Source organism: Mesorhizobium sp. M0317 (assembly GCF_040321555.1).
Taxonomy (GTDB): Bacteria; Pseudomonadota; Alphaproteobacteria; order Rhizobiales; family Rhizobiaceae; genus Mesorhizobium.
In genome coordinates this window covers 1-45,852 of record NZ_JAMYRV010000056.1, presented here as the reverse complement: position 1 = coordinate 45,852, position 45,852 = coordinate 1, and the positions used below count along the sequence as shown (strand labels likewise).

General features: G+C 63.8%; 37 protein-coding genes, 1 tRNA gene and 3 pseudogenes. 22 read left to right on the top strand and 19 right to left on the bottom strand.

Annotated features, from left to right (window positions below; all coding sequences use genetic code 11):
• Nucleotides 1-90: 90 nt before the first annotated feature.
• Nucleotides 91-660, bottom strand: a pseudogene (locus NKI88_RS28365) (YqaA family protein); the annotation flags it as partial.
• 205 nt (nt 661-865) lie between these two features.
• Between NKI88_RS28365 and NKI88_RS28360 the strand changes: the two are divergent.
• Nucleotides 866-950: transfer RNA gene (locus tag NKI88_RS28360), tRNA-Leu, on the top strand.
• Nucleotides 951-1,137: 187 nt separating this feature from the next.
• On the opposite strand, the gene NKI88_RS28355 is transcribed toward NKI88_RS28360, so the two are convergent.
• From NKI88_RS28355 to NKI88_RS28320, 8 genes and pseudogenes are all read right to left on the bottom strand, one after another.
• Entirely contained in the window at nt 1,138-1,713 is a 576-nt protein-coding gene (locus tag NKI88_RS28355; protein ID WP_352658735.1) for a cation efflux transmembrane domain-containing protein, read from the bottom strand.
• Between the two features lie 139 nt (nt 1,714-1,852).
• Nucleotides 1,853-3,004 carry a YncE family protein gene (locus NKI88_RS28350; RefSeq protein ID WP_023686687.1) on the bottom strand — a complete coding sequence of 384 codons (1,152 nt, stop codon included), beginning with the start codon at nt 3,002-3,004 and terminating at the stop codon, nt 1,853-1,855.
• A 75-nt stretch (nt 3,005-3,079) separates the two neighbouring features.
• A complete protein-coding gene (locus tag NKI88_RS28345; RefSeq protein ID WP_352658733.1) occupies nt 3,080-4,360 on the bottom strand; it encodes a GNAT family N-acetyltransferase in 1,281 nt (426 codons plus the stop codon).
• Nucleotides 4,360-5,763 carry a lipopolysaccharide biosynthesis protein gene (locus NKI88_RS28340; protein ID WP_352658731.1) on the bottom strand — a complete coding sequence of 468 codons (1,404 nt, stop codon included), beginning with the start codon at nt 5,761-5,763 and terminating at the stop codon, nt 4,360-4,362. The genes NKI88_RS28345 and NKI88_RS28340 overlap by 1 nt, the downstream gene beginning before the upstream one ends.
• Nucleotides 5,764-7,077: 1,314 nt before the next feature.
• Nucleotides 7,078-7,134, bottom strand: a pseudogene (locus tag NKI88_RS28335) (hypothetical protein); the annotation flags it as partial.
• Nucleotides 7,135-7,659: 525 nt separating this feature from the next.
• Entirely contained in the window at nt 7,660-8,163 is a 504-nt protein-coding gene (locus tag NKI88_RS28330) for a hypothetical protein (RefSeq protein ID WP_352658729.1), read from the bottom strand.
• Nucleotides 8,164-8,321: 158 nt separating this feature from the next.
• Nucleotides 8,322-8,627, bottom strand: coding sequence for a hypothetical protein (locus tag NKI88_RS28325; protein ID WP_352658727.1), 306 nt, complete (start codon nt 8,625-8,627; stop codon nt 8,322-8,324).
• Nucleotides 8,605-8,877 (bottom strand): DUF4242 domain-containing protein, encoded by a 273-nt coding sequence (locus tag NKI88_RS28320; protein WP_023685308.1) that lies wholly within the window; start codon nt 8,875-8,877, stop codon nt 8,605-8,607. The genes NKI88_RS28325 and NKI88_RS28320 overlap by 23 nt, the downstream gene beginning before the upstream one ends.
• 244 nt (nt 8,878-9,121) lie before the next feature.
• Between NKI88_RS28320 and NKI88_RS28315 the strand changes: the two genes are divergently transcribed.
• Nucleotides 9,122-11,710: an ATP-binding protein gene (locus tag NKI88_RS28315; RefSeq protein ID WP_352658725.1), complete on the top strand. Its 2,589-nt coding sequence runs from the start codon at nt 9,122-9,124 to the stop codon at nt 11,708-11,710.
• A 222-nt stretch (nt 11,711-11,932) separates the two neighbouring features.
• Here the strand turns inward: NKI88_RS28315 and secA are convergent, their stop codons facing one another.
• Complete coding sequence (gene secA / locus NKI88_RS28310; RefSeq protein ID WP_023672992.1) at nt 11,933-14,665, bottom strand: preprotein translocase subunit SecA; 2,733 nt, start codon at nt 14,663-14,665, stop codon at nt 11,933-11,935.
• 244 nt (nt 14,666-14,909) lie between these two features.
• Here secA and NKI88_RS28305 point away from each other — a divergent pair, with 244 nt between their 5' ends.
• Complete coding sequence (locus NKI88_RS28305) at nt 14,910-15,830, top strand: peptidylprolyl isomerase (RefSeq protein WP_352658723.1); 921 nt, start codon at nt 14,910-14,912, stop codon at nt 15,828-15,830.
• Nucleotides 15,831-15,874: 44 nt separating this feature from the next.
• Here NKI88_RS28305 and NKI88_RS28300 read toward each other — a convergent pair whose 3' ends face one another.
• Nucleotides 15,875-16,462 carry a TetR/AcrR family transcriptional regulator gene (locus NKI88_RS28300; protein WP_023672990.1) on the bottom strand — a complete coding sequence of 196 codons (588 nt, stop codon included), beginning with the start codon at nt 16,460-16,462 and terminating at the stop codon, nt 15,875-15,877.
• Between the two features lie 112 nt (nt 16,463-16,574).
• Nucleotides 16,575-17,801, bottom strand: coding sequence for a caspase family protein (locus NKI88_RS28295; protein WP_352658721.1), 1,227 nt, complete (start codon nt 17,799-17,801; stop codon nt 16,575-16,577).
• A 169-nt stretch (nt 17,802-17,970) separates the two neighbouring features.
• Between NKI88_RS28295 and argJ the strand changes: the two genes are divergently transcribed.
• From argJ to NKI88_RS28270, 5 genes are all read left to right on the top strand, one after another.
• Complete coding sequence (argJ, locus tag NKI88_RS28290) at nt 17,971-19,212, top strand: bifunctional glutamate N-acetyltransferase/amino-acid acetyltransferase ArgJ (RefSeq protein WP_352658719.1); 1,242 nt, start codon at nt 17,971-17,973, stop codon at nt 19,210-19,212.
• Nucleotides 19,213-19,241: 29 nt separating this feature from the next.
• The gene (locus NKI88_RS28285; RefSeq protein WP_023713717.1) at nt 19,242-19,991 is read left to right on the top strand and encodes a GNAT family N-acetyltransferase; all 750 of its coding nucleotides are present in this window, start codon (nt 19,242-19,244) and stop codon (nt 19,989-19,991) included.
• The gene (gene mutT / locus NKI88_RS28280; protein ID WP_023685791.1) at nt 19,988-20,404 is read left to right on the top strand and encodes an 8-oxo-dGTP diphosphatase MutT; all 417 of its coding nucleotides are present in this window, start codon (nt 19,988-19,990) and stop codon (nt 20,402-20,404) included. The genes NKI88_RS28285 and mutT overlap by 4 nt, the downstream gene beginning before the upstream one ends.
• Before the next feature lie 97 nt (nt 20,405-20,501).
• A complete protein-coding gene (locus tag NKI88_RS28275; RefSeq protein ID WP_023818501.1) occupies nt 20,502-20,810 on the top strand; it encodes a hypothetical protein in 309 nt (102 codons plus the stop codon).
• Between the two features lie 127 nt (nt 20,811-20,937).
• Nucleotides 20,938-21,120: a Flp family type IVb pilin gene (locus NKI88_RS28270; protein ID WP_023672984.1), complete on the top strand. Its 183-nt coding sequence runs from the start codon at nt 20,938-20,940 to the stop codon at nt 21,118-21,120.
• A gap of 12 nt (nt 21,121-21,132) precedes the next feature.
• Here NKI88_RS28270 and NKI88_RS28265 read toward each other — a convergent pair whose 3' ends face one another.
• Complete coding sequence (locus tag NKI88_RS28265; RefSeq protein WP_352658717.1) at nt 21,133-22,005, bottom strand: methyltransferase domain-containing protein; 873 nt, start codon at nt 22,003-22,005, stop codon at nt 21,133-21,135.
• A gap of 71 nt (nt 22,006-22,076) precedes the next feature.
• On the opposite strand from NKI88_RS28265, the gene NKI88_RS28260 reads away from it, so the two are divergent.
• The 4 genes from NKI88_RS28260 to NKI88_RS28245 all read left to right on the top strand — a co-directional run bounded on the left by NKI88_RS28260 (nt 22,077) and on the right by NKI88_RS28245 (nt 24,541).
• Nucleotides 22,077-22,862, top strand: a complete 786-nt coding sequence (locus NKI88_RS28260; protein ID WP_502909503.1) for a ComF family protein — start codon at nt 22,077-22,079, stop codon at nt 22,860-22,862.
• Nucleotides 22,863-22,884: 22 nt separating this feature from the next.
• Nucleotides 22,885-23,166 carry a glutaredoxin 3 gene (grxC, locus tag NKI88_RS28255; protein ID WP_023672982.1) on the top strand — a complete coding sequence of 94 codons (282 nt, stop codon included), beginning with the start codon at nt 22,885-22,887 and terminating at the stop codon, nt 23,164-23,166.
• 86 nt (nt 23,167-23,252) lie between these two features.
• Nucleotides 23,253-24,119, top strand: a complete 867-nt coding sequence (locus NKI88_RS28250) for a carbon-nitrogen hydrolase family protein (RefSeq protein ID WP_352658715.1) — start codon at nt 23,253-23,255, stop codon at nt 24,117-24,119.
• Nucleotides 24,116-24,541, top strand: a complete 426-nt coding sequence (locus NKI88_RS28245; RefSeq protein WP_352658713.1) for a DUF1178 family protein — start codon at nt 24,116-24,118, stop codon at nt 24,539-24,541. Before NKI88_RS28250 ends, NKI88_RS28245 begins: the two co-directional genes overlap by 4 nt.
• 4 nt (nt 24,542-24,545) lie before the next feature.
• Here the strand turns inward: NKI88_RS28245 and NKI88_RS28240 are convergent, their stop codons facing one another.
• A complete protein-coding gene (locus NKI88_RS28240; protein ID WP_352658711.1) occupies nt 24,546-25,031 on the bottom strand; it encodes a MarR family winged helix-turn-helix transcriptional regulator in 486 nt (161 codons plus the stop codon).
• A 101-nt stretch (nt 25,032-25,132) separates the two neighbouring features.
• Between NKI88_RS28240 and NKI88_RS28235 the strand changes: the two genes are divergently transcribed.
• Nucleotides 25,133-26,023, top strand: a complete 891-nt coding sequence (locus NKI88_RS28235; protein WP_023731041.1) for a DMT family transporter — start codon at nt 25,133-25,135, stop codon at nt 26,021-26,023.
• A gap of 85 nt (nt 26,024-26,108) precedes the next feature.
• Here NKI88_RS28235 and NKI88_RS28230 read toward each other — a convergent pair whose 3' ends face one another.
• From NKI88_RS28230 to NKI88_RS28215, 4 genes are all read right to left on the bottom strand, one after another.
• Complete coding sequence (locus NKI88_RS28230; RefSeq protein WP_023685781.1) at nt 26,109-26,441, bottom strand: MmcQ/YjbR family DNA-binding protein; 333 nt, start codon at nt 26,439-26,441, stop codon at nt 26,109-26,111.
• A gap of 25 nt (nt 26,442-26,466) precedes the next feature.
• Complete coding sequence (gene ubiG, locus NKI88_RS28225; RefSeq protein ID WP_023672976.1) at nt 26,467-27,216, bottom strand: bifunctional 2-polyprenyl-6-hydroxyphenol methylase/3-demethylubiquinol 3-O-methyltransferase UbiG; 750 nt, start codon at nt 27,214-27,216, stop codon at nt 26,467-26,469.
• 84 nt (nt 27,217-27,300) lie between these two features.
• Complete coding sequence (locus tag NKI88_RS28220) at nt 27,301-27,600, bottom strand: antibiotic biosynthesis monooxygenase family protein (RefSeq protein WP_352443928.1); 300 nt, start codon at nt 27,598-27,600, stop codon at nt 27,301-27,303.
• Nucleotides 27,597-29,438 (bottom strand): CHASE3 domain-containing protein, encoded by a 1,842-nt coding sequence (locus NKI88_RS28215; RefSeq protein WP_023707555.1) that lies wholly within the window; start codon nt 29,436-29,438, stop codon nt 27,597-27,599. Before NKI88_RS28215 ends, NKI88_RS28220 begins: the two co-directional genes overlap by 4 nt.
• A gap of 245 nt (nt 29,439-29,683) precedes the next feature.
• Between NKI88_RS28215 and NKI88_RS28210 the strand changes: the two genes are divergently transcribed.
• The 9 genes and pseudogenes from NKI88_RS28210 to NKI88_RS28170 all read left to right on the top strand — a co-directional run bounded on the left by NKI88_RS28210 (nt 29,684) and on the right by NKI88_RS28170 (nt 43,248).
• Complete coding sequence (locus NKI88_RS28210; RefSeq protein WP_023707556.1) at nt 29,684-30,937, top strand: aspartate kinase; 1,254 nt, start codon at nt 29,684-29,686, stop codon at nt 30,935-30,937.
• 83 nt (nt 30,938-31,020) lie between these two features.
• Nucleotides 31,021-33,291 (top strand): phosphoenolpyruvate--protein phosphotransferase, encoded by a 2,271-nt coding sequence (gene ptsP, locus NKI88_RS28205; protein WP_023672972.1) that lies wholly within the window; start codon nt 31,021-31,023, stop codon nt 33,289-33,291.
• 8 nt (nt 33,292-33,299) lie between these two features.
• The gene (gene prfA, locus NKI88_RS28200) at nt 33,300-34,379 is read left to right on the top strand and encodes a peptide chain release factor 1 (RefSeq protein ID WP_023672971.1); all 1,080 of its coding nucleotides are present in this window, start codon (nt 33,300-33,302) and stop codon (nt 34,377-34,379) included.
• Nucleotides 34,372-35,250: a peptide chain release factor N(5)-glutamine methyltransferase gene (gene prmC, locus NKI88_RS28195; protein ID WP_352658708.1), complete on the top strand. Its 879-nt coding sequence runs from the start codon at nt 34,372-34,374 to the stop codon at nt 35,248-35,250. The genes prfA and prmC overlap by 8 nt, the downstream gene beginning before the upstream one ends.
• A 331-nt stretch (nt 35,251-35,581) precedes the next feature.
• Nucleotides 35,582-36,532: a DUF4167 domain-containing protein gene (locus tag NKI88_RS28190; protein WP_352658706.1), complete on the top strand. Its 951-nt coding sequence runs from the start codon at nt 35,582-35,584 to the stop codon at nt 36,530-36,532.
• A gap of 208 nt (nt 36,533-36,740) precedes the next feature.
• Nucleotides 36,741-39,347 carry an ATP-dependent chaperone ClpB gene (gene clpB / locus NKI88_RS28185; RefSeq protein WP_023672968.1) on the top strand — a complete coding sequence of 869 codons (2,607 nt, stop codon included), beginning with the start codon at nt 36,741-36,743 and terminating at the stop codon, nt 39,345-39,347.
• A gap of 71 nt (nt 39,348-39,418) precedes the next feature.
• A complete protein-coding gene (locus NKI88_RS28180) occupies nt 39,419-39,775 on the top strand; it encodes an MmcQ/YjbR family DNA-binding protein (protein WP_023685771.1) in 357 nt (118 codons plus the stop codon).
• A 292-nt stretch (nt 39,776-40,067) separates the two neighbouring features.
• Nucleotides 40,068-41,585, top strand: coding sequence for a L,D-transpeptidase family protein (locus NKI88_RS28175; protein ID WP_352658704.1), 1,518 nt, complete (start codon nt 40,068-40,070; stop codon nt 41,583-41,585).
• Between the two features lie 102 nt (nt 41,586-41,687).
• Nucleotides 41,688-43,248 (top strand): annotated as a pseudogene (locus tag NKI88_RS28170) (DHA2 family efflux MFS transporter permease subunit).
• A 173-nt stretch (nt 43,249-43,421) separates the two neighbouring features.
• Here NKI88_RS28170 and NKI88_RS28165 read toward each other — a convergent pair.
• Nucleotides 43,422-45,392: a M23 family metallopeptidase gene (locus tag NKI88_RS28165; protein WP_352658703.1), complete on the bottom strand. Its 1,971-nt coding sequence runs from the start codon at nt 45,390-45,392 to the stop codon at nt 43,422-43,424.
• Nucleotides 45,393-45,852: the final 460 nt, after the last annotated feature.

Below are 45,852 nucleotides of genomic sequence, written 5' to 3'. Positions count from 1 at the left end.
CCCCCCCCCCCCCCCACTTTTTTTTTTCCCCGCACACGCCGGAATCGGATATCTTGTCGGGTGGGGTGGGTGGGTTTTGTTTAAAAAGATCAACACTATATACTCAAAAACCCGGGCGGGGGCGCGGGCGCCGACGATCAATCCCAAACGCTTCTCGATGAATTCCTTGATCTCTTCGCCATAGCGGCGCAGCAGCCAGGCAAGAAGCAGGAAACGAGCGCCACGCGCCAGGATGGCGGAGACGATGAAGACGAAAAGATTGACGTGGAGGGCGCCTGCCAGAATGGTGACCACCTTGATCGGCGGCAGGTGGGCGGCACCCGATGTGACGAGCAGCACCAGCATCAGCCCGGTGCCGGCCGACTGCCACCTCTCGAACGCGTCAAGGCCGCCAAAGTGCTCCAGCATCGGCCGTGCTATCGTGTCGTAGGCATAGTAACCGATCAGCCAGCCGGCAATGCCGCCCAGCACGGACGCAACGGTGGCGGTCAGCGCGTACCGATAGGCGCGTTCGGGCCGCGCCAACGCCATGGGCAGGTACAAGACGTCGGCAGGTATGAAAAACACCGAGCTTTCGACGAAAGCGATGAAGGCCAGCCACCATTCGGCGGATTTGCGGGCCGCCAGCGACAAGGTCCAGTCGTAAAGTCCGCGAAGCATCGGCTCTCCTGGATGCAGGTTGCCACACGCAACGCGCTTTGATGCGCGTCTGTCTAGAAAGATTTCCCGCGCCGCACAATGGCAGGAGCTTCATGAAACAGAAAGGCGGGCTTTTGCCGCAAGCAGGGCACGGCGGCGCATTTGGCCAGTTGACGAACAGGCCTCCAACCGTATAGTCCGCGCCCATCCAGGCCTTTGGGCCTGAGCCCCTATGGCGGAATTGGTAGACGCGCTCGACTCAAAATCGAGTTCCGCAAGGAGTGCTGGTTCGATTCCGGCTAGGGGCACCATTTTGTATCTCACGCCAGTTCGCTTCGCTCACGGGCTCCGATGGGGCGGCCTGACCGGCCGACGGGCGGTCGCCCTTGCGAACCCTCCGGGTTCGAACAGTGCCTCGACAAAGACCCAGCGGCGGCTGCTGCGAATGACAGCGATAGCGCCAATCAGCGGCGGCCGGTAGCCCCGCTCTACGTGCTCTCAGGCCGCCGCACGGTGTTCTTCACGGGCAGCTTCCCACACTTCGCGGGCCCCGTCGGCGTTCATGACCGCGATCCCCAATCCCACCGCCAAATCGGGCCACGCGGAATGCCAGAGCAAGGCCGTGACGAACCCTGCGGCAATAATGGCGATGTTGGCCAAGGCGTCGTTGCGGGCCGACAGGAAGGCCGCCTTTGTGAGGCTGCCGCCACGATGCCGGTGCGCGGCCAGCATGTAGGCACAGGACAGGTTGACGGCGAGGGCGCCAAGTCCCGCCAAGGTCAAGGCGATGGGCTGCGGCGGCACCGGCACGTTGAACTTCTCCCAAGCCGTCCAGAGCGTTGCCAGACCCGGCATGAGAAGGATGAGCGCCAATGCCATCCCCACCCGCGCACGGGAGCGCACAGACCACCCAAGTGCGAGCAGGATAAGGAGGTTCACGGAAGCATCTTCAAGAAAGTCGATGCTGTCGGCGAACAGGGACACTGATCCAATGGCGAGCGCCACAGCGAACTCGATCCCGAAATAGGCAAGATTGAGAAGCGCGACGATGAGGACGATGCGGCGAAGGTTCATCTTCTGGCAGTATCCGAAACCAGTGTGTGGAGCTACAGCTTCGCGGTTTCCAAGGAAAGCCCCTGCTCGTTCCGGGTCCCGGCCGATGGGCGGTTGCCCTTGCGACCTTTTGCGTTCGAGCCGCGCCTCGAACACGGACTTAGCGCATATTCCCCGTATGGCCTTGGGAATACCGTCCCGGTTGCGGCCACACCGTCAGGCCGTGCGGCTCTGAGCCAACCCGAAACTTGGTCACCGCGCCCGATGTCGTGTCGATCATGTAGGCGGCACTGTCGAAGCGGCCGGACAGCCATAGTTGTTTGCCGTCGGCGCTGACATTGCCCATGTCGGGGCTGCCGCCGCCGGGGATCGGCCATTGCGTGACGACCGCGCGGGTGGCGAAGTCGATCACCGTCACGCTGCCCGGTCCCTTTGCCTGGCCCTGCTCCATCTTGTGCGAGCCCCGGTTCGAGACATAGAGCCGCTTGCCGTCGCGGCTGACGACGAAGCCATGGGCGCCGATGCCGGTCGGGATGAAGCCGATCTCCTTGAAACTGTCGCCATCGACGAGGAACACGCCGTCATTCATCATGTCGGCGACGTAAAAAACCTTGCCGTCGGGCGAGAGGCGGATGTCCTGCGGCATGCCCATTTTCGAGAAGTCGAGATGGCCAAGCACCTTCTGGTTCTTCAGGTCGATCTTTGCCAATCCGCCATTGCCGTATTCGCAGGTGAAGATCGCGTAGGCCCCGTCGACCGAGAATTCGGCGTGGTTGATGCCGGGGCAAGTGGGCGTCGGCAGGCTCGACATTAGCGCCATGGTGTGAGGATCGCGGAAATCGAGCCGCTCCAGGGCTTCGTCGACGACGATGGCCGCGCCCGGCATGAAATACAAATTGTAGGGATCGTCCACGGCGATCTGCGGGCCGGGCTTGCCGGTCATCGGGTCGATCGGCGTCAGGCTGCCGTTCTTGCCGGTGCCATTGTTGGCGACCCAGAGCGTCTTCAGGTCCCAGGACGGCACGACGTGCTGCGGTTTGCTGCCGACCGGGAACCTGTCGACTTCCTTGAGTGTCATGGTGTCGATCACCGTGACGCTGTTGGAGGAGCGGTTCGGCACATAGACGCGCGGCAGTGCACCCAGCGTGGCCGGGCCGAGATGGCTGGCGGCGGTGTGGCTGTAGATGTTGATGGACGGCGCGGGCTCGCTGCAATCCTCGGGACAGCTATCGGCCCAGGCGCGGACAGGCAGCAGCGCAAGCAGCAAAAAGGCCGCACGGGGACCGGCGTGACGCAAAAAGGTTCTGATCATCAGGATGGCTTGTCGTGAAGGCCGGCCGAAATTGCCGCGCGAGCCATAGCTGGTGTCTTGCCGTTGATCCAGTGGCTATCGCCGTCCCAGCAAACTCTTCACGCGGTTGCGCAGCAGGCGGGCCATGTTGCGGGTCTCGCGGTAGAGATGCAGCTGCGAGGCGGCCTGGCGGGCGAGGCGGTCGGCATCCGGGGTCAGCCCGATCACCAGCGAGCCCATCGGCTTGCGCTCGCTCCAGAGCCGGCTCATCACCGGATGGTCGGGCACGGCGCAGGAATCGGTCATCATGATGTTGGGGTCGTCGAGATGCTGCTTGGTCACCTCGATCATCAGCAGCGTGCCCGGCGAATAGGTCGCCAGCGTCTCGTCATAGGCGGTCTTCCAGGTGTAGGCGACGCCGGCTTCGACGAAGACGACCAGGCAGGCGATGGTGCGGCCGTCCAGCGTCAGCGAATGGATCCGGCACAGATCCTGCTCGGCCAACCGGTGCACGGCCTCGCGAGCGAAGGCGGCGCGGTAGCGGTCGATGGCCATGGCGGTGCGCTCGCGGCCCTTCCAGCCGGCGGCTTCCAGCGTCAGGAAGCTTTCGATGGCGTGGCGGATTTCGTCGGGGCCACGCGCCACGAGGTGTTCCAGTTTGCCGAGATCGCCCAGGCGCCGCTTCAGGCGGCGGAACTCGCGATAATGGTGCGAACGCAGCGACGCCTTCAGATAGGCTTCGCCTTCGAGCGTGCTTTCGAGCACCGGCCGGTCCGCCTTGCCGGTGGTGACCATTGTCAGGCCGCGCGTCTCGGCAACGGCTTCAAGCACGCTGGCCAACGGGCCGTCGAGCCGCATGTCGGGCAAAACGAAGACCTTCGGCAGCTTCAGATGCGGCCGCGACAGCATGCCGAAGAAATCCTCGACGACGCCGATCGGGTCGTCGTGGTCGACCAGCGGTGTGCCGATCGGGCCGAACGGGCTCGACCAGGTGCGCATCACCGGAACGCCGAGCGGCACGGCCGGCCTTTCGACCGAGAACGGCACCAGCAGGCGCAGCCGGTTGCGGTATTCGTCGCCGTCACGGATCACCGCCAGCTTGACCTCGCGATCTTCCAGCCGGGGCATGGCCGGCGCCAGAAAGCGCGGGTTGAAGAAGACGTTGGGCTCGATCGTGCGGGTGCACAGATAGTCGAGTTCCTCGACCAGTTCGAAGCCGGCCGAAGCCGGATAGATCGCCAGCTTGCGCAGCGGCCGGTTGTTGGCGAGGATCTCGAGATGCGCCGGATCGGCGTCGCGCGCCAGGCCGGCAAGGCCCGACACCATTGCGCCGGCTGGACCGCCGCTGGTTTCCTCGATCAGCGGGATGGCGGCCATCAGGCGGCTCCCTCGGCAGCGGGCACGAAGATCAGCATGACGATGCCGAGCTTGCGCCAGACGGTGAAGGACAGGGCGCTGGCCTCGAAGACCATGGCGAGGCTGGTGGCGATCGCCGCCCCCCACAGGCCGAAGAGCGGGATGAGCACCACGTTGAGACCGATGTTGAAGGCCAGCGTCATGGCATAGACGGCGGCGCAGATGTTCTGGTTGCCGCTCATCGTCAACAGGCTTTCGCAAGGGCCGACGGCGGCGCGCGCCACGACGCCGAACACCAGCAGGAACAACAGCGGATAGCCGGCGGTGAATTCCGGGCCGAACAGAACCAGCATCGGTTCGCCGAGCGCCAGCACCAGCAGCGCCATAAGCAGCGAGGGCCAGAACGTCCACGACACGGTCTCGCGGGCGAAGGCGGCGAGCTTTTCCGGTTCGCCATGGGTGAACTGCGCATAACGCTGGGCAACGCCGGCCTTGACGGAGAAATAGACGAAATGCACCAGCGCCAGCGTCTTGACGGTGGCGAAGTAGACGGCGACGTCATTGGGCTGGAGATAGGCGCCGACCATCAGCACGTCGGCGTTGGTGAGCAGGAAGAAGAAGCTCTCGACCAGGAAGATCGGCAGCGAGACGATGAACCACTCGGCGAAATGCACCTTCATCGGCCCGGCCGGGATATTCCTGCCCATGCGTGTGGTCACGCCGATGAGCTGGCCGAGCGTGGTGGCGTAGGTGGCGGCGATCGAAGCGAAGATCGCTGTCCTGGCGTCGGGCGCATAGCCCATTGCCAGCATCAGCGCCATCAGCGCCAGGATCAGCACCGGCCGCACCAGATATGTCGGCGACAACGCAAACAACGCCCAGGAATTGGCGCGTGACTGGCCTTGCAGCAGATCGCCCATGGCGATCATCGGCAGGCAGAACAGGCCGAGGATGAAGGGCATCACATAGTAGCTCTCGATCCAGTTCGCGCACAGCCAGACGCCCAGTGCGCCAAGTCCGGCGATCGCGGTCGAGGCAATCAGCACGAACAGGCGGCTGGCGACCACGATGCCGCGCAGCTCGGCCAGCATGTTGCGTTCGCGATATTCGGGGATGAAGCGGATGACCGAGGTGTGGAAGCCGAGGCAGGCGAGGTTGCCGACGATGACCATCGTCACCCAGACGAGGACGAAGATGCCGTATTCGAACGAGCCCATCCAGCGCGCCATCAGCACCTGGCTGATGAAGGCGATGACGGCGCTGACGATGCGGATGGCAAAGGCGATCAGCGACATGCGGCCGGCTTCGCCGCGTTCGTCGGCGGTGAACAGCACCGCATCGATGCGGCCAAGCAGAGGCCCCATGCGCAGCGCCAAGCGCTGCGGCAAGAACCGCCCGGCCGTCGTCGCCGCGGAAAAGCGCACCCCGATGTCTCTCCGTTTTCGGCCTCTTTTCAAGGTTTCGATGTAGCGGAGACACATTAAGAAACGGTTGGGCGGGGTGGCTCCCTTCTCCCCGTCGCTATACGGGGAGAAGAAGGTGCCGGCAGGCGGATGAGGGGCGGCGCGGGCTTTGGGGATTTTGGCGCTGCAGATAAACAGGAGAAACCGCTCGTCTGAAGCGGTCTTATGTAGCAAACGCACCAAAGGCGGCGCGCAATGATTAGCGCGCTGGCTGGATTGCTAATCGGGATCGCCGAAATATTCAGCCCGTCTGGTGGCGGGGTGTTCTGGCTCGTCCCATATCCCATCATCGCAGACAGGACCCTGCAGAGTGAGGGTAAGCGTAGTGTTTTCGGAGGCCGAGACAGGCACACAGGCGTTGTGTCGGTGTTCAAAGCCCTTCCGAGTTGGACCTTCTTTGGCCACCCCTTGGGCTTTCTCCGCGCTTACGTGGGTAGCTAGCACCATGAACAGCGCGACAAGCAAGGCCTGCAATTGCAATCCCCCCTGAATGCACAGGCATTCATCTTGGGGAGAAGTGAAGACTCCACAACCGGAAGGAATCCGGTCATTGTTCCCCGATGGGCTATTTGGGGAAGTGTATCCGGCGTGCGTTCGCTGGCTCCGTGCTATTCACGGACAAACTATCAATCGTCGGCGGTGTATTAGTTCCGGCCTTATTTTCGGTCCTAGGTGATGCCGTGAACGCGGCGGTACAAGCCTATGTGGCGTGGGCTATCATTATCGTCGTCGGCGGTGGCGTTGGTCTTCGGCTTTTGACTGCGCCGTATTTCATCTGGAAGGACGATCAAAAAGAACTGGCGGGGCTTCGCGGCATTATCGCCGACACGTCCGTAAAGAGACGGCAATTCTTTGAAGAATCGTTTCTGGCAGAGCGGGCAAACCTAGCTAAGGCATTGGCCAAATTCGCGGCGCTCGACCTACCTATTGGTCAGGTTGCCACGATCAACCCAGACGCGGAATTGAAGCCGATAACAGAAACTGCCGTCCTGTTTTTTGCAGACGGCAGCTTTAAGACATACTGGAAAAACTTCTGTTCTGGTCTTCGCTGGACGGTGGACGGTTCAAGGTTTTTTGCGGCGTCGGCAGATCAGATTCCGGAACAGCAAAAGCTTGAAGTTGTGGATCGAATTATCTTCGATATGGCCAACATGAGAGCCGCCGCAATGGCTTTGGTCGCCATCCTAACCGAAGATCTCAAACACTCCGAAGATTACGAGATGCACGTCAAGGATCTTCAGGACCGGTACTCACATCTGGACAAAGACCTTATGCCTAACGAGCGATGGAAAGTGCCGCTGTCCCTATCGCCTCCAGACACACGAGAAGAAAAGCAGCCGTGAACTTGCCCCTCGCAAGTTGTGCGAATGGTCACTTTCTTTTCTTCAACGCCAATCGCATTCAGCTTTTAAACGAGCTGCGCATAGGTCACGCCTTTGGTGCTTTTGCTATATAAGACCGGGCTGAAGTTCGAGTTCGAGGCCGAAATGGTGCGGCTGAAGGCGGCGTAGAAACGGATACGCCAGCCTTGGGCCGGAGTGGCGTCGTTAAGCAAACAGCAGTGAACCACCCAGGAAAATGAAAAACCCGCCTCGGCGGCGGGTTGTCGGCGCAAATCAGCACCATGGCCATAACCATAGCATAGTTGCGGTCACAACGCCACAAGGGAGACGGAAACGTTCCGTTGTCGTCGGCTCGGGCATCGCCGCCTCGGGCTTGGCGACGTCGGAGGAAACAAAAGGCGAGCGAACGCCGGGGAAGACTGGGGAGCCGGTCGGCGTTTCGCTCGCCCCTCCCCCGCCAAGGGGGATGGCCAGGCACCGGGTGTCCGACGCCAGAGGTGTCACATGGGGAAGATCACATCCCCTTCATCGCGTCGCAGGACACGTTCGGGTTCATGTCGGCGAAGGCGCCGGTCGGGTTCTGTTTCCAGGCCCAGACATGCAGTTCGTAGAACGGGCCGAGGCCGTAGCGGTTGGGGGCGCTGTTGAAGTTGAACAGCTGGCCTTCGAGCGAGGCCGGGCCTTTCGAGGTGATGTATTCGACCGCTATCAGCTTCAGGCTGCCGTCGGCCGCCGGCTCGTACATGACCGCTTCGGGCTTGGCGAGATCGACGGCATCGTCCTTGAGATAGGCGCCGTTGACATAGTGGATGCCCATGGCCCCGCCGGTGATGCCGCTGGCGCAAGGGATGGGGGCATAGCCTTCGGCCGTGGCAGTTGCCACATTTTCGAAGCGGCTGTTGGCGGCGCGCACCTTTTCGGCCAGCGGATTGGCGTCGTGCGCCTGGGCGGCCGCACCCGCCGCGATCGAGATGGCGGCGAAAGCCGCGAAGCGTGTCGTCCAAAGAATTATGGTCATGGTCTTCCGTCCGTTTGTTGACGCTCGAGGCGACGGCGGCCGATCAGGCTGCCCGAAACGCTGCGGCGTTGGTTTAGGATTTGGTTTGTCCGTCCCGGTTCGTGCGATGCGGCTTCCGTTGCCGGGCTTTGGCCGCAGCCCTTAAAAACCGTGCAAAATCAACGATCCCAAAAGTAATATTGCCAATATTCCTGCGGGACGTCCCGCTCCGATAGCCCGATGTCGCGCCTCAGATAGTCGCCTTCCGGGGGCAAGCGCCGCCTTTCAGACAGATACGCAGGCAGCCTCGTCGCGAACCGCCATAGACGGCCGAGCACGGAGGTTGGCCGGACGGTCTTTCCCAGGACAGGCCCGATTCCGCCGAGCGGCAGGCCATCAGGCAGTTCGCCACGGCCGCGAAGGACAGTTTGATGCTCATAATCGTGGCGACCGAACGCAGGATCAGAGGTAAAAATAAGGGTCAAGAACCCGCACCTCCGTGATCTTGTCGACCGGCAGCGAGTTTTTCTGAGCCGTGCTGCGGATCGCTTCGGGCGTCGGCGCGTCGTAGATGCAGAAGCTGTGCTTCTTGTCGGGCGTGACGAAGGACTGGATCCAGGTGACGCCCTTTTCGGCATTGCGCATGACGACCCCGCCGACCGCAGTGGCGCCGATGTCGGTCATCGGAATGTTGAGGCCGTCCGGAAATGTGCGTTCAATCAGATAGCGAGGCATGGAAGACTTCCTTTTCCATTGATTCACGCTCGATCGGAGCGCTGCTGGACGTTGACCACGCCGGCCCGGCCCGCGCATCGGAACGATTCCCCATATTGGACGGGACGATTCCCTATATTGGCGTCGTTCTTTGTGGAAAGAGGCACGGCAATGTGTGCAAAGTCACATTGCGGCGCTTTCTTCACGGGCTAATCGTGAGCGGCCCGCCATGGTGGGAAAACTCCGATCCTGTGAGACGATGATAATGATGCTTCTGGAACGGCAGACGCAGCTGCAGCAGTTGGAGAGCCTGCTTGGCGATGCAATAGGCGGCCATGGCCGCGTCGCCGTGCTGGCCGGGGAGGCCGGCGCCGGCAAGACGGCGCTTGTCGAGGCATTCGCGGCCCGTGTGGGGCAAAGCGCGGCAATGTTGCGCAGCGCTTGCGAGGATCTGTCGATCCCAGATCCGCTGGGGCCGCTCTACGATCTGGCCCGTGAAGCGCAATGGGCGCTGCCGCGCGCCATCGATGCCCGGCATGGGCAGAGACTGCCGCTGTTTTCCGACGCGCTCGACGCCTTTGCGGCCAAGGGACCGAGCCTGCTGGTGATCGAAGACCTGCACTGGGCCGACGATGCGACGCTCGATTTCGTGCGCTTCCTCGGCCGGCGTATCGCCAACACCCACATCCTGCTGTTGCTCACGGCGCGCACCGACCGCAGCGAAGGACAGATGCGCGTGCGCCGCGCCCTTGGCGAAATCCCGGCCGGCAGCGTGGCGCGCATGGACGTGCCGCTGCTCAGCGAGGCGGCCGTGCTGTCGCTCGCCGATGCGGCTGGCCGCGATGGCGACGCCATCTACCGGGCGACCGCAGGCAATGCCTTCTTCGTCACCGAATTGTTGTGCGCCGAAAACGAAATGGCGCTGCCGGCAAGCGTGCGCGACGCGGTGCTGGCGCGGGCCGAGCGGCTGTCGGTTGGCGCCCGGGCCATGCTCGACGCGGTGTCGGTGTTTCCGCGCCGCGCCGACGCCTGGGCCTTGCAAGGCCTGTGCGGCGTCGCCAGCGCCGGCCAGTTGGCCGAGTGTGTCGCCAACGGCCTGCTTGACGATCTGGGCGACGGCTACGCCTTCCGCCACGACATCGCGCGACGCGCCATCGAAATGATGCTGACGACGTCGCACAGGCGGCAGTTCAACCAGCGTGCGCTGGCGGCACTGCTCGAAAATGGCGACGTCTCCACAGGCCGCCTGGTGCATCATGCGGTCGAGGCGCACAATCTGGCGGCGGTGCGCGAACTTGCGCCAATCGCCGCGCGCGAAGCGTCGCGCGTCGGCGCCCATCGCGATGCCGCCGGCTATTACGAGATCGCCCTGCAGCAGGCCGACAGCCTGCCGGTGATCGAGCGCGCCGCGCTCTACGAAAGTCATGCCTTCGAGTGCCATCTCATCGGCAAGATCGATGATGCGCTTGCAGCGCAGGGACAGGCGCGCCGGTTGCATCAGGCAGACGGCAACAGGCTGAAGGAGGGCGACAGCCTGAGATGGCTCTCCCGGCTGAGCGAAATGGGCGATGACCGCGAGGCGGCGGCCGCCTTCGGCGCCGAGGCTGTGGCTATGTTGGAAGCGGCTCCCGCCGGTCCCGAACTCGCCATGGCCTATTCGAACCTTTCGCATCTGGCGATGCTTTCGGAGAGGGTGGAAGACACGCTGTTCTATGGCGAGAAGGCAGCGGCGCTGGCTGCGCGCATGAACCGTCCCGACATCGCGTCGCATGCCCTCAACAATGTCGGCTGCGTCGAGCAGTGGCTCAATCCGGATGCCGGACGCCTGCGCCTCGACGAAAGCCTTGAAATTGCGCTCCAAGGCAATTTCCAGGAACATGCCGCGCGCGCCTTCACCAACCGCGCCTGTTTCGAGATCACCCAGATGAGCTACGACGCGGCACGTCCGGTGCTCGAGAGCGGCATCCACTATTGCACCGAAAACGACCTCGGCACCTGGCGCGACTATCTCAGGGGCATGCTGGCCGATGTGCAACTGCGTCAGGGCCAATGGGATGAGGCCGCCGCGACGGCAAGCGATGTCATCGACAATGAGCGGACAACCACCGTGGGCCGGTTTCCGGCGCTGCTGGCACTGGCGAAACTGCGCCTGAGGCGCGGCGATCCCTCGGCCGAGCCGCTGTTCGCCGAAATGGCGCGTCTGGTCGGAAGCGGCGGCGACCTGCAGATGCTGAGCTCTTACGCGGCGCTGATGGCGGAGCAGGCATGGCTGGGCCTGGCCGACAGGCAAGAGGCGCTGGCGCTGATCACCCGCGCCGAAACGCCGGTGCGCTCGCGTGCCCATGTCGGTGAGCTGGCTCTGTGGCGAACATTGCTCTCTCCCGATATGCCGGCCGGCGACACCGCCGAGATGGCGACACCATACCGGCTGCTCCTGACCGGCGACTGGCGTTCGGCTTCGGCACTCTGGTCCGAATTGAATGCGCCATACGAGCGCGGACTGGCGCTCATCCTCGGCGATGACGAGGGGCAGCGTCTGGCATTGGATATTTTCGACGGCCTGGGGGCAAGGCCGGCGGCCCAGCGCCTGCGCGATATCATGCGCAAGAACGGCGTTGGCGGCATCGCCCGCGGCCCGCGCCGCTCGACGCGCGCCAACCTCGCCGGCCTCACCTTGCGCCAGATGCAGGTGCTGCAGCTGATCGAACGCGGCCTGTCAAACAAGCGGATCGCCGAGCAATTGACGATTTCGCCAAAGACGGTCGATCACCATGTCTCGGCGGTGCTGGGCAAGCTGGATGCGGTGTCGCGCGGCGAGGCGACGGCGGCGGCGCGCGATTCGGGGTTGTTGTGAGGGTTTGACGATGGTTGGACCGAGAGGTCGCGATCCTTCGCACCCCCCCTCTGTCCTGCCGGACATCTCCCCTCAAGGGGGAAGATTGGCTGTCACTGTGGCTTTCGCCAATTGTCGAAATTGAAAGAAGTTACGGCGCCGAAGCTGCTGATCTCCCCCCTTGAGGGGGAGATGGCCGGCAGGCCGGAGGGGGGTGCTGTCCCGCCGACCTAGCCGCTGAAATCAGGCAAACGCGCCGTGGCAGTGCTTGTATTTCTTGCCGGAGCCGCAGGGGCAGGCTTCGTTGCGGCCGATCTTGCCCCAGGTCGCCTGGTTGTTCGGATCGCGGTCTTCGGGAGCGACGATGGCGTTGCTCTCCTGGCGGACCAGAAGTGCGGTCTCGCCACCCTCGAAATCGTCCTCGCCCGTGGTGCCGTCAATGTGGCTGCCGAACATTTCCGGCGCTTCGGGCGGCGGCGCTTCGGCGGCCTGGCGGACCAGTTCGACGCGCATCAATTGCGCGGTGACGGCCTGGCGCAGATTGCCGAGCAGCGCCTGGAACAGCTCGAACGCCTCGCTCTTGTATTCCTGCAGCGGATCGCGCTGGGCGTAGCCGCGGAAGCCGACGACCGAACGCAGATGGTCGAGGTTGACGATGTGCTCGCGCCACAGATGATCGAGCGTCTGCAACACCACCGAGCGTTCGACATAGCTCATCACGTCTGGGCCGAAGCGCTCGGCGCGCTCCTTGGCGGCGGCGTCGGCGGCCTTGGTCAGGCGCTCGCGGATGTCGTCCTCGGCAATGCCTTCTTCCTTGACCCAGTCCTCGACCGGCAGGTCGAGATTGAGGAATTCGGCGACCTCGGCCTTGAGGCCGGCGACGTTCCACTGCTCGGCATAGGCGTTTTCGGGGATGTTCTTGGTGACGATCTCCTCGATGACGCCTTCGCGCATCTCGGCGATCGTCTCGGACAGGCCTTCGCCGTCCATCAATTCGATGCGCTGCTCGAACACCACCTTGCGCTGGTCGTTCGAGACGTCGTCGTATTTCAACAGGTTCTTGCGGATGTCGAAGTTGCGCGCTTCGACCTTCTTCTGCGCCTTTTCCAGCGCCTTGTTGATCCACGGATGGATGATGGCCTCGTCTTCCTTGAGGCCAAGCTTCTGCAGCATGCCGTCCATGCGCTCGGAGCCGAAGATGCGCATCAGATCGTCCTGCAGCGACAGGAAGAATTTCGAACGGCCGGGGTCGCCCTGGCGGCCGGAGCGGCCGCGGAGCTGGTTGTCGATGCGGCGCGATTCATGGCGCTCGGTGGCCAGCACGTAGAGGCCGCCGGCGGCCAGCGCCTTTTCCTTCAGGCGCTCGACATCGGCAATGATTTCCTTTTCGCGCGCCTCGCGCTCGGGACCAGCAGGCATGTCGCCCAGTTCGTCCTCGATGCGCATCTCGGCGTTGCCGCCGAGCTTGATGTCGGTGCCGCGTCCCGCCATGTTGGTGGCGATGGTGATGGCGCCGGGCTTGCCGGCCTGGGCGACGATGGCCGCTTCGCGCTCGTGATGGCGGGCGTTCAGCACTTCGAAATCCTTGAACCCTTCCTTGCGCAGGCGCTCGGCCAGTTGCTCGGATTTTTCAATGGAGGTGGTGCCGACCAGCGTCGGCTGGCCCTTGGCGCGCGCTTCCTTGATCTCCTTGACGATCGCCTTGTACTTCTCCTCGACCGTCCGGTAGACCTCGTCGTCCTCGTCCTTGCGGATGACCGGCAGATTGGTCGGGATCTCGGTGACTTCGAGGCCGTAAATGTTGCCGAACTCCTCGGCCTCGGTCAGCGCCGTGCCGGTCATGCCGGACAGCTTCTTGTAGAGGCGGAAATAGTTCTGGAAGGTGACGGAGGCCAGCGTCTGGTTTTCCGGCTGGATCGCCACATGCTCCTTGGCTTCGAGCGCCTGGTGCAGGCCTTCCGAATAGCGGCGTCCCGGCATCATGCGGCCGGTGAATTCGTCGATGATGACGATCTCGTCGTTGCGGACGATGTAGTCCTTGTCCTTCTGGAACAGCCGGTGCGCCTTCAGCGCGTTGTTGACGTGGTGGACGATGGCGACGTTCTCGACGTCATAGAGCGACTCGCCCTTGAGCAGGCCGGCCGCGCGCAGCAGGTTTTCCAGCTTCTCGGTGCCTTCCTCGGTGAAGATCGAGGTCTTCTGCTTCTCGTCGATCTCGTAGTCGGCCGGGCCGAGCTGCAGCATGAAGGCGTCGATGGTGTTGTACATTTCCGAACGGTCCTCGAGCGGACCGGAAATGATCAGCGGCGTGCGCGCCTCGTCGACCAGGATGGAATCGACTTCGTCGACGATCGCGTAATTGTGGCCGCGCTGCACCATCTGCGCGCGCTCATACTTCATGTTGTCGCGCAGATAGTCGAAGCCGAGCTCGTTGTTGGTGGCATAGGTAACGTCGGACGCATAGGCGACGCGGCGTTCCTCGTCGGACAGGCCATGGACGATGACGCCGACCGAAAGGCCGAGGAATTTGTAGACGCGGCCCATCCATTCGGAGTCGCGGGTGGCGAGATAGTCGTTGACGGTGACGACATGGACGCCCTTGCCGGCAAGCGCGTTGAGATAAACGGGCAGGGTGGCGACCAGGGTCTTGCCCTCGCCCGTGCGCATTTCGGCGATGCCGCCATTGTGCAGCACCATGCCGCCGATCAGCTGCACATCGAAGGGGCGCATGCCGAGCACGCGGCGGGATGCCTCGCGGACGGTGGCGAAGGCCGGCACCAGCAGGTCATCGAGCGTAGCGCCGTTGGCGATATCCTGGCGGAATTTTTCCGTGCGGGCCTGAAGCTCGGCGTCGGACAGCGCCCGCATCTCGTTTTCCATGGCGTTGATCGCCTCGACACGCGGCCGGGTCGATTTTACGCGACGATCGTTGGAGGAACCGAAAACCTTACGGGCGAGACCGCCGAGACTGACCATCCGATGGTCCTTTCGATAGAATTCTCAATTTTGAGATGAGCGCCGGCCGGCCCCATCAATTCCGCGTGAAACGCGGACAAACACAAAAAGCGCCCGGAAAACGGTTCTGGACGCAAAGTCGTTGGACAGATAAGAGGGGGCTCAACTGATGTCAACGCCGCGTTAGCCCTATGGGCAGCGCCAAATTCCGCCACAATCCGGCTGATCTGCAAGCCCTACCAATCCCCCCTTGGAGTTAATCTTGATGTCCTTACTGTTTCGCCGTGCGTCGCTCGCCAGCCTTGGCTTGGCTTTCGGCCTGTCGGCCCTGTCGCTGTCTCCGCTGATGGCCCAGGAAGCCGCTCCCGCCCCGGCCGATGCCGCAGCAGCGCCGGCGGCAGCCCCCGTCGATCCGAACGCCGTCATCGCTACCGTCAATGGCCAGAAGCTGACCGAGGCGGACCTTGGGCTTGCCGAGGGCGAGCTGTCGCAGCAGTTCTCGCAGTTGCCACCCGAGCAGCGCCGCGCCGCCGCCCTTTCGGCGGCCATCGAAATCCGCGTCATGGCCGCCCAGGCGGTCGCTACTGGGCTCGACAAGGATCCCGAATTCCAGCGCCGCATGGCGTTCCTGCGGCAGCGCGCGCTGCATGGCGAGATGGTCGAGAAGGGCGTCGTCGACAAGGTTACCGATGCCGAGGTGCGCGCCCGCTACGATCAGGAAATCGCCAGCACGCCGCCGGTCAATGAGATTCATGCCCGTCACATCCTCGTGAAGACGAAGGAAGAGGCCGAGGCGATTATCAAGCAGCTCGATGGCGGTGCCGACTTCCAGAAGCTCGCCAACGAGCATACCAGCGATCCCTCGGGCAAGACCAATGGCGGCGATCTCGGCTGGTTCGGCCCGGGGCAGATGGTGCCGGAATTCGACAAGGCGGCAGTTGCGCTCGAAATCGGCAAATACACCAAGGAGCCGGTGCAAACGCAATTCGGCTGGCATGTCATCAAGCTCGAGGACAAGCGCACCAAACAGCCGCCGGCCTTCGACGACGTCAAGGACCAGGCCAAGCAGGCGGTGATCCGCGACAAGTATTTCGCACTGGTCAAGCAGCTGCGCGGCGCCGCAAAGGTTGAAATCCCCGACGCCAATCTGAAGAAGGCCGTCGACACGATGGAAGCCGGCAAGTAAGGCCGGCACCGAAAACATGCAAAGGGCGCCGTTCGGCGCCCTTTTCAATTGCGGGAGATGCCTGACATCACATAGCGGACAGTGGCAAGGATTGTCGCCTCATCTTCGTCCAGCCGGTTGGTCAAAAGGTGTTTCCAGGCATAGGAAGCGATGAGGTCGGCGACCAGCGCTGCGTCGATATCGGCCGCAACCTCGCCGCGCGCTTTGGCGCGCTCGATGATCCGAGCGGTGTGGGACACGCGCCCATCGGCATAGCCAGTCAGGGCCGCGGCCGCCGCTTCGTCCGACTGGGCCTCGGCGATCAGCGAGCGGAATACGCTGCCCGAGGATGTGTCGCGCCAATGCGCGAAGAGGTTCCTCAGGAAACCGACGAGGTCGTCTTCGAGACTGCCGGTATCGGGGACGTCGACACGCTTTTGCCGCTTGTAGACCTCCAGCAGCAGGGCCGCCTTGCTCGGCCACCAGCGATAGATCGTGGGTTTGCCGGCGCGGGCACGCCGCGCGACGGCCTCGATGGAGAAGCCGGCATAGCCGGCCTCGACCAGTAGTGCCTCCGCGGCCTCGAGAATGGCCTCGGCGCTGTCCGGATTGCGCCGCGCCCCAATCGATCTGCGCGCCGGATCCTCGCCCATATTTGTCCTCGCCAGCAATTTCGTAGACAATATAGGTTAGCTGGCAGTCAAACGAAACGGCCCGTTTCCAGCGGTGTAGAAACAGGTCTCACATTCGCCCTTGGCGGGGATTTCAGTTCATCGCCTGCGAGGTTTCCGAGGCGATCCGCCATTGGCCGTCGCTCTTCACAAGCCCAAGCGTGACGCGTGCCTTGCCGGTCATGCGCGCCGCCGATTTGTCTTTCGACATATAGTCATAGCTCATCGCGAACACGGCTTCGGCGCGGTTCTCGCCCTGCGGCGTCACCTCGAGGCTGCCGGGCTCGAGATTGAACGACCAGGATGCAAATTGCGCGAACCAGTCCGTCTTGAGCTTGACGACGGCGTCGCTGTCATAGCGCGTGCCGAAGATGGTGGCGGAAGGCGCATAGAGCCGTTTGACGGTCTCGCCGATCGCCGCGGCATCGGGCGCAAGATAGGCGTCGCGCAGAAATTTCTCGATCGCGGTTTTGTCGTCGCCAACGGAACGTTCGAGCGCTGCCACCTGGCTGGACTGCGCCGGCGCACCGGCCGGCGGCGGCGCTGCAGCCACACCGTCAGGCACAAACTCAAACCGTTCGAGCAGCGAGCCCTGTTCCCATGGGCGCTGGCCCTCACGGGTTTCGGAAACCACGTCGCGGCGCACCGCGATCATCATGTCGTTGATGCTCTGGCCGGGCTCGGCCATGTGCCGCAGCAGGGCGGCGGCGAACGGCGAATTGCGCCCGGTGCCGTCCATGGCGACAGCGCCTGGCGCCGTCGAGAAGGCGATGAAGGAGCCGCGCGTCGAATCGAACTGCGCCAGACCGGCAAGCGCCGTTGCCGAGCGCGTGGTGGCGGTGCGACTCAGGCTGCGGGCAAAGGGATTGTTGCGGCAGGCGTCGAGGAAGACCAGGCTGACCTTGGTCTGCTGCTCCATGATATCGAGGACTTCGTCGATCGGCACGGCTTCGAGCTGCAGCTTGACCGGCATGTCGAGCCGGGCGTCGACCGGCACGATGTAGTTGCGCCCTTCCACCTGCAGGCCGTGGCCGGCGTAATAGAAAAGCCCGACGCCCGCACCTTCCAGCGCGTCGGAAAATTCGCCGATCTTGCGCTCGAGTTCGCGCTTGCCGAGATCGTTGCCCTCGATGACGTCGAAGCCGATCGAGCGCAGCTTGCCGGCAATATCGAGGGCATCGTTGACCGGATTGGTGAGCGTGCCGGCTTCGGCATAGGTGCCATTGCCGATGACCAGCGCCACGCGCCGTTCCGGCTGCGCATCGGCGCTTAGGAGCAAAAGCCCCATATACGCCACCGCCAAGATCACCAGCCTGCCCATGGCCGATATCATAACGCCAGAGGCCCCGGTGACGCCAACGGATTTGAAATGCAAGCTTAATCCCTGGTGGCTTGCCGACAGCGGCGGCCAAGAAAACGCCCTTGCGCCGGGCCGTGCTATCGGGCAAACCGGCCTTCGCCCAGCGTTTTTCCCTCGCCAGAGGTCTCCAATGTCCGCAACGATTTCGCCGCTCGCGCCGAAGAAATATCCCAAAATGCCTGCCATCGAGGGCGTGCGCATCGCCACCGCCGAGGCCGGGATCAAGTACAAGAACCGTACCGACCTCTTGGCCATGGTCTTCGATGCCGGCACAGCGGTTGCCGGCGTGTTCACGAAGTCGAAATGCCCCTCGGCACCGGTCGACTTCTGCCGCGAGAACCTTGGCGCCGGCAAGGCGCGGGTGCTGGTCGTCAATTCCGGCAACGCCAACGCGTTCACCGGCAAGAAGGGCCGCGCCTCCACCCAACTGACCGGCGAGGCCGCGGCCAAGGCCGCAGGCTGCACGCCAGGCGAAGTGTTCCTCGCTTCCACCGGGGTAATCGGCGAGCCGCTCGACACCACCAAATTCAGCCATTTGCTCGCCGGACTGGTCAAGGACGGCAAGCCGGATCTGTGGACCGAGGCGGCAAAGGCCATCATGACCACCGACACCTATCCGAAAGTGGCGACAGCGACGGTCAAGCTCGGCGACACCGACGTCATCATCAATGGCATCTCCAAGGGCGCCGGCATGATCGCGCCCGATATGGCGACTATGCTGTCCTTCATCGCCACCGATGCGCCGATCGCCGCCCCCGTGCTGCAGGACTTGTTGTCGCGCGGCACGGCCAAGACCTTCAACGCCGTCACCGTCGACAGCGACACCTCGACCAGCGACACGCTGCTGTTGTTCGCCACCGGAGCCGCTGCCAAGCGCGGCGCGCCCGCCATCAGCGATCCCAAGGATGCCCGTCTCGGCGCCTTCCGCCGGGCGCTGGGCAAGGTGCTCAAATCGCTGGCGCTGCAAGTGGTGCGCGACGGCGAGGGCGCCCGCAAGCAGGTCGAAGTCACCGTTACCGGCGCCAAATCGGCGCGCTCGGCCAAGCGCATCGCGCTGTCCATCGCCAATTCGCCGCTGGTCAAGACGGCGGTGGCCGGGGAGGACGCCAATGGGGGCCGGGGCTGCTTGGCCGGGGGAATGGCCGGGGAGCCGGCCGAGCGCGACCGGCTGTCGATCTGGTTCGGCGACAACCGTCTGGCGCATGAGGGCGAACGCGACCCGGGCTACTCCGAGGAAGCGACCTCGGCCTATATGAAGCGCGACGACATCCGCATCCGCGCCGATATCGGTATCGGCCGCGGCAAGGCGACGGTGTGGACCTGCGACCTCACCAAGGAATATGTCGCCATCAATGGCGATTACCGGAGCTGATGGAGTTGGCTTCCAGGCATCCGGCAAGCATGCTCGCCATCGTGCGCCGCTACGAGGCGGCGGGTTTTCGCGCCTGGCCGGCTGCGGCCGTCCATTATGACGGCACCTGGGTGGTGCGGCTGACGGCCGGTCATCCGGCCAAACGGCTGAACTCGGTCAACCCGCTCGATCCCGGCGACACCCAGCACATTGCCGAGCGCATCGGCCGCGCCAGCCGGCGCTTCGACGCCTATGGCAGGCCGCTGACCTTCCGCATCTCGCCGCTGTCGGGGCCGGACCTGGCCAAGCATCTCGACAATGAGGGCTGGAGCACATTCGACGAATCCCTGGTGATGCGGCTGCCGCTGGCGGACGCGCAACTGGCGCCGGCCATGGACCAGATTCCGCTGAAGGATATTAGCCGCTTTCTCGGCGCGTCGCTCAAGGTCAGCGGCTCGGATGCATCGCTGCGGCCCGGTCTTTCGGAAATCATCGGCGCTATCCAACCCGAAGTCGGGCTGTTTGCGCTCGAGGAAGGGGCCGATCCCCTGGCGGTGCTGATCTGCGTCCATGACGGCGATCTTGCCGGCCTGTTCGAGATCGCCACCGCCAAGTCGGCGCGCAATCAGGGCCATGGCCGCAACCTGATCCTGTCGGCGCTGAAATGGGCGAGGCTGCGTGGCGCTCGCGAAGCCTGGCTGCAGGTCGAGGCCGGCAATGCGCCGGCGCTGGCGCTCTATCGCTCGCTGGGCTTCGACGAAGTCTATCGCTACCACTATCGCCGGCCGCCGGGCGCATGAGCGAGATCACCGGCAAACGCCTGCTGCTGGTCGCCGCGTGCGCGCTGGTCGATACCGATGGCCGGGTGCTTCTGGCGCAGCGACCCGAGGGCAAACAGCTTGCCGGCCTTTGGGAATTTCCCGGCGGCAAGGTAGAGCCAGGCGAGACGCCGGAACAATGCCTGATCCGCGAACTGCAGGAAGAGATCGGCATCGAGACCGACATTCCTTGCCTGGCGCCGCTCACCTTCGCCAGCCATTCCTATGATGATTTCCATCTCCTCATGCCGCTCTTCGTCTGCCGCCGCTTTCGCGGCATCGCGCAGCCCAGGGAAGGGCAGGCGCTGAAATGGGTACGGCCAAAGCAGATGCGCGACTATCCGATGCCGCCGGCCGACGCGCCGCTGATCCAGTTCCTCATCGACCTGTTGTGATCCAAGGCCATTTCGCGGTCTGATCTAGCCAGCGTTAATGGAAGATTTATCTCGTCGTGAAAAATTGCGGCAAAGCGGGTTCGCGGGGAGCGATTGCATGAGCCTCGACAGGGAATGGGACTCGATCCGGCCGGATCGCAGCTTTCGCGCCGCCGGCGTCGGTATATTGCGCGTCACGCTTTTGTTCGGCTCGGCCGCAGTGGCGCTGGCGCTGATCGCGGTCCCCGTGCTGGACAACCAGACGCGATCATCCAGCCGCGATGCTCTTGCAGGCGGTCTCGACCCGATGAGCACGGGTTCAATCGGCTCGCGGGCCACCTATACGCTGCGCAGAAGCGTGCTGCAGCCCTCACCGAGCTCAGTCTGCATCATCCGCGCCGACGGCCAACGCAGCGGCGACTGCTGACCAACAAGGTCGACACCAGCTTGAGAACTTCCTCAACGCAGGCCCATTTCACAGCCTGTTAAGCTTGTGCCGTTAACCTTTCTTAACAGGTCGGCGATATGGTCGGGGATGAGAGGGATCGACGATCATGAAGCCATTGCTGCGCCGATTTTTGCAAGACGAAACAGGCGCCACGGCCATTGAATATGGCCTGATCGTCGCGGTGCTTTCGCTTGCCATCGTCGGGGGTGTCGGCAAGGCCAGCAATGCGATCCAGTTTCTGTTCAGCGACAACAACAGCAGGCTCGCAAACGCCTTCGCCGAGCACTGATCCGGAGCGCCGTCACCGCCCGCCGGGATCTTCCAGTATTGTCTTCAGCGAGACCTTCGCCGAGCCCGGTTTCAAGGGCTTTTGCTGCGATGCATCGGGCGCCCAGCCCGACATCCAGACGATGGAAAAGCTTGCCCTGATGCGGCCATCAGCGTCCGAAAAGCGTTCGGCATAGAGTTCGGCGGCACGGGTAAAAAGCTTTCGCGCTCCCGGTCGCCGGCTGCGATCGGTCAGCGCGCTGGTTTCGCCCATCGCCCTGAGATCGGCAATGAGGTTGAAGAGGGTATCGTAGCGGACGGTCACCGTTTCGACGTCGGCCACCGGCAGCGCCAGTCCGGCGCGCTGCAGCAATGCGCCGGCATCGCGAACATCCGTGAAGGGGATGACGCGCGGGCTGGCGCCGCCATAGAGCTCGGTCTCGGCGGCGAGCAGGCTTTCGCGCAATTCGGAAAGCGTGCCGGCGCCGGCAAAGGCGCCGAGAAAAAGCCCGTCGGGCCTGAGCGCGCGGCGGATCTGCACCAGCATGCCGGGAATGTCGTTCATCGCCTGGAGCGACAGGAGCGAAACGACGAGGTCGAGGCTTTCCGGCTGGAACGGCACTGTCTCCAGCGGTGCTACCAGCCCTGGCCGGCCGTCCAGAAACGCTGGATCTGCCTCGACGCGCACGATCTCCGCTGCCTTGCCGCTTGCAGCGACCACGTCCGTTGCGTCCGGCGTCTGGCAAAACAGCACCGCGGCCTTGCCGAATTTCCGCTCGACCGCGCCAAGCCGGTCGGCAAGGTCTTCCGCCGCCCGCCGCATCAGAAAATCCGCGCCGGCTACGGGGTGGGCTAGTGCCCTGCGCTTGCGCACCAGCCAAAGTTCAGTATCGATGATCGGCTGCAACGGTAGACATCCTGTTTGTCCGTCTAGTGATATCCTGGCGCGGACGACAAAACCACGTGGCCGATCCGGTGATGGAGATCAAGAGCCTCGCTCAAACCATGTTGAAACTGGCCATGTTGGACTGGCCGGCGCGGATGCTGTTCCCGCCGGTCTGTGCCGGCTGTCGCAGGCACGTCTCGCAACCCGGCGTTTTGTGCGGCGCCTGCTGGCCGAAGCTGAGGCTGCTGGAGCGGCCATGGTGCGCGGTCATGGGCACGCCATTCACCCACGATATGGGCGAGGGGTTCCTGTCGGCCGAGGCGATCGCCGATCCGCCGCCGTTCGAGCGGGCGCGGGCGGCCGTGGCCTATTCCGGTGTCGCCCGCCAGATGGTGCAAGGGCTGAAATACCAGGACCGCACCGATCTGGCGCCATGGATGGCGCGCTGGATGCTGCGCGCCGGCGCTGAGCTAATTGCAGACGCCGATGTCGTCGTACCGGTGCCGCTGCACTGGCGGCGCTTCTTTCGCCGGCAGTTCAACCAGTCGGCGGAGTTGGCAAGGGCGGTTGCGCAGCCTAGCGGGCTGCCTTTCTCGCCCTCGGCGGTCCGGCGCGTCAAGCTCACGCGCCAGCAGGTCGGGCTGGAGCGGCAGGAGCGCGAGGCCAATGTCCGCGCCGCCTTCCGTGTGCCTGCGGAAGCCGAAATCGAGATCACTGGGCGCCGCGTGCTTCTGGTCGACGATGTCTACACCACCGGCGCCACCGTGCGCTCGGTCGCCAGGGCGCTGAAGAAGGGCGGCGCCGGAGCGGTCGATGTGCTGACCTTCGCGCGTGTCCTGCCGGGGGACTTTCGGGCCGACGAGTCCGCGACTATATAAGGTCGAGGAAAGGCACGGACCGATGCTCGATGTGACGATTTACACCCGTATGATGTGCGGCTATTGCGCGGCGGCCAAGCGGCTGCTCGACCGCAAGGGCGTCGCTTACACCGAGCATGACGCTTCGTTTTCGCCGGAATTGCGCCAGGAAATGATTTCGCGGGCGCATGGCCGCTCGACCTTTCCGCAGATTTTCATCGGCGACACGCATGTCGGCGGCTCCGACGACCTCCACGAATTGGAGGCGCGGGGCCAACTGGACAGGCTGCTTGCCAACGGCTCGACGACAAAGAGCGGTTCGTAGGGCCGCTCTATGTCTTTGTTTTTATGCGATTTCGGACGGAAAACCGGTACACACTTTTCCTGGAATTGCTCAAAGAGGACGTGACGATGGGTGTTTTCAAGGCGGCGGCGATCCAGATGCGTTCGGGCGAGAGCCCCGAGCGCAACGCGGTCGATCTCGAACGGCTGGTTCGCGAGGCGGCAGGCCTCGGTGCAACCTACATCCAGACCCCGGAAATGACCGGAGCGCTGATTCGCGACAAGGAAGCCAGGGCTGCTTCCTTCACCTCGGAAGACAAGGACATCGTCGTGGCGACCGCGCGCAAGCTCGCCAGCGAACTCGGCGTCTTCTTGCATATTGGCTCTACCGCCATCCTGCGCGCCGACGGCAAGCTCGCCAACCGGGCGCTGCTGTTTGGGCCGGATGGCGCGACGCTCGCAACCTATGACAAGATCCACATGTTCGACGTCGATCTCGACAATGGCGAGAGCTGGCGAGAATCCGCCGCCTATGAGCCGGGCACCGAGGCCGTCGTCACCGAGATCGACGGCGCCAGGCTCGGCTTTGCCGTCTGCTACGATCTACGCTTTCCACAGCTGTTCCGCGCCGAGGCGATGGCCGGCGCCAACCTCTTGTCGGTGCCTGCCGCCTTCACCCGCCAGACCGGCGAGGCGCACTGGCATGTGCTGCTGCGAGCCCGTGCCATCGAAAACGGCGCCTATGTGGTTGCTGCAGCACAAGGTGGCCTGCATGAGGATGGCCGCGAAACCTATGGCCATTCGCTGATCGTCGACCCATGGGGTCGAATTCTCGCCGAGGCAGACCATGACGATCCGGAGGTGATCATCGCCGAGATCGACACGGCGCAGTCGTCGGCCGCGCGTAAGAAAATCCCCAACCTTAGGAATGCGCGCGATTTTGCCGTCAATGCCGGCACGGCTGAAGTGCCGCGGCTCAGGGGCGCGGCTTCGTGATCCGCTTTGCCCTGATCTGCGAGCACGAGCACGAATTCGAGGGCTGGTTTCGCAGCAATGACGATTTCGACACGCAGAAGAAGCGCGGCTTCGTCGATTGCCCGAGCTGCGGCTCGCACAAGGTGCAAAAGGCGCTGATGGCGCCAGCCGTCTCCACCGCGCGGAAGCAGGAAACAATTGCGCTGGCCATGGGCGAAACCCAGAAGCAGGCTTTGGCGAAACTGAAGGCGATGGCCGAGAAGGTGCGCGAGAATGCCGACTATGTCGGCGACAAGTTTGCCGAAGAAGCGCGCAAGATCCATTTCGGCGAGAGCGATGCGCGCGGCATCTATGGCGAGGCGACGTTGGACGAAGCCAAGAGCTTGGCCGAGGATGGCATCGATTTCATGCCGATCCCGAGTTTTCCCGAGGAGCGCAATTGAGCGATCAGCTGGCGCTATCGATCAATTTGCCAAGCAACTGAGCCAGTGCCCCCCGCTCCGTGCCGGTGAGCCCGGCGAGGATTTCATGCTCGTTGGCGACGTGGGCGGTCAGGGCTTCGTCGATCAAGGCCAGACCTTTTTCGGTCAGTTGCACGACAATGCCACGCCGGTCGTTGGGGTGCGGGCCGCGCAGGATCAGTCCGGCCTTCTCAAGCCGGTCGAGCCGGTTGGTCATGGCCCCAGAGGTCACCATCGTCGCCTCGTATAGAGCGGTCGGTGTCAGCGCGTAGGGCTGGCCGGAGCGGCGCAGCGTCGCCAGCACATCGAATTCGCCGGCCTGCAGTCCGAAACGGGCAAACAGCGGGGCGAGGCGCTCGCGGGCGATTAGCGACGAGGCTTCGTTCAGCCGCCCAAGCACCAGCATCGGCGACACCTCCAGGTCCGGCCGTTCCCGCTCCCATTGCTCCACCGCCTTTGCCGCGCGATCCATCTGTCTCACCGCTAAGTATCTTGACGTTAAGAATCTTTGTGGTATGCTACCTCAAGATACAGTTTCGACCCAGTGCCGCAAGTGAGTGACGGGACCATCCGATGAAATTTCTCTGGGAATCGGCGCTTGGCCTGCTGGTCGTCACCGGCGGCCTGCTCGGCCTGACCCTGCCGTTCGGCAAGCTGGCGACGGCTGCCGGCGTTCCGGCCATGGTCTGGGCCTTCGTCATCTCGTTCGGCGCCGGGGGCGTGCTGCTGTGCGCGTTGCTCGCGAACGGAGAGCGCATGCGGCTCACCTCGCACAGACTGCGCTATTTCTTCATCACCGCCGCCGTGTCCTACGCCGTGCCCAATCTGCTGATGTTTTCGGCTATCCCGCATCTCGGCGCCGGCTATACCGGCATCATGTTCACGCTGTCGCCGGTCATCACACTGGTATTTTCGATCCTGCTCGGCGTTCGACGGCCAAATACGCTCGGCAGTATCGGTATCGCCGTCGGCTTCATCGGCGCCGTCATGGTGGCGGTGACGCGCGGCGAGGCCGGCCAGCCGGCCGATGTCTACTGGGTGCTGGCCGGACTTTTGATCCCGGTCAGCCTTGCCGCCGGCAATATCTATCGCACCGTCGACTGGCCCGAAGGCACCGGTCCGATCGAACTGGCCGTCGGCAGCCACCTGGCCTCGGCGACGCTGCTGCTGATCGGCATTCTCACGCTGTTCGGGGTCGGCGCCTTCGCCCCGCTTGGCGCCGTGCCGCTGGTCGTCGTGGCGCAGGTCGCCTCGGCCTCGGCGATGTTTGCCTTCTTCTTCCGGCTGCAGGCCGTGGGCGGTCCGGTCTATCTCAGCCAGATCGGCTATGTGGCGGCGGCCGTCGGCCTGTTTGCCGGAACCATCTTCCTCGGCGAGCACTACCAGTTGCTGACCTGGGCCGGCGCGGTGATCATCACCATCGGCGTGATCATCACCACCAAGGCGCAGAGCCAGAAGGCATAGGGTCTTTGTTTACGCAATTCCCTAGGCAAAGCGCTATGCGCTTTCCCGGGAAACCGCTTCACACTTTTCCTCGAACTGCTCAAGCTTAAATTTGGCTCGCGTCGAGGCGCTTCCGTAGCGCCGGCGGGGCGACGTTTCGCCAGGCCGTCCGAACGGCGCTGCGGAATGTCTGTTCGTCGCAGGCTTCGAGCATAATCGACGTCCATCCCTTTTGGCCCCAGCCGCCTGTCACGGGCCTGAAAACCGATGGCTCAGCCGCGGCCATCATCTCTTGCTGGTCGCGGTCGAGCTTGACGACAGCACGGTCGGCTTCGGGCAGCGAGACGAAGATACGGTTGCGGACGCGGAAGTCAGCCTTGCCGAAATGCGATTGCTCGACCGTTTCGGGAAGATCGAGCGCCAGCTCTCGGGCCCTCATAGTGTCCACGGCCGCCCCCTTTCGTTCAGACCGATCGTTTTTCCGCCAGCACCATATAGTTGACGTCCATGTCCTTGGAGCGTGCCCAGCGGTCGGCGAGAGGATTGTAGGTCACGCCGGTACGGTCGATGATGGTCATGGCGGCGCTGCCGAGCGCCTTTTCAAGCTCTTCGGGCCGCACCAGCTTGCCGAACTGGTGGGTGCCGCGCGGCAGCCAGCGCAGCACATATTCGGCGCCGATGATGGCCAGGCCCAGTGCCTTCAGCGTGCGGTTGATGGTGGCCACGAACATGATGCCGCCGGGCTTGACCATCTCGCCGCACTTGCCGATGAACAGGTCGACATCGGCAACATGCTCGACAACTTCCATGTTGAGGACGACGTCGAATTTCTCGCCGGAATCGGCCAAATCCTCAGCGGTCGTAGCGCGATAATCCACCGTCACGCCGCCTTCGGCCGCGTGCAGCTTCGCCACCTCGATGTTGGTTGCCGAGGCGTCGGCGCCGACCACTTCGGCGCCAAGCCTTGCCATCGGCTCGCACAACAATCCACCGCCGCAGCCGATATCGAGGAAACGCAGGCCTTCGAACGGCCGCGCCGCCCGCGGATCGCGGCCGAAGCGCGCCGCCACCTGGTCCCGGATATAGGCCAGCCGGACCGGGTTGAATTTGTGCAGCGGACGGAATTTGCCGTTCGGGTTCCACCATTCGGCGGCAAGCGCGGAAAAGCGTTCCACTTCTCCGGCATCGATTGTCGATCGTCGGGCCTCTGGCATGGGGCGGGTCTCCTCGGACGCTAGGAAGTCGGGTGCCGGGGCAAGAAAGTCAAGGCCGGTTTTTGCGACTGCTGGCTAGTCGACCTATGGCCTCGAGATCACAATCGCCGCATGTTCCATCGCAACACTTGCGGGATCGATGGCCCGCATCGCTTCGCAATCGCCGATCTCGGCCATGATCCGGCCTGCGGCGGCGAGAGCCTGCTCGCGACTTCGCCAGCGCACCACATCGACCCATCCGCCATCGTCCCGCCGCGCCAGACAGCGGTTTACGAAACCAGGTTGCCGCGCCAGCCAGTCGGCGACCAGGTTGTTGGCGGCGGCAAAGCCCGCTTCCGCTCCAGGTTTGAGGCGAAAGGTGACGATTTCCAGGGCCTCGGTCATCTTGCGTCCAGCACGTCGCGCAATTTCGCCGCCAGCTGCTCGATGGTGAAGGGCTTGGCCAGGAAATGCACGTCATGGTCGAGCACGCCATTGTGGACGACGGCGTTCCTGGTGAAGCCGGTGGTGAAGATCACCTTCAGCTTCGGCATGCGCGCCAGCGCCTCCTCGGCGAGCTTGCGGCCATTCATCACCGGCATGACGATATCGGTGAACATGAGCGCCACACCAGGGTTGTCGCCCAGCTTTTCCAGCGCTTCCTGGCCGCTTGCGGCATGAATGACGGTGTAGCCGAGTTCGCGCATGGCATCCGTGGTGGAAGCCCGCACGCGTGGATCGTCCTCCACGACAAGGATGGTTTCGGTGACCGGCACGGCAGGATTTCCGGCTCGTTCCGAAGATATGGCGGCCTCTTCCGGGCCGAAGAAGCGCGGCAGGTAGATCCTGATCGTGGTGCCTTGGCCGGGTTCCGAGTAAATCTTGACGTGTCCGCCGGACTGTTTGACGAAGCCGAACACTTGGCTCAGCCCGAGGCCGGTGCCCTTGTCGACCGGCTTGGTGGTGAAAAACGGCTCGAAAGCCCGCTCCATGACGTCCGCCGGCATGCCGGCGCCGGTGTCGCTGACCGCGATCATCACATACTGGCCGGCTTTGACCTCGGCATGGGTGGCGGCGTAGCCCTCGTCGAGGTGGCTGTTGGCGGTCTCGATGGTCATCTTGCCGTCCTCGCCCATGGCGTCGCGCGCATTGACCGCCAGGTTGAGAATGGCATTTTCGAGCTGGCTCGGATCGGCATGGGTCTTCCACAGGCCGCCAGCCAGCACGGTTTCGATGCGGATGGTTTCGCCGAGCGCCCGCCGAAGCAGGTCCGACATGCCGGCGACCAGACGATTGGCGTCTACAACCTGAGGCGCGAGCGGCTGCTGGCGCGAGAAGGCAAGCAGCCGTGACGTCAAGTTTGCGGCCCGGGTCGCCGCATCGGTCGCCGCTTCGATGAATTTCATGATGTCGTGCTCGCCCCGCGTCAGCTTGCGCTGGGCGAGGTTCATGGCGCTGATGATCACCGCCAGCATGTTGTTGAAATCGTGGGCGATACCGCCGGTCAGCTGGCCCACAGCCTCCATCTTCTGCATCTGGCGGATCTGCGATTCGGCCTTTTCACGCGTCTGGATTTCGTTGCCGAGCTCGATGTTCTTGCGCATCAGCTCTTCCTGGGCGATCGCCACTGCGCGGAACCGGCGGCGCGAAAGGCGAACCGTGTAGGCGCCAAGCAGGAAGATCGCCAGCAGCGCCGCTATCGAGCCGATTCGCAGCCAGTTTTCGACCCGGTCGGTATGAGCGTCGCGCGCGGCGATGGCTGCGCCGCCAATGCGCCGGATCGTGTCCATGCTGGCCCGGATCTGGTCCATGGCGGCCTTGCCCTGGCCGCTGCGGACCAGTTCCAGAGCTTTTGCCGCATCGCCGCGATCGTAGAGTGCAATCGTCTCAGCCAATTCGGCCTGGTTTTGTGAAAGCGCGTCCTTGACGTGGTTGATCTGCTGCACGAGTTCGTCGTCCGGCGCGGTCATGCCGTGGATGCGGGCAAGCTGGCCCGGAATGGCGTCGACCGCCTGCCGATAAGGCTGGAGGTAGGATTTCTCGCCGGTCAGGAGATAGCCGCGCTGGCTGGTCTCGGCCTCCTGAGCCATCGCAAGCAAACCGGAAAGCAATTCCTGATACTCGACCGCCTCGCGCGCGGCCTCACGATTAGCTCTCTGGGTCTCGACCAGCACGGCGCGTGTGCCGACGATCAACGCCAGCACGGCGAAGCCGATGAACAGCGGCAGCGATTGCCACCGCATGGCGCGTCGAAGGCGAACAATCATTCGATATGCCGGACCAAAAGGAGTTTCCCGCGGGCAGCATTTGGTAAGCGGCGGCGGGGCCGAACGCAATATGCCGCGATCCTGAAGCCGGCATCCGCCGCCAGCCTTGCGAAACCGTGATCATTTGGCTAAGGAGGCGCGCATTCAGCGGCCGGCTTCTGTCGAGCGCTTACTTCCCCTTTCGGTCCTGGGCCGGCTTCAGTCAAAGGCATTTCGCTTCCATGGCGCGCATCGTGATGAAATTCGGCGGAACCTCCGTCGCCGACATCGCCCGCATCCGCAATGTGGCGCGTCACGTCAAACGCGAGGTCGATGCCGGCCATGAGGTCGCTGTCGTGGTTTCGGCGATGGCGGGCAAGACCAATGAACTGGTTGGCTGGACGCGCGAAGCCTCGCCCATGCACGACGCGCGCGAGTATGACGCCGTGGTCGCCTCGGGCGAGCAGGTGACTGCCGGCCTGCTGGCGATCACACTGCAGAATATGGGCGTCCATGCCCGCTCCTGGCAGGGCTGGCAGATCCCGATCAAGACCGACAACGCGCATGGCGCGGCGCGCATCCTCGAAATTGACGGCGCGTTCCTGATCAAGCGCTTCGGCGAGGGCCAGGTGGCTGTCGTCGCCGGCTTCCAGGGCATCGGCCCGGACAACCGCATCGCCACGCTCGGCCGCGGCGGCTCCGACACAAGCGCGGTGGCCATTGCCGCGGCGGTCAAGGCCGACCGCTGCGACATCTACACCGATGTCGACGGCGTCTACACCACCGATCCGCGCATCGAGCCGAAGGCGCGGCGGCTCAGCAAGATTTCGTTCGAGGAAATGCTCGAAATGGCCTCGCTCGGCGCCAAGGTCTTGCAGGTGCGCTCGGTCGAGCTTGCCATGGTGCACAGGGTGCGTACGTTCGTGCGGTCGTCCTTCGACGATCCCGATGCGCCCGGAATGGGGGATTTGCTCAATCCTCCGGGAACGCTTATTTGCGACGAGGAAGAGATCGTGGAACAGCAGGTCGTCACCGGAATTGCCTACGCCAAGGACGAAGCGCAGATTTCTCTGCGCCGCGTTGGCGACCGCCCGGGCGTTGCCGCCGGCATTTTCGGCCCGCTGGCCGAGGCCAACATCAATGTCGACATGATCGTCCAGAACATCTCAGAGGACGGCAAGTTCACCGACATGACCTTCACCGTGCCGTCCGGCGACGTGGACAAGGCGCTGGCCGTGCTGGAGCGTCTGAAGGCTTCGATCGGCTATGACGTGGTGCAGTCGGAAGCCGGCATGTCGAAGGTTTCGGTCATCGGCATCGGCATGCGCAGCCATGCCGGTGTGGCCGCCACCGCTTTCAAGGCGCTGGCCGACAAGGCGATCAACATCCGCGCCATCACCACCTCCGAGATCAAGATTTCGATACTGATCGACGGTCCCTACACGGAACTCGCGGTTCGCACTTTGCATTCCGTGTACGGTCTGGATAAGCAGTAGCGAGAGCGATTTGAGTTGTTGCGTGTGCGCCGGTGGCAGTGGAAACTGCGGCGGGCAAAATGCCCATTGGAGAAGAAGCCGCGATGCGTGATACGGCCAGTGGCCCGCGCGTTCTGCTGAAACGGCTCCGCGAGCTCATGCAGGAGCCGCTGGAGCCGCAGGAGCGGCTCGACCGGATCGTGCGCGACATCGCCTCCAACATGGTCGCCGAGGTCTGCTCGCTCTATGTGCTGCGCGCCGATTCGGTGCTCGAACTCTATGCCACCGAAGGTCTGAACCCGAACGCCGTCCATTTGGCGCAGCTGCGGCTGGGGCAGGGCCTCGTCGGCACCATTGCCGCCAGCGCGCGGCCGCTCAACCTCTCCAATGCGCAGGAACATCCGGCCTTCGCCTACCTGCCGGAGACCGGCGAAGAGATCTACAATTCCTTCCTCGGCGTGCCGGTACTAAGGGCAGGGCGCACGCTCGGCGTGCTGGTGGTGCAGAACAAGACCATGCGCCACTACCGCGACGACGAGGTCGAGGCGCTGGAAACGACCGCCATGGTGATCGCCGAGATGATCGCCACCGGCGATCTCGCGCGCCTGACCCGGCCCGGCCTCGAACTCGACCTGCGCCGTCCCGTCAGCTTTACCGGCCTGTCCTTCAACGAGGGTGTCGGCCTCGGCCATGTCGTGCTGCATGAGCCACGCATCGTCGTCACCAATCTGTTCAACGAGGACAGTGAGGAAGAGGTGCGCCGGCTGGAGACGTCGCTCGGTTCGCTCAGGCTTTCCATCGACGACATGCTGGAGCGGCGCGATGTCGCCTTCGAGGGAGAACATCGCGAGGTGCTCGAGGCGTATCGCATGTTTGCCAACGACCGCGGCTGGGTGCGCCGGCTGGAAGAGGCGATCCGCAACGGCCTGACGGCGGAAGCGGCGGTGGAAAAGGTGCAGAGCGACATGCGCGCCCGCATGCTGCACATGACCGATCCTTATTTGCGCGAGAGGATGAGCGACTTCGACGATCTCGCCAACCGGCTGCTGCGCCAGCTGATGGGGCGCGGGCCTGACGACGTCGCGGCGTCACTGCCGAAGGATGCCATCCTGGTCGCGCGCTCGATGGGCGCGGCCGAACTGCTTGATTATCCCAGGGACAAGCTGCGCGGCGTGGTGCTGGAAGACGGCGCTGCCACCAGCCATGTCGTCATCGTAGCGCGCGCCATGGGCATTCCGGTCGCCGGCCAGATGAAGGGCGCCGTTTCCATGGCGGAAAACGGCGATGCCATCATCGTCGACGGCGAGGAAGGCACCATCCATCTGCGGCCGCAGCCCGACCTCGAAGCTGCCTATGCCGAAAAAGTGCGCTTCCGGGCGCGCCGGCAGGAAGTCTACCGGGAACTGCGCAAGAAGCCGTCGGTGACCAAGGACGGCGTCCAGGTCGACCTGCTGATGAATGCGGGCCTGGCCGTCGACCTGCCGCAGCTGGCCGAGGCGGGTGCGGCCGGCATCGGCCTGTTCCGCACCGAATTGCAGTTCATGGTCGCCTCGACCTTCCCGCGCGCCGAGGCGCAGGAGCGGCTCTACCGCGACGTGCTGGACGCGGCGCGTGGCAAGCCGGTCACCTTCCGCACCATCGACATCGGCGGCGACAAGGTGCTGCCCTACTTCAAGGGCGCTGTCCAGGAAGAAAACCCTGCGCTCGGCTGGCGCGCGATCCGGCTGACGCTCGACCGGCCGGGTCTGCTCAGGACCCAGATCCGCGCTCTGCTGAAGGCCTGCGGCGGGCGCGAACTGAAGCTGATGCTGCCGATGGTGACCGAGCTCGGCGAAATCGCCCAGGCGCGCGAGATCATCGACCGCGAAGTGCGGCATCTCTCCCGCTTTGCCCACCATCTGCCGACCAGCCTCAAGGTGGGCGCCATGCTGGAAGTGCCGTCGCTGCTGTTCCAGCTCGACGAGTTGATGAAGGCGGTCGATTTCGTCTCGGTCGGCTCCAACGACCTGTTCCAGTTCGTCATGGCGGTCGATCGGGGGAACACGCAGCTCTCCGACCGCTTCGACACGCTGTCGACGCCGTTCCTGCGGGTTCTGAAGCAGATCGCCGACGCCGGGGTTCGCAACCACACGCCGGTGACGCTGTGCGGCGAGCTTGCCGGAAAACCCATTTCCGCCATGGCGCTGATCGGCCTCGGCTACCGCTCGATCTCGATGTCTCCAGCCTCGATCGGCCCGGTCAAGGCGATGTTGACCGAACTGCCACTGGAGGAATTGGAGGCTTTCTTTGCCGACAATCTGATGGCGCCAGCTCAAGGGCTGCCGATGCGGGCGCTGCTGCAGGCCTTCGCCGACGACCGCTCCATCCCGCTATAGCATTAGCCATGGTCAATCTTCCCCGCGAGCGTATGGATCAGGTCGTCAAGCGTTTCGAGATGCTCGAAGCGCAGATGTCGGCCGGCCCGGCAGCCGATGCCTATGTGAAGATGGCTTCCGAATATGCCGAGCTGCAGGACATGGTGGCCAAGGTCAGGGAACTGCGCTCAGTCGAGCGCGAGCAAGCCGACCTCGAGGCGATGCTTGCCGACAAGGGCACCGACGCAGAGATGCGGGCCCTGGCGGAGGCAGATTTGCCGGGCGTCGAAGCGCGAATCGAAGAGCTGCAGAAGGACATCCAGATCCTGCTGTTGCCCAAGGACGCGGCCGACGACAAGAACGCCATCCTTGAAATCCGCGCCGGCACCGGCGGCGATGAGGCGGCATTGTTCGCCGGCGACCTGTTTCGCATGTATGAGCGCTATGCCGCCGAACGCGGCTGGCGCTTCGAGACGGTGTCGGCCAGCGACGGCGATGCCGGCGGCTTCAAGGAAATCATCGCCACCATTTCCGGTAGGGGCGTCTTTGCCCATCTGAAATTCGAATCCGGCGTGCACCGCGTGCAGCGCGTGCCGGCGACCGAGGCCAGCGGGCGCATCCACACTTCGGCGGCGACGGTGGCCGTTCTGCCGGAAGCCGAAGAGGTCGACATCGACATCCGCGCCGAAGACATCCGCATCGACACGATGCGCGCCTCGGGTTCGGGTGGCCAGCACGTCAACACCACCGATTCGGCCGTGCGCATCACCCATTTGCCGACCGGTATCATGGTGGTGCAGGCGGAGAAGTCGCAGCATCAGAACCGGGCGAAAGCCATGCAGATTCTGCGTGCGCGGCTTTACGACCTCGAGCGCAGCAAGGCGGACGAGGAGCGCTCGGAGTCACGCAAATCGCAGGTTGGTTCGGGCGACCGTTCGGAGCGCATCCGTACCTACAATTTCCCGCAGGGCCGCCTTACCGACCATCGTATCAACCTGACGCTCTACAAGCTCGACCGGGTGATGATGGGCGAGCTCGATGAGGTCATCAATGCGCTGATTGCCGACCATCAGTCGAAGCTGCTCGCCGATATTGGCCTCGATGGCTGACATGTTGCCCGGCGCGCTCGGGCCGTTGTTGCGGGTGGCGCGGGAGCGGCTTGCCGCGGCCGGCCTTCCCGACCCGGCGCTGGATGCCAGGCTGATCGTCGAGCATTTTTCCGGCACGGACCGTACGCAGGCGATCGCCGACCCGCAACGGACGGTCGATGCGGGTGCGGTTGCCGCAATCGGCGCTGCTCTGCAGCGCCGCATGGCCGGCGAACCGGTGCACCGCATCCTCGGGTTTCGCGAGTTTTACGGCCTGCGGCTGTCGCTGTCGCCGGAAACGCTGGAGCCGCGGCCGGACACCGAAACGCTGGTCGAGGCGATCCTCCCTTTTGCCGGCGCGACGGCCGAAAGGCTGGGGCTATGCCGTATCCTCGATCTCGGCACCGGTACCGGCGCGATTGCGCTGGCGCTGCTCAGCGCGGTTCCGGCCGCGACCGCCACCGGGGTCGATGTTTCACAAGACGCGCTGGCAACCGCGATACGCAATGCCGAGCAACTCGGACTCGCCGGCCGGTTCGTGGGGCTGCAGTCCGACTGGTTCGAAAAAGTTTCGGGCCGATACCATGTAATTGCCGCAAACCCTCCCTATATACCGTCTGGAGACATTGGAAATCTGCAGGACGAGGTCCGCGATTTCGATCCACACAGAGCCCTTGATGGCGGTGTGGACGGTCTTGGCCCTTACAGGATCATCGCCGCCGAGGCGGCAAAGTTTCTGGAAGCAGAAGGCAAGATAGCGGTCGAGATCGGCCACACGCAGCGCAATGAGGTCAAAGACATATTCGCGGCAGCCGGCTACAGGCTGGCCGGGGCATTTGTCGATCTTGGCGGAAACGACAGGGTTCTTATGTTTGAACAGGGAAAGCCTTGACGCAGTGCAAAAAAGCGCTTGGCAATGCCGGGGAATGCGGCTAGGGTCCGCCCTAACCGGATGAGACGAAGCAGGCAGTGCTCTTAGCGATTCGGTTTTCCTTGGAAATAGCTGCCTTCTTGCGCAAACGACGCCCAAGCTTCGTGCGGGAATCGTCCGGCAAGTGATGTAACCGGAACAGGATGACACGTGGCGCCAACGCAATTGATGCGGGCGAACGCCGGTGAAGAAACGAAACGGCTGGCTGCATGAGCGCCTCCGTTCGTGAAACGTTTTTCGAAAATTTCAAAATGAAGAGAGTCTTATGAGGCCACAACAGCAGAACAGGCGCATGCGCGGTCGCAACAACAATGGCGGCGGCGGTGGCAACAACAATAACAACAACAACAACCGCAAGGGCCCAAATCCCCTGACGCGCAACTACGAGAGCAACGGCCCGGACGTGAAAATCCGTGGATCGGCTCAGCAGATCGCCGAAAAATACGCCACTCTGGCCCGTGATGCGCAAAGCTCCGGCGACCGGGTTATGGCGGAAAATTACCTCCAGCACGCCGAGCACTACAACCGCATCATTGCCGCCGCACAGGCGCAGATGCCGATCCAGAATGCCCCGCAGAACCGCGACGAATTTGACGACGATGAAGATCGCAACGATTTTGACAATGCCGGCAGCGGCAATGGCGGCGAGACGCAAGCGCCGATGGCGAACCACGGCAACGGTCCGCAGCCGACGATTGAGGGCACGCCGGCCGAACTCGCATACGGCCAGGAAAACGACCGCGAGAACAACAGTGGCCGTGACAATAATGGCCGTGACAATAATGGCCGCAACAACAACGGCCGCGACAACAATGGCCGCAACCGTGACCGCCGCCCCAATGGCGGCTATGGCCAGAACGACCAGCGTGGCGAGCAGAACGGCCAGCGCGGCGACCAGCAGCGCTTCACCGAAACCCCGGCACAGGCGGAAACCGTTTCCGCGGTTGAGCCCGAAGCCGAGAGCGGTTTCTCCGAGCGGGCGCCGCTGTACGAAAACCTGTCGCCGGCGGCTCTTGCCGCCCGGGCCGAACTCAATGAGGCAGCCGCCGAGAGCGGCGCTGCCCGTCGCCCGCGGCGTCCGCGCCGCCCGCGCAACAATGCCGATCAGGTCGGTGACGAACAGTCTGGTGGTGGCCAGGTGGTGGATGGCGCCGGCGAGACCGCTGCCGCTATTGACGTGGTGGATGCGGCGCCGGCCGAAAGCCCTGCCGGCGACCCGTTCGCCGTCGACGCCAACAACTGACCCACAAGACATAAGTCGATGAAACGGCGGAGAGAAATCTCCGCCGTTTTCGTTTGCTCGGCCATGCAATATCATCAGCCGGACGTCTTGAGCGGCAATGGCTTGCGCCCCATATCTGGCGTGAACTGGACCCGGCTCGGATGAGCGGGTCCGTCACCGCAATCTGATCCGGTGCCGCAAAGCGGGCCGGTGATGGAAGGAGACAGATATGAACCTCGAGAAATACTCCGAGCGCGTCCGCGGATTCATTCAGTCCGCCCAGACCATGGCGCTCTCGCGCAATCACCAGCAATTCACTCCCGAACATATGCTGAAGGTCCTCGTCGATGACGACGAGGGGCTGGCCGCCTCGCTGATCGAGCGCGCCGGCGGCAACGTGCGCGACGTCAAGCTTGGCGTCGAGACCGCCCTTGAGGCCATGCCCAAGGTGGAAGGCGGCAACGGCCAGCTTTATCTGGCGCAGCCGCTGGCCAAGGTGTTTTCGACCGCCGAGGAATTGGCCAAGAAAGCCGGCGACAGTTTTGTCACGGTCGAGCGGCTGCTGCAGGCGCTGGCGATGGAGAAGTCGGCCAAGACGGCCGATATCCTGTCCAAGGCCGGCGTCACAGCGCAGGCGCTGAACCAGGTGATCAACGACGTCCGCAAGGGCCGTACCGCCGATTCGGCGAGCGCCGAGCAGGGCTATGACGCGCTGAAGAAATACGCGCGCGACCTCACCGCCGATGCCCGCGCCGGCAAGCTCGACCCTGTGATTGGCCGTGACGACGAGATCCGCCGCACCATCCAGGTGCTGTCGCGGCGTACCAAGAACAACCCGGTGCTGATCGGCGAGCCGGGCGTCGGCAAAACGGCGATCGCCGAAGGTCTGGCGCTGCGCATCGTCAATGGCGACGTGCCCGAATCGCTGAAGGACAAGCAGTTGATGGCGCTCGACATGGGCGCGCTGATTGCCGGCGCCAAATATCGCGGCGAGTTCGAGGAGCGGCTGAAGGCCGTGCTCAACGAAGTCACCTCGGCGGCCGGCGGCATCATCCTGTTCATCGACGAGATGCACACGCTGGTCGGCGCCGGCAAGGCCGATGGCGCCATGGACGCTTCGAACCTGTTGAAGCCGGCGCTGGCGCGCGGCGAACTGCACTGCGTCGGCGCGACCACGCTCGATGAATACAGGAAGCATGTCGAGAAGGACGCGGCCCTTGCCCGCCGGTTCCAGCCGGTCTTCGTCAACGAGCCGTCGGTGGAAGATACCGTGTCGATCCTGCGTGGCCTGAAGGAGAAGTACGAGCAGCACCACAAGGTGCGCATCTCGGATTCGGCGCTGGTCGCGGCGGCGACCTTGTCCAACCGCTACATCGCCGACCGTTTCCTGCCGGACAAGGCGATCGACCTTGTCGACGAAGCCGCATCGCGGCTGAGGATGCAGGTCGATTCCAAGCCCGAGGCGCTGGACGAAATCGATCGCCGCATCATGCAGCTCAAGATCGAGCGCGAGGCACTGAAGGTCGAGAAGGACGAGGCGTCAAAGGACCGGCTCGCGCGTCTCGAAAAGGAACTCGTCGGCCTCGAGGAGGAATCGACCGAGATCACCGCCAAATGGCAGTCGGAGAAGCAGAAGCTTGGCCTCGCCGCTGACCTCAAGAAGCAGCTCGACGCGGCCCGCAACGACCTCGCCATTGCCCAGCGCAAGGGTGAATTCCAGCGCGCCGGCGAGCTTGCCTATGGCAAGATCCCGGAACTGGAAAAGAAGCTGAAGGAAGCCGAAGCCCAGGACGGCAAGGCCGGCATGGTCGAAGAGGTGGTCACGCCCGACCACGTCGCCCATATCGTGTCGCGCTGGACCGGCATTCCGGTCGACAAGATGCTGCAGGGCGAGCGCGACAAGCTGCTGCGCATGGAAGACGAGATCGGCAAGCGAGTCGTCGGCCAGGGCGAAGCGGTACAGGCGGTGTCCAAGGCCGTGCGTCGTGCCCGGGCCGGGCTGCAGGATCCGAACCGGCCGATCGGCTCGTTCATGTTCCTCGGACCGACCGGCGTCGGCAAGACCGAACTGACCAAGGCGCTGGCCAATTTCCTGTTCGACGACGAGAGCGCCATGGTGCGAATCGACATGTCGGAATACATGGAGAAGCACTCGGTCGCCCGGCTGATTGGCGCGCCTCCCGGCTATGTCGGCTATGAGGAAGGCGGCGCGCTGACCGAAGCGGTGCGGCGCCGGCCCTATCAGGTCGTGCTGTTCGACGAGATCGAGAAGGCGCATCCGGATGTCTTCAACGTGCTGTTGCAGGTGCTCGACGACGGGCGGCTGACCGACGGGCAGGGCCGCACGGTCGACTTCCGCAACACGCTGATCGTCATGACGTCGAACCTCGGCGCCGAATATCTGGTCAATCTCGGCGAAGAGCAGGACGTCGATGCCGTGCGCGACGAGGTTATGAGCGTGGTGAGAGCCTCGTTCAGGCCGGAGTTCCTCAACCGTGTCGACGAGGTGATCCTGTTCCACCGGCTGCGCCGGCAGGATATGGGCCGCATCGTCGAGATCCAGCTCAAGCGGCTGGAAAGCCTGCTCGCCGACCGCAAGATCACACTGTCGCTCGACCAGGATTCGATCGACTGGCTGGCGGCGAAGGGCTACGACCCGGCCTATGGCGCGCGGCCGCTGAAGCGGGTGATGCAGAAGGACCTGCAAGATCCGCTGGCGGAAAAAATCCTGCTTGGCGAGATACTCGACGGCTCGACCGTCAAGGTCACCGCCGGCTCCGACCGGTTGAATTTCCGGTCCAGGCCCACTGTGGTGCCGACCGACGCGGCAGCCTGATCCAACGCCGCGCGTCCGACCGGACGCGCGGCATTTTCTTATGAAACAACAATCCTTTGACGGGGGTGCAGATGACGCTGGACGACTACAACAGCTTCTGCGCCTCGCTGCCGCAGACGACGCATGTCGTGCAGTGGGGCGGGGCCGATGTCTGGAAAGTCGGTGGCAAGGTCTTCACCATCGCCGGCCATGACCGGGAGGGTGGCGTCTTCGTCACCTTCAAATGCTCTGAAATGGCTTATGACGTGCTGAAGGATCAGCCCGGCTGCCGGCCGGCGCCCTATCTCGCCTCGCGCGGCATGAAATGGATCCAGCGTCAGACAAGCCAGAGCATGGATGATGATGCGCTGAAGGACTATCTCGGCGAAAGCCACCGCCTCGTCGTCCTCAAGCTGACGAAGCAGACGCGCAAGGAATTGGGCCTGTAGCAACCAGTAATCCGCCATCTTCATGCCCGGTTCATGTTGGAAAGCTTATGTTGTGGTTTGCTGGCGAAGGGGTTTGCCTGCAGGCTTTTGAGGATCAGGGCGTTCCTTGCGCATCCAAACGGTGGCGAGAACGTTCTGGTGGGAACACTGCCGGGCGGCGGCAATTACGCATGACCCCGAAAATCGAAATTCGATTTTCGGAAAGGATCATGCGCAGACATGAAGTGTTACAGCGTCCTTTGCGCGTCCAAACGGACGCGCGGCGCTGTAAGTACCGGAGAGTTTGACCACCATGTTCCGCACGATCCTTGCCTTTTCGGTGCTCGCCGCCGGGCTGCTCACGTCCAGCGCCATGGCATCGCCGACTGTGGACAACGCACTGCCGGCCGTCCGCGCCGCCGATAGCGGCGGCATTGTGCTTGCCCAGGACGGCAATCTCGACATCTATTACGACGCCAGGGGCAACCGCGTCATCGTCGATGCCGAGACCGGCAAGGTCATCGCCATCCAGCCGCCGCAGACCAGGCTCGACCGCCGCGCGCTGCGCCGGGAAATGCGGGCACGTGAGCTTGGACGCGCACCGGTCGAAGACGACGACCGCTACTATCTCGACGATCCCGAAGACATGGCGCGTTTCCGCCGCAGGCAACTGGACGATCAGGGACGAATCCCCGGCCCGCCGGTTGATGAATACGATCCTGAAAGCGACAGATTCCTGGGGGCCGCTCCGCAGGATGATGCCAATGACAGCGACACCTATCCGGAAGCGCCGAAATCCGCTGAACCGCGGCCCGTCAAGCGCAAGCCGCTGAACGAAGCCTCTATCGATCCCGCCGAACCGGCGGCGCCCGCCGACCAGGGCGCGCTGCCGCCGAAAGCCGGTGGCAAGACCGTGGTCGATCCCTCGCTTTCACTCGGCGCACGCCAGGATGTAGCGGCCTTGCAGGTGCTGCTCGACCGCGCCGGCGCTTCACCCGGCGTCGTCGACGGGCGCTTCGGCTCCAATGTCGACAAGGCGCTTGCCGCCTACAACCAGATCACCGGCAGCAATCTGCGCTCGACCGACGCCGTAGGCATCCAGGCTGCGCTGGCGCAAACCGGTGGCGATGCTTTCGCCAATTATACGATCACGCCTGAGGACGCGGCCGGGCCTTATGTCGCCTCGATACCGGAAGATTACAGCCAGAAGGCGCAACTCGACCGCATGGCTTACACCTCCGTCACCGAAGCCTTGGCCGAACGCTTCCACATGGATGAGAACTACCTGAAGGGGCTCAATCCCGAGGCCGACTTCAGCCGTCCCGGCACCATCATCAAGGTCGCCAATTTCGGCAAGCTGGTGGCGACGCCGGTTGCCCGCATCGTCGCCGACAAGGACAAGAAGCAGGTGTTCGCCTATGACGCCGGTGGCAAGCTGGTCGCGGCCTATCCGGCCACCATCGGTTCAGCCGACACGCCCTCGCCGACCGGCACCCATACGGTGTCGCGCGTGGCGCTCGATCCTAACTACACCTACAACCCCAGCATCAATTTCAAGCAGGGCCAGAACGACAAGATCCTGACCATCCCGCCGGGTCCGAACGGCCCGGTCGGCTCGGTGTGGATTGCGCTGGACAAGCCGACCTATGGCATTCACGGCACGCCCGATCCCTCCAAGATCGGCAAGACCGAAAGCCATGGCTGCGTGCGCCTGACAAACTGGGATGCGCGTGAACTGGCCAAGCTGGTGTCGCCGGGCGTCACCGTCGAGTTCGTCGGCGGTCCCTCGGCCGATGATATTGCGGAGCAAGTGAGCGCTCCAGCGCAGTGATATCGGCCTGCCCATAAGGCAGGCCGATATCCAAAGCTGGATTCATGAGCGCAGGGTGCTGGCTGGTTGTTGCCGGCCCGCAACAAGTCTAAGCAGACGCTCATGAAGTCTCCGAGCGAAGCCGCAGCCGTTCCCCTGACCAGGTCGCTTTCCAACGGTACATTTTGCCCGCAGTCGCAGCGCAAGTTCGTGCTGGTAGCGGCGATCCTGGCGTCAGCGCTCGGCTTCATCGACGGGTCGATCCTGGCCATTGCCATGCCGGCAATGCGCGTCGACCTCGGCGCCAGCCTGGCCGAGGTCCAGTGGATTTCCAACGCCTATGCGCTGACGCTGTCGGCGCTGCTTCTGGCCGGCGGCGCCGCCCGCGACCGGGTTTGGCCTCAGGCGCGCCTTCGTTGCCGGCATTGCGCTGTTCATCGTCGCTTCGCTGGCCTGCGCGGTGGCGCCGAATGCGCTGGTGCTCATCGCCTTTCGCGCCATTCAGGGCATTGGTGCGGCGATCATGGTGCCGGGCAGCCTCGCCATTATCGCCAAGGCCTATCCGAAGAAGGAGCGCGGCCGGGCGATCGGCATCTGGGCCGCCGCCTCGGCGCTGACGACTGCGCTCGGTCCGGTGCTCGGCGGCTTCGTTCTGTCGGCCTTTGGCGGCGGTATCTGGCGGGCGATCTTCGCCGTCAACCTGCCGCTCGGGCTGATCTCGATCTATCTCCTGCTGGCCAAGATTCCCGCCGACGCGCCGACGGAGCAGCGAAGCCTCGATCTCGGCGGCGCCGCTCTCGCCACGCTTGCCTTCGGGGCGCTTGCCTACGGACTGACCTCGATGAGCGCCGAAGGCAGCGGGCTGATGTCGGGGCCGAGCATCGCCGCAGGCGCCGTGCTGCTTATCATCTTCATCGTCTTCGAGCTTCGGCAGCGCGAGCCGATGATCGATCTCAAGCTGTTTCGGATCGGCGCCTTTGCCGGCGCCAACCTCGCCACCTTCTTCCTGTATTTCGCCCTGTCGGCCAATCTGTTCTACCTGCCGATGCTGTTGATCGCCGGATGGGGGCTGAACACCAAAGAGGTCGGTTTCATCTTCCTGCCGCTGTCGGCGTCGATCGCGCTGCTGTCGGGTCTCGTCGGCCAGTGGTCGGATCGCATCGGTCCGCGTTTTCCGATCGCCAGCGGCTGCCTGGTGGTCGCCATCGCCTTTGCCGGGCTGGCTTTGCTCACTCATGCCGGCATGCACAATTTCTGGACCGGTATCTTTCCGCTGATGGCGGTGATGGGGCTCGGCATGGCGCTGGTGGTGTCGCCGCTGTCGACGGCGGTCATGACCGCGGTCGAGGACAAGGATACCGGCGCCGCTTCCGGCATCAACAATGCGGTTTCGCGCATTGGCGGGCTGATTGCTGTGGCGGCGATGGGCTCGCTCGCGGCCTGGGTCTATTCGACGATGCTCGATACCAGCGTCAGGCCGGGCATTCCGGGGTTCGGAGAACCGGCATTGGCCGGCCTGGCGCCAGACCTTGATGCAACACGGCTCGCCGCCAGCGATGCGGCGTTCGCGGCCGTGTCGACAGTGACGGCCGTGCTTTGCCTCCTTGCCGCTGTTATCGCCTGGGCCACCGTTTCGGGGCAAAAGCTGCCTTGGTCACGAGCCGAAGAGGAGCAGTCGACCTGATTCGGAGCCGACCCGATTCGGAATGCTCTGATGGGGCGATTATGATTCGCCGGCGTCGAGTGTGACGGCTTAAAGCGCGTCGCGCTGAAACGGATTCATACGACGCGCTTTAAGTCTTTGTTTTGACACATGTCCTTGTCCCAGAGCCGCGGCACACTTCTGGGCGACATGCATTAGCCTTCGATCTTGGCGCTCGCGACCTTCAGCGGATTGCTGTCTTCCTGCTTGAGCAGTTCATCGATGCGCTCGCGCTCGCGCTTGAAAGCGACCAGGTCGTCGCCCTTCAGCACCTTGCCGACCGGCAGGCGCACGCGCATCGGGTCGACCTTGGTGCCGTTGACGATCAGCTCGTAGTGAAGATGCGGACCGGTGGAGAGGCCGGTCTGACCGAGGAAGCCGATGGTCTGGCCCTGGCGGACATGAACGCCCGGTTCGATGCCTTTGGCAAAGGCGCTCTGGTGATTGTAGGAGGTCTCGTAGCCATTGGCATGGCGGATGATGATCTGCTTGCCGTAGCCGCCGGCCCAGCCGGCCTTTTCGATGGTGCCGTTGCCGGCGGCGATGATCGGCGTTCCGATCGGCGCCGCCCAGTCGACGCCGGTATGCATGCGGACATAACCGAGGATCGGATGCCGGCGGGCGCCGAAGCCGGAGCGGAATTTCCCGGCCGGCAGGGGATTGCGGAGCAGGAACTGCTCGGCGCTCGATCCGTCCTCGTCGAAATAGTCGGTCGAGCCGTCCTGCATCTGGAAGCGGTAGAAATTGCGTGTCTGGCCGCCGAAGGTCGACGAGACATAGAGCAGTTCCGATTCGTCGGAGGCCTGGTCGTCGCCGTCCGGCTGCGAGAACAGCACGTCGATGCGGTCCGATGGATTGAGCCTGGACTGGAAGTCGACGCCGGAGGCCAGGAGCTTGACCAATTGCTGGGTCAGCTTCTTCGACATGCCATAGGAATAGGCGGCGCGGTAGATGCCGTCATAGACGTTCGGCAGATTGCCGCGCACCACCACCGGCGCCGACGAATCATCGAACGCGGTCAGCAATTCGGGGTTCGGCTCCGGTTCCTGCGCCGGCACATACTGGCCGCGGTCGTCGAGCGCGATGGTGACGATGTGCGTTGTCTTGTCATAGACGCTGGTGCGAACGACCTTGGCGGCGTCGCCATGTACCTCGAGCCCGACGCGCAGCACGGTTCCGGTCTTCAGCGCCGGTGCGTTGAGCAGCTTGCCGATCGCCTCCGCCATGCCGGTGGCGTCATCGCCCGTATAGCCCGAATCAGCGAAAGCCTCGGCAATGTCGCGGTCCCTGGTGAAGGGAATGATTTCCTCGGCGAAAGCCGGGGTCTGGTCGTCGAGCGCGACGCGCGGCGCCACCGAGACGTTTTCCGGCACGATCTTGACGTCGTAGGAGCCGGCCATCGATTCGGCGAAGGCATCGCCGAATCGCTGCGGGTCGACATAATGCAGCGAGGCGACCTGCACGGCGCCGTCGCTGAGGTCGGTGCCGGCTTCGCGCACCACTTTTTCCACCTCGTCGGCGGACAGGTCGCTTTTTTCATCGAAGGAGGCCGTCTCGACCGGGAAATCGACCGTCTTGAGGCTCATCTCGCTTTCGACCTTGGCGCCGTAGATCTGGCCGCCAACCGCGGAGGCCATCGCCGGCTGCGCCGGCGTCGAGTCGCCATCGTCGCCGAACACCTGCATCGGGTCGAAAGGCGGATAGGCGCGGTTGGTGGTGTGGCCGGCGGCCAGCGCCATCTTGATCTGCACGAACGGCATGGTGTGGATAACGTCGCGGTCACCGACCTTGGTCACCATCGACACTTCCATGCGCCGGCGGTCCTTGGCCTTGGCGATCTGGCGCGGCGCCACCAGCCTGGTGGTCTTGGCGACCTCGCCGGAATCGCCGCCGCTTTCGAGCTGGGCCAGTTCGGCGATTTCGGGCGGGGTTGCCAACTGCTGGCGGCCGTCAAGGGCGGCAAACAACGCCACGCCCATCAGCACACTCGAGGTCACGCCGGTAAGAAAGGTGCCCGACAGCCAGCGCGCCGAAACCTCGCGCCGGTCGGGCGGGCCGCTGCGGCCATCCGCGATCAGCGGCGGCTCATTGCCGAGTTCGGCTATGACATCTTCCGTGTCTGGCATCCAGAAAGGCTGCTTCTTCCCCGGGCGGAACGGCTTTTCGCTTCTGTTGGGCCATGACATTTGCCTGTCACGGCGAGTGAAGTCAACGAAGCGGCGAAATCCCCACGCACACGCTCTGTTTTACAGCCCCTTACAGAGAGGCGACTTTATCCTCTTATAGGAGCCTCCTAAATCCTCTTGTAGGAGGGTCCGAACCGGTGATGCGCAGACCCCGCTTTGGCTCTTATAGGAAGGCACCTTGCGGGCCGCGCCGAGCCCTTCTTTGTTGGCCTTGGTGTCGAACGGCAATGCGGCGGCAATAGGGCTCCTTTTTGGCAACGCCAATGTTCCCTTGGGGCAGTCCGCCGGCGCCAAAACTTCTGTCGCAAAAAGTTCAAAAACATCGTCGATGACTGTTGACAGTTCTGGTTGGTGGCGACTATATACGCCTCACGAACGAGGGCGGTGCGCCGCTGGCGGC

Excerpts from the sequence above, each read along its gene's own strand:
- NKI88_RS28235 (WP_023731041.1), top strand. The coding sequence starts at position 25,133 with ATGAAATTTCTCTGGGAATCGGCGCTTGGCCTGCTGGTCGTCACCGGC.
- NKI88_RS28285 (WP_023713717.1), top strand. The coding sequence starts at position 19,242 with ATGCTCGCCATCGTGCGCCGCTACGAGGCGGCGGGTTTTCGCGCCTGG.
- NKI88_RS28300 (WP_023672990.1), bottom strand. The coding sequence starts at position 16,462 with ATGGGCGAGGATCCGGCGCGCAGATCGATTGGGGCGCGGCGCAATCCG.
- NKI88_RS28175 (WP_352658704.1), top strand. The coding sequence starts at position 40,068 with ATGTTCCGCACGATCCTTGCCTTTTCGGTGCTCGCCGCCGGGCTGCTC.
- NKI88_RS28210 (WP_023707556.1), top strand. The coding sequence starts at position 29,684 with ATGGCGCGCATCGTGATGAAATTCGGCGGAACCTCCGTCGCCGACATC.
- NKI88_RS28270 (WP_023672984.1), top strand. The coding sequence starts at position 20,938 with ATGAAGCCATTGCTGCGCCGATTTTTGCAAGACGAAACAGGCGCCACG.
- mutT (WP_023685791.1), top strand. The coding sequence starts at position 19,988 with ATGAGCGAGATCACCGGCAAACGCCTGCTGCTGGTCGCCGCGTGCGCG.
- NKI88_RS28295 (WP_352658721.1), bottom strand. The coding sequence starts at position 17,801 with ATGGGCAGGCTGGTGATCTTGGCGGTGGCGTATATGGGGCTTTTGCTC.
- grxC (WP_023672982.1), top strand. The coding sequence starts at position 22,885 with ATGCTCGATGTGACGATTTACACCCGTATGATGTGCGGCTATTGCGCG.
- NKI88_RS28215 (WP_023707555.1), bottom strand. The coding sequence starts at position 29,438 with ATGCGGTGGCAATCGCTGCCGCTGTTCATCGGCTTCGCCGTGCTGGCG.
- NKI88_RS28240 (WP_352658711.1), bottom strand. The coding sequence starts at position 25,031 with ATGGATCGCGCGGCAAAGGCGGTGGAGCAATGGGAGCGGGAACGGCCG.
- NKI88_RS28355 (WP_352658735.1), bottom strand. The coding sequence starts at position 1,713 with ATGAACCTTCGCCGCATCGTCCTCATCGTCGCGCTTCTCAATCTTGCC.
- NKI88_RS28180 (WP_023685771.1), top strand. The coding sequence starts at position 39,419 with ATGACGCTGGACGACTACAACAGCTTCTGCGCCTCGCTGCCGCAGACG.
- NKI88_RS28220 (WP_352443928.1), bottom strand. The coding sequence starts at position 27,600 with ATGACCGAGGCCCTGGAAATCGTCACCTTTCGCCTCAAACCTGGAGCG.
- NKI88_RS28165 (WP_352658703.1), bottom strand. The coding sequence starts at position 45,392 with ATGCCAGACACGGAAGATGTCATAGCCGAACTCGGCAATGAGCCGCCG.
- NKI88_RS28350 (WP_023686687.1), bottom strand. The coding sequence starts at position 3,004 with ATGATCAGAACCTTTTTGCGTCACGCCGGTCCCCGTGCGGCCTTTTTG.
- NKI88_RS28250 (WP_352658715.1), top strand. The coding sequence starts at position 23,253 with ATGGGTGTTTTCAAGGCGGCGGCGATCCAGATGCGTTCGGGCGAGAGC.
- secA (WP_023672992.1), bottom strand. The coding sequence starts at position 14,665 with ATGGTCAGTCTCGGCGGTCTCGCCCGTAAGGTTTTCGGTTCCTCCAAC.
- NKI88_RS28315 (WP_352658725.1), top strand. The coding sequence starts at position 9,122 with ATGATGCTTCTGGAACGGCAGACGCAGCTGCAGCAGTTGGAGAGCCTG.
- NKI88_RS28320 (WP_023685308.1), bottom strand. The coding sequence starts at position 8,877 with ATGCCTCGCTATCTGATTGAACGCACATTTCCGGACGGCCTCAACATT.
- NKI88_RS28260 (WP_502909503.1), top strand. The coding sequence starts at position 22,077 with ATGGAGATCAAGAGCCTCGCTCAAACCATGTTGAAACTGGCCATGTTG.
- NKI88_RS28305 (WP_352658723.1), top strand. The coding sequence starts at position 14,910 with ATGTCCTTACTGTTTCGCCGTGCGTCGCTCGCCAGCCTTGGCTTGGCT.
- clpB (WP_023672968.1), top strand. The coding sequence starts at position 36,741 with ATGAACCTCGAGAAATACTCCGAGCGCGTCCGCGGATTCATTCAGTCC.
- prfA (WP_023672971.1), top strand. The coding sequence starts at position 33,300 with ATGGTCAATCTTCCCCGCGAGCGTATGGATCAGGTCGTCAAGCGTTTC.
- ubiG (WP_023672976.1), bottom strand. The coding sequence starts at position 27,216 with ATGCCAGAGGCCCGACGATCGACAATCGATGCCGGAGAAGTGGAACGC.
- prmC (WP_352658708.1), top strand. The coding sequence starts at position 34,372 with ATGGCTGACATGTTGCCCGGCGCGCTCGGGCCGTTGTTGCGGGTGGCG.
- NKI88_RS28330 (WP_352658729.1), bottom strand. The coding sequence starts at position 8,163 with ATGACCATAATTCTTTGGACGACACGCTTCGCGGCTTTCGCCGCCATC.
- argJ (WP_352658719.1), top strand. The coding sequence starts at position 17,971 with ATGTCCGCAACGATTTCGCCGCTCGCGCCGAAGAAATATCCCAAAATG.
- NKI88_RS28230 (WP_023685781.1), bottom strand. The coding sequence starts at position 26,441 with ATGAGGGCCCGAGAGCTGGCGCTCGATCTTCCCGAAACGGTCGAGCAA.
- NKI88_RS28275 (WP_023818501.1), top strand. The coding sequence starts at position 20,502 with ATGAGCCTCGACAGGGAATGGGACTCGATCCGGCCGGATCGCAGCTTT.
- NKI88_RS28345 (WP_352658733.1), bottom strand. The coding sequence starts at position 4,360 with ATGGCCGCCATCCCGCTGATCGAGGAAACCAGCGGCGGTCCAGCCGGC.
- ptsP (WP_023672972.1), top strand. The coding sequence starts at position 31,021 with ATGCGTGATACGGCCAGTGGCCCGCGCGTTCTGCTGAAACGGCTCCGC.
- NKI88_RS28190 (WP_352658706.1), top strand. The coding sequence starts at position 35,582 with ATGCGCGGTCGCAACAACAATGGCGGCGGCGGTGGCAACAACAATAAC.